We start from the raw sequence: 44,358 nt of genomic DNA, 5'->3' as shown, positions 1-44,358 counted from the left end.
GCGGGGATTGAGAAAGGAGAAGAACTGGAATGGGTACTGGAGGACCGGAACACGTTCGTGTTGAGACGGGTCAAACCGGCGAAGTCGGTGCTGAAAAAGCCGAAGGCTTAACCTGACGCGCATGCCCTTTGGGGCTTTTGAGGTTTGAGGGGCGGAGCGCGGATTGGAGTGGGGTGGCTTTCGGTCTGGAGGTTTGGCCGCCTCCCGCCGGACCTTTCGGAGAAAGGTCCCTGCCCTTCCGGGCTCAGGGGTTTAGTCGCCGGGAGCTGTAGCCTTTGTCGGGGAACTTGGTGGAGTCCATCGACTTGCCTTCGCCGTTCCATGGGGTGCTCGCATGGGTGATGCCGAGTTCGCCGATGGACTTCGCGAGGATGCTATCGGAGCCCGATGCGATGCTGCCGATGGACGTGGTGTAGTCGGCTTCGTCGGAACCGAGCAGACAGCGGCGCAGGGTGACGGGGCCGCCGCTTTCGTCATCGAGCTCGATGGCCGATTTCTTGTGTGCAAGGAGGGTACATGTGTCGACAGTGAGGGTGCCGGACTTCGTCCAGAGTCCGGTCTGCGACCAGCCGGCAAAGCAGTTGGTGAGTACTGCGCCATGCCAGATGCGGAAGTCGCGGCGGTGGCCGATGGCAATGCAGCCGGTGAGCTTCACATCCTTCACCTTGAGGTCGAAGCCGCCGTCCTGATTGCGCAGGGCAAGGCAGCGCAGGAAGCCGACATCGCGGTTCTTCCCTTCCGCGACGAAGCCATCGCCATTGGTGTACTTCACCGTCTGGTTGGACTTGATGTTGTTCCGCGCCACGCAGTCCTCGAAGCGGAAGGAGCTGTTAGGCGTCTTCCCATCGCCGACGAGAAAGCCGAAGGGGAAGACCTCGGTCTTGGTTTCCCATGCGGCATCGCCCTCCGAGCAATCGGCGCTGCAATGCTGGAGCGTGACGCGGTCGCAGCCTTCCTCGAAGCGGAAGCCGTGCTTGCTGTAGCGCTTCATCGCGCAGCCGGAGAGCAGGAGGTCATCGCAATCCGAGAGATAGAAGCCATGGCGGACTTGCTGGATGGCGATGTCCTCAAAGTGGATGCGGGCGCGCGGCTGATCCGGGGAGGGGTGGGCGCGGACGGCGAAGCAGTGGTGGCTGAGGCTGATCTGCTTCACCACGACATCGGTGAGGCCGGGAGCGAGGGTGATGGCGGTGCCGCCCTTGTCCGGCTTGTCGATGGTCCAGGTGCCGGTGATGCGGGTGCCGGGGGTACCTTCGAGGATTTTCGGCTTTCCGGGCGAGCCGCCGGTGCGGAGCGTGATGCTGAGCCCCGTGTAGTCACCCGTACCCAGCCGGAGCCGATCGCCCGGGGCCATGCGGTCGAAGATTTCCGAGATCGCGCTGCCGGGCGCGGCATTGGCGACGCTCGAGCCATCCCTGGCACCTCCGCCCTGTGGCGTGACGAAGAGGTCGCCCGCCAGGCAAGCGGTGGCGGAGAAGAGAAGCATCAGCGGCAAGGATTTCACGGCAGGAGGCATACGCCCGGAATAGGGAGCCGACTATCAGGGTGTAACGTTTGCGCGGCGGTGGCGTTATTTATCGGGAAGACGGACTGGCGGATTGCCAATCCGGAACGGCCTGTCTCCCTGATATCACGATTCCTCCTCTCTCATGAAGCTGCTCCCCCTTGCCCTTGTCGGCAGTCATTTGGCCGTGTTCGGGCTGGTCTACGGGATGGCTCGCGGTGGCCCCGGCCCGGAGGGAGAAGGGAAAGCGGCGACGGCATCCGGGAAGTCATCCGACCGCGGCAGCGCCAGTGAAGGCGGTGATGGCGAGGCACTGCTGGCCAGCTTCATGGAGCAGCAGAAGCCGGGCGGGTCCGCGTACGAGATGCTGAAATCCACTCTGCCGATGGCGGCCGATCCGGAGGCGGCGGCACGCGATGCGATCCGCACCTATGCAGAGAAGCCCGGGGGCGAGCAGGCGCTGGCAGAGGCGGCGGTGCGCACGCTGCACTGGCTGCGCGCTGCGGAAGATCCGGAGACGGTGATCGAATACCTGTGGACCGACGAGGCGGCGCGAAAGGCGGATCTGCTGGCGCTCTTCTCCCCCACCGCGGTGAAGGACATGGCAAAGGAGAAGGGTGCGCTGGATTCCTGGCGCTGGCTGTGGAAGCGGCCCTTCACGCGGGACTCCTTCGGGCAGGTGGCGCTGGAGGAGATGAAGGCGGGCGGTGGCTTCGATCTCTTCAAGCGGCTGGAGTCCACGATGCGGGATAGCCCGATCTTCTCCATGCAGCGGCGCCTCGTGGTGACCGACCCCTCCGGCAGGCGCGAGAGCTACTACCTGCAGGCGGGCACGGCGACGGACTTCAAGGACCGGCAGGCGCTCTACGATTACGCGATGGATCCGCTGAATGAGGAGGTGCGCGACGAACTGCTGCGCGGATTCTCGCGGAGCAGCGGTGAGGCCAGCGAGTGGGTGCTGGAGCAGGAATCGCTGGATCCGAGAACAGCGGAGATGCTGCGCAAGGAGCAGAATCTGGCGGCCGCTCGCGACATGACGCAGGACTATGCCGGCCGGATCGAGGCGATGCGGAAGACCGGCAATCTGGAAGGTAAGGACGATCAGGCGCTGGTGAACGAACTGGTCCACCAGGACCTGAACAGGGTGCTGAACGAGGGCCGCGACTGGCGCTATGAATTCCGCCACGGGGTGTCCTCGCTGGACGAGATCATGACCGCGGTGCGCGGTGCCATGCCGAAGGTGCCGGCGGAGGGAGAGGAGGCGCTGATGGTCTCGCTCTACCGCGAGCTGGTGGAAGAGGACACGAAGAAGGCGCTGCCGCTGCTCGACAGCCTCCCGGAGGACAAGCGGCGCGAGGCACTCTTCCACTCCACCTGGCTGAGCATGGTGAACATCAACCCGGACGAGTATCTGGAATTCTTCTCCGCGCTGCCGGAGCCGGTGACGCCGGAGGAGAAGGACCTGCGGACGAAGGGCTGGAACTGGAAGGCGCGCGGATTCCTGATGCGCTTCGGTAATGACTACGTGGAGTGGGTGAAGGCGATGCCACCGGGCATCGACAAGGACACCGCGATGAACTCGCTGATCTGGGCGACGCGCGAGCAGAACGCTGCCGAAGCCCGCAAGCTGAACGAGGAACTCTATCCGCCGAAAGACGATGAAGCGAAGTAAGACGGTCTTGCTGCTAAGCAGCCATCTCGCGATCGCGGTAATCGCGCTGCTAATCGCTCGCCCGGGCGAGTCCGGGGGCGGCGAAGCCGCGGGGAGCGGTCCGGCTTCGCAAGCGGCATCTAGCAAGAGCGGCGGCGACAAGGCCGCGGCGGGCGGGCGCACGAAGAGCGGCAGCTTCCAAGCATCCGTCACCTGGCGCGGCGGGGAGTATGCGCGGGCTTGGAAGGCGCTGCGCACGGCGAAGCTGCCGACGGGCGAGCGGATCCGGATGCAACGCGAGCTGCTGAAGCAGTGGGCCGCGCTGGATCTGGAAGCGGCGATCGAGGCGGCGCTGGGCGAGGCATGGGACAAGGATGACGGCGAGTACTACGATCCCACGGGCAGTCTGTTAGAAGTGTTCGCGGATGAATTCGGGAAGGATCCCGCAGGGACTTGGGAGATGCTACGCGGCCGGCAATTCGACGTGGCGACGGGGATGCTGCGGCACGTGTGGATCGGCGCGCTGGGCACGAAGGATCCGGTTTTCCTGGCCTCCAAGCTGGGCGAACTCTCGTGGCGCGACCGGGAGAAGGCGCTCAACTCCTGCCGCCGGGGATTCAAGCCGGGGACGGAGAGCGGCGAGAAGTTGTTCGAGACGCTGGCACGCCTGCCGGAGGAGGTGGTGAGCGCGGATGATCTGGTGGCCTTCTCTGCCGGTGGCCGTCTGGATAGCACGCCGGATGAGTTGAAGCAGGAGATACTCAGCCTGGGGCCGGATGAGCAGCGGATGGCCAAGGTGCTGGCGATCCAGTGGGGCCGGATGCTCGCCTCGCTGGGCGTGGCGGAGATCGAGACACAGCTTGCCAGCCTGCCGGAAGCGCTGCGCAGCGAGGTGGTGTGGGCGGCCTTCAATAGCACGGATTCAGCGGAGAGCACACTGGGTCTGGCGACCATGCTGGCGGACCAGGGCGCTTGGCAGAAGCTGGAGCAGCGCGAGACGACCGGCATGATCCAGCACATCGCCCGCAACGGTGCCGCACAGGAAGTGGCGGACTGGGCGACGACGCTGCCGGTGCGCAAAGAGACCATCGAACTCTTCCACCGCAGCGTGGACCGCTACCTGAACCAGAACATGGAGGGTGCCCGCGAATGGCTGGCGAACATCCCGCCGGGCGTGTGGCGCGACCGTGCCTATGCCGAGTACTCGCAGCAGGCGCTGAATGCCCACAATAACCCGGAGGCTTCACGCTGGGCGCTCGACCAAATCGGCGACACGGGCTTCAAGAGCGAGGCGGAGAGCTGGCGCTCGCAGTGGGAGAAGCGCACCGGGTGGAAAGGAAATTGAAGAAGGGGCTCATGCGCATGCCGATCCACCATACCATCCATCGGAACGTCCGGAAATGCTCTATCAACCCTGCGCCTTGAACCCGGGCGCACTTCGCGATGTTTCCGTCGCGGAGGGAGGAGCGGCCAACTCGGGAGAAAAGTTCATGGCGCAGAGCTAACAGGGGGAACCGCAGAAGCGTGGGGGAGATCCTCTCATCACAAGGATTGGTCCAAGAGAGGCCGGCTTCGAAACGGGTGGGAGGGGATTCCATGGCTGGTACCCGGGAGGGAATCACACGGTGGGGGCATCTTCCTGAATAGCTATCTATTTTTCGCCCATTTTTACTAACAGTATTACATATAGGTAATCCGCGCTTCTTTTAAGCCATCTTAGAGCAGGAACACACTCCCGAAAGATTCTCGACCGCCCCACCGAACTTGCGCAGGGGTTTTATTTCCTCCGGGCGCTTTTGAGACAGCGGTATCCGGTCAACTTGTGACGACTTTCATCCCACAGCCGGAACCCGAGGGACTTCAGGCTGCCGCGGAAGGTGAGCGGTTTCACCCCCCGGAACATGGGCTCCGCCATGTGGGCGCGCTCCAATTCATAGTTCGGGATTCTCGGACTTAGGTGGTGGATGTGATGGTAGCCGATATTTCCCGAGAACCATTTGAGAATCCCCGGCAGCTTGTAGAAGGAACTTCCTTCCAATGCCGCCTTGGCGAAATCCCAGTCCGGGCGGCGTTCCCAATACACACCCTCGAACTGATGCTGGACGTAGAAAAGCCAGACACCTGCAATACTGGCAACGAGCATGGCTGTGAGCTGGAGGATGAGGTATGGCAGCCAGCCGAATGCCCACACCCCCGCGGCAGCGATGAGAGCGATACCAAGGTTCGTCGCATGAACCCAACGCCTGAGATGCCTGTCGGCTTTCCTCGCAGGGAAGCGTTGCAGCACGAGGAACAATAACAGGGGGGCGATCCCGAACAGGATCACCGGATTGCGCGATAGCCGGTAAGCAAACCTCCGCCCGCGCGATGAATCCAAATACTCCTGGACGGTGAGCGTCCAGACATCACCCATTCCGCGGCGATCAAGATCCCCGGCGCTGGAGTGATGGATCGCATGTTCCCATCGCCATTGGTGATATGGGGTGAAAACCAGAATCCCGGTAAGAAATCCCGCGATCTCATTGGCCCGCTTCGATCTGAAGAACGAAAGATGGGTGCAGTCGTGGAAGATGACGAAGGTCCGGACAAGGAAGGCTCCTGCAAGGATGGCCAAGGGAATCGCCAGCCAATAGGAAACCGGCAGACTGAAATACATCGCCACCCATAGAGCGGCGTAGGGCAGGAGCGTATTGGAGAGCTGCCAGGCAGCCCGCCAGCGGGAAGAAACCTGATACCGGCGCACGATCTCTCTCCAATCGGCAGGCCCGTCTTCGTGGACCCCGGCAAAACCCGGCGTCTCTTGGTTCTTCATCTTAACGGTAAATCTCGACCCGCTACGGGTCCTCGCAACGGAAATCCAAGACCGACGGGCTACCGCCCAGGAGTAGCGACCCGGCCCGGATCGAGCCTCCCGGAACCGGTAGCTTCCTACGAACCGATAAATTCCGCTATGTTTTAGATAAATCCGGCATTAGGTGTCATGTGGACTTCCAGAGGCCGGAAAACAACCTCCCACCCGATTGGGATGCGCGAGGAAGATTCAAGAATGATATCGCGGCCTACCACATGGAAAGGGCCAGAATCGCCATCGGCGACATCCGCAAGATTGATCCGCTGCTCGCCCAGGCCGTGGCGGATGCGATCCTGCACTCCCTGCTCGCGGCGAATATCCACAATCACAGGATGTTTCCGCGACTTCAGAAGTCACCCGAAAATCCAGCACCCTAGTTTCCCCCCAAAAAATCCCTCCTCGATGAATGTAGAAATCGCAACGTGCCCGACTCGGGGAGGCTGGTATTGGTGGCGACAGCACGAATTCGATACGTGGAAGGTGGTGGAAGTCCGCAGCGATCACGGAGCGCTGTACTGCGCCACCGATGACGACATGGATTACCAGAGCGGTGACGATCCGGAAGCACCCTTCACCGGGGATTGGTGGGCGATGCGGATCGAGCCACCGCCAGACCCCGCTGCGGGCTGAGGGGCCGCCTGCAACGCCGGGACCCGAAGAGGCAGGTTCCGCGGCGAGGTCCGCATTAAGCCCGAATGTTAGGTAAAACAAAAGCATTCGTAGCTTATCCTCCATCCGAGAGCATGATCGCTCCATCGCTCGATCCCCCCGCAGAGCGCCCCCCGCCTAGGAACGCAGGGCAAACTCGCCGTCCATGTCTTTAACCCATCGTAGCCGGCGAGTTTGTCATTCCGAACGCCCTTTCCTCCCTCTTGCCCCCTCCTCCGCTACTTCCAAATGAAGTAAGCAAATGCGAATACAATCAGCGGCATCGACATTCCCCCTGAGATCCCCTGATATGAGAGGCGGATGAGAAGCCGCGTTTGATCCGCACCCTCGACATGGGCCAGCGAGATCCGGACTCATCACCTTCCCCGCCATGCTCCGGCGTAACCGCCGCCCTACCGGCGGATCTTGTTTTCCTGCTTCCCCCCACATGACGGAAGCATCGCCAGCCCCCCCACTGGCGGTGCTTCCACTACACTCACGAACCATGTACACCGAACTACCTGTCTTCCGCCAATCGCGGCTCGCGTGTTCCATCGGCGAGGCCATCAAGGTAGAGCTCGTTCCCGGCTGGGGCACCGGACTTTCACGGCGCCAATATTCGCTTCCGGAGCCTCATTTGAACTTTCCCGATGCCGGCGTGGGGTTCCCCACCCCTGAGATTCCGTGGACCTTCCATCTCCAGGAATCCGCTGAAGCGAGCGGAGGCGAATGCCGCTACTACTGGGTGCGTGTTTCATGAACGGCTGCCGGTGAGCGAGAGCACTTGCTGCCTCGCGCCAATGAGCAGTTTACATTTAAATACGTTGTAACACCCGCTTTAGGGGCTAGCGTGCCGAATGCGAGAACTCGGGATCACCCCGCCTGATCCCAAAGACCCTCCGGATGGGACCCGGTTACCGGCTGCGAACACGACGCCTGCCGTTGGCGCGGCCCCGGCAGCTGGCGAAACAGGGACTTCCCCTGCTGCCGCCGAAGGAAGCGAGAAACCTTCGGCCGAAGCAGAAAATCCCTAACACCCGCAGGCGCTCAAAAAACTCGCCCGCCAACTTGTAGAAGCCGAGCTGCTGCGTAATCTAGCCGCGAAATGGGATTGCGAGCAGATCGGATAGCCATCGTGGGAGCCGGGCCGGGGGGGCTGACCGCCGGGATGATTCTCGCCCGGAGGGGCTTCGACGTGACGATCTACGAGAAGCGCGACCGGATCGGCGGGCGGAATGCGGAGCTGGCCTTCGACGGCTACTCCTTCGATACCGGGCCGACCTTCCTGCACCAGAAGTTCACGCTGGACGAGGCATTCGAGGAGGCGGGGAGGAGCTCGGAGGATTACCTAGACTTTCGCTTGCTCGATCCCATGACCCGCCTGAGCTGGGGCGACGTGTCGCTGGAGACGACGACGGATGCGGAACGGATGGCCCGGCAGATCGAGGCCGCCTTCCCGGGGGATGGCGAGGGCTACCGGCGCTTCATGGCCGATCACGCTCGGAAGATGAAGACCATCTACCCCTGCCTGCAGCACCCCTACCACGAGCTGCGCGCCTACCTGAGCACGACGCTGATGAAGGCGCTGCCCTACGTGGCCACCACGGCCTCGGTGGTGGACGTGCTGGACCGCTACTTCAAGGATGACCGGCTGAAGCTCGCCTTCACCTTCCAGGCAAAGTATCTGGGCATGTCCCCGTGGCGCTGTCCCGCGCTCTTCAGCATTCTCTCCTACACCGAATACAAGTTCGGCATCTATCACGTGCAGGGCGGGCTGTGTCGGATCTCGGATGCGATGGCGAAGGTCTTCGGCGAGCATGGCGGCAAGCTGCGCCTGGGCAGCCCGGTGAAGAGCGTGCGCTTCAGCGGCAAGCGGGTCACCGGACTGGAGCTGGAGGATGGCGAGATCGCCGAGTGCGACCACGCAATCATGAATGCCGACTACGCCCATGCGGTGACGACGCTGATGGGCGAGCGAACGCAAACGGAGGATGAGATGAAGCGGAAGAAGTTCTCCTGCTCGACCTTCATGCTTTACCTGGCGCTCGACAAGATCTACCCGGAGCAGCCGCACCACCACATCCTCTTCGCAAACGACTACCGGCGCAACGTGGAGGAGATCCAAGGCGAGAAGGAGATCTCGGAGGACATGTCGATCTACATCCGGAACTCCGGGGTGACCGATCCGCTGGTGGCACCGGAGGGGAAGTCGGGGATCTACATCCTGGTGCCCACGATCAATACGAGGCACGGTGTGGACTGGGCGCGTCTCGCCCCGGCGTATCGCGAGAAGGTGCTGGAGCGGATCGAGCAGCGCACGGCGCTCAAGGACCTGCGGCGCCACATCGTGGCGGAGAGGATGATCACGCCGGAATCCTGGCGCGACGAGATGGATGTCTTCATGGGCGCGACCTTCAACCTCGCCCACACACTGGACCAGATGCTCTACCTGCGGCCCCACAATCGGATGCGCGGATACGAGAACCTCTACCTGGTAGGCGGCGGGACCCACCCCGGCAGCGGCCTGCCGACGATCTACGAGAGCGGCCGTATTTCCTCGAACATGATCTGCGACAAGCTGGGCGTCCCCTACGAGACCTCGGATCTAGCCGGTGCGCTGCTGTGAACCCCGTTTGGCAAGCGCGCCGGAGAAGCGGAGGCGATTGTAGCGCTGGATGATGATGCAGGGCAGATTGAGCGCGAGCATGGCCACGGTGATCACGATGCAGGCCCAGGGCGGATTCCAGAGGAAGAACAAGGGAGTGAAGGCGAGCGCCAGCCAATGGCAGACCTCGCCGCGGCGGGTCTCGGTCACGAAGCGGCGGAGGTCGCCCGACTGCCGACTGTGAAGGCGGGACTTCGCATAGCCGCTGCGGAACCAACTGCCACCATCCGGGAGCAGATCCTTCCAGCGCTTCACCAGCAGGAGGCTCTCATACCTTCGGCGGCGCGCGGGAGCCGGAGATTGTAGCGGCCGCTCGAACCATCCCGCGGGGAGATGCGTGAAGAGCCAAGCGAGGCCCATCTGCAGGACGGGAATGCCCGCGGAATTCAGGGCGATGACCCAGAGCACCGGCAGCTCAAGCAGCATGGAGTTCACGGCCTTTCCATGTCGCCTTTCGCCCCGCGGGTCCGAGCGAGCGCAGGAAGACGACGAGGTAGAAGATGAGCACCACGGGATAGACCAGCCCGCAGAGAGGCGAGAAGGAACCCACCCGCCGCAGCATCGCGATCATTTGCAGCGCGAAGGCGGCGTAGAGGAGCCAGCCCCATGGCGTGACACAGGGGGCGATGATGCCCGTCACCAGACCGCCGATCCATGCGGAGATCCCGAAGAGCACCCTGCCCGGCGTGGCGGCGGCCCCGGCGGCGAAGCCCTTGGTCCAGCCATTCACCAGCTCCGCGATGCTGCCGGGATACATGCGGAAATTCAGGATGCCCTTGCCCGGAATGCTGGAGGTCCTGCCGCCCGAGGCCCGGATGCGCTCCGCGAACTTCACGTTCTCCAGGATCTCCGTTTTGACTGCGGCGTATCCCCCTGCTTGCTGGTAAGTCTCGCGGTCGATCAGGAGGCATTGACCGACAAGACTGGTCGGCACGGTGCTCGCCACCATGATGAGATTGAACATGGCGGAGAGCTGCTCGTGAGGCTTCTCCACCGCGTGATAGGGGCAGACCGCGAAGGCCCCGCCCATATAGCGCGCGAGGATCTGCTCCAGGCCGCCGGGGGCGAAGCGGCAATCGGCATCCAGGAAAAGCAGCAGCTTGCCCGTGGCCTCCTCCGCCCCGCGCGCGCAGGCCCATGGCTTGCCCCGCCATGAGTCCGGCAGGGGGCCGGGACTGATAACCCGTGCTCCTGCCTCGCGTGCGATGGCGGCGGTATCGTCGGTGGAGTTGTCATCCACCACGAGCACTTCAAGCGGCTGGCGATCCTGCAGCCGGAGCGATTCTAACAGTACCGGGAGATTGCCGGCTTCGTCGCGGGCAGGGATGATCACCGACACTTCCCGGATCATGCCGCGCCCGCCAGCTCCCGCCGCAGGGGCACGCAGCCGCCGCAGCATCGGGAGGCTCGCCACCCATTGCACGGCACCTGCGGTGAGAATGATCAGTTCCGGTCCCATGCCTGGATCTTCCTGCAAACATTCTGGCCGCACTGCACCACCATGGGCATGCCGCCGCCGGGATTCACCGAGCCGCCGACGAAGAAGAGATTGGGATACTTCGTGCTCTGCTTCGGGGCCTTGAAAGCGAAGTTCTTGAAGCGGTCGGAGACCACGCCGTAGATCGATCCCTTGTTCGAGTTGTATTGCTCGCGGATGTCCTGCGGCGTCCAGAGGTGCTCCACCACCACGTGGCGGCGCAGGTCCTGCAGGCCCATGCGCTCCAGCTTGTCGAGGACCCGCTCCTTGAAGCGTTCGTAGTCCTGGCGGGTCAGCGGTTGCTGGTCGTCGATGTAGGGGATGTGCGGCAGGATCTTAAGGGTATCGCAGCCGGGGGGGGCCACACTCGGATCGCTGCGCGAGGCGGCGACCAGATAGATGGTCGGATCGTCCGGCAGGCGGCGTTCCTTGAAGACGCTTCGGAAATGCGCTTTTTGATCCGCGGAGAAGAAGAAGTTATGATGGGCGAGCTGCGGGTAGGTAGTATCGAGCCCGAGCTCGAGAATTAGTCCCGAGCATGCGGGCTCGTATCGTGCGAGGCTTTCCATGAAGCTGTCATCCTCTCCGAGAAGCTCGGCGTAGGCGGGGATGATCTCCATGTTCGAGACGATGATGTCCGCGGGATGAAAGCTGCCATCGGCGGTGACTATGCCCTGCACCTGCTCGCCCTCGCGCCGGATTGTTCGCACCGCCTGGCCGAGGTGGAGCTCGATGCCGATCTCATCCATGAGCTTCCCGAGGCCTTCCGCGATGCCATAGAGGCCGCCATCGACATACCAGAGGTCGTAGCGGAACTGGATCGCCGGCAGGCAATTCATGAAGGCTGGCGCCTGGTAGGCGGAGGAGCCGACGTACTTGATGAAGTAGTCGAAGATGTCCCGCATCTTCGGCGACTTCAAGTGGCGTTTCACCCCGCCATGCATGGTGCGGAAGAAGTCGAAGCGGGGGAACTGGAAGAAGCCATAGTGCTCCGAGAACTCCTTTGCCGTATCGAGGCCTTTCTGGAAGTAACCCTCATCGACCAGATCGAAGAGCCGGGAAGAATACTCGAGGAAACTGACAATTGCGGCCGGATCCTCACCGGCTTTTTCCGCTTCCCGTGCCATGACGGCGGGATCCGGATGCAGATCGATCGAGACGCCGTCCTCGAAGAAGTTCCGCCAGTGCGGGCGTAGCGGGCGGATCGCGATGTAGTCTGCCATCTTCTTGCCCGAGCCTTCGAAGAGACGCTCGAAAATGTGCGGCAGGGTGAGGATGGATGGACCGAGATCGAAGGTGTAGCCGTCCCGTCGGAGCACGTTGAGCTTGCCGCCGATCTGCGCGTTCTTCTCGTAGATGCTCACCCGGTAGCCGGCTTGGGCGAGGGAGATGGCGGCGGAGATCCCACCCAATCCCGCGCCGATGACAATCACATGTTTTGGGGGCTTAGCGCTCGTCACCATTTCGGGCGGAGTATGGTCCGGCTCCGGATTTTTGCTAGAGATTCTCTGTCAGCGGGCGATGGTCGGGAACTCATGGCGGCTCATTCCATTCCCGAACGTCAGCGAGCCTGGCTGGCCGCTCATGGTCCCCGAAGCCGCGGCGAGCGCGAGCAATCGCTCCGCATCCTGCTCGATGGACTGGAGCGTCACGAGGCCGCTCTCCTGGATGCGCTGCATGCCGATCTGGGCAAGACACCTGAGGAAGCCTACAGCTCGGAGATCCATCTCATCCGTCAGGAACTCCGCCATGCGCTGCGGCATCTGAAGGGCTGGATGAAACCCGAGCGCCGTCGCGTGCCCGCCATGGCTTGGCCCGGCCGGGCCTCCCTTCATCGCGATGCCTGCGGCTCGGTGCTCATCATCGGACCGTGGAATTATCCGCTGCAGCTGCTGCTGACGCCGCTAGTGAGCGTGATCGCCGCGGGTAACAGCGCGGTGCTCAAGCCCTCCGAATACGCGCCCGCCACCAGCAGGGCGGTGGCGAGCTTGATCGGGGATTGCTTCGACGAACTAGAGGTCGCCTTGGTGGAGGGAGGCGCGGACGAGTCGCAGGCCTTGGTCGCTCAGCCATTCGATCACATCATGTTCACCGGCGGGACCGGGACCGGTCGCAAGATCGCGGCGACGGCAGGCGAGAGGCTGATCCCGGTGACCTTGGAACTCGGCGGCAAGTGCCCGGCGCTGGTCTTTCCTGCAGCTGCGGAGCGCGGGGGTTTCGAGGCCGGGCTCGAGGTGATCGCCCGTCGCATCGCATGGGGCAAGTATCTGAATGCGGGCCAGACCTGCGTGGCCCCGGATCACGTGCTGGTGGAGCGCGGTCTGTTAGAGCCGCTGATGGCCGCCTTGGCCAAGGCCTTCGATAACTTCGGCCGGACGGATTTCGGGCGGATGGTCAACCGGCAGCACTTCGACCGCGTGCTCTCCTATCTGAAAGAGGGACGGATCGTTTACGGCGGAGGGAGCGATGCGGAGACGCTGAGGATCGAGCCGACGCTGATCACGGATCTGCCACCGGGGGCGAAAGCGATGGAGGAGGAGATCTTCGGGCCCGTGCTACCGGTCATTCCTTGCGACGGGCTGGATGAAGCGCTCGAGCGCGTGCGCGGCATGCCGTCTCCGCTGGCGCTCTACGCCTTCACCCGAGACAAGACCACGCAGGATCACATCGCCTCCCGGACTTCTTCCGGCAGCCTGTGCTTCAACGACACGATCCTCCAGATCACGGGAACGAGCCTGCCCTTCGGCGGAGTGGGTGCCAGCGGCATGGGCCGCTACCGCGGGCGCGCGGGCTTCGAGGCCTTCACCCGCGAGCGATCCGTGCTCAAGCGCGGCCTCCGGCCCGACTTCGATTTCCGCTATCCGCCCGCCAAGCTGCCGATCGACAAGATGCGGCGGGTGTTCAAGTTCCTTGAGCGAATCTGAGCCGCCGGGGAAATCGCACCTGAAGGCGGAGCGAAGGAGGGAGGAAGTACGAGGACTGGGATTCGAACCCAGGACCAATTGGTTAAAAGCCAACTGCTCTACCGACTGAGCTATCCTCGCTTTTTGATTCTTCCGTGCCCAAGACCGTTTCCGGCCCGCCGGGGCGGCGATGGGTAGAGGCGGGGTCAGGGTTTGGCAAGTTCATTTTGCCTACAATTCGAGGGCTTCCCGCAGGAAGTCGTTGAGCGCGTAACCGGGGCGCATGACTAGGCGGGCCGTGATTCCGAGCCGGGCGGCGCCTTCGAGATCGGCGGAGGCGGAGTCGCCAGCGTGCAGGACTTCCGCGGCATCCACGCCGAGGGCAGCGAGGGCAGACTGGAAGATCGCGGGCTCCGGCTTGCGCGAGCGGGCATCGGCAGAGGTGATGACGGCATCGAAATGCAGGCCGTGACCGGCGAGGATGCCATGCAGGCGGCGGTCGAAATTCGAGACCACGGCGAGCTGGAATCCGGCGGCGCGGGCGGAGGCGAGCATCTCCGGCACTTCCGGGAAGACCTGCCAGGCAACGGGATCCGCATAGTGGGCGAAAAGCGCCTCGAAGCAGGCGGCTACGGCGTCGCTATCCAGTTCGCGGTCTGCGGCACGGCTCAGGGTAGCGCTCACGAGCTGCCGCCACCACTCGCGCTCGGCGGCATCGCCCTGCGGATGGGCCGCCCAGTCAGGATCGCCGGTGCTGGAGAAGAGCTCGGCGAAGGCCGCCTTGATCCCGGCGGTCTCCAGCGGGATGCCGTGGGCGGCGGCGTGCCGTGCATAGACGGCGGCGACCGATTCAGCGGGCTCGATCAGGGTCCCGGCAGCATCGAGGAAGAGGGCACGGATCACGGCGCGGAGCCTGTTGGGCAAGGGTCTCTCCCGCAAGTTCTGCTTCCCGCCTGCCCCGGCCGGAGGAAGCACGATCACGGGGAAGCTCAGTTTCCAGGGGCCACTGGCCGCTTTCTTGCTGCGCCTGCGAAACGGTGCCGCCAAATGCTCTCGATCTCGAATCCGCCGTTTTCCTGCGGCATCACAATGATTCCGACCGAGTCCGTGCCGGCAGCGGTAGTGAGCTCCACGCTGCCTTCCCGCGCGGGCTCCATCAGTATTCTGGAGGATCCGACCGATTCCTCGTGGAGCAATGAGAGAAGCGCTTCAGGAGTATCCAAGCCCCAGATCCCGGCTTCCTTCTCCTCCCGGGCCCGACCGGCGACGAGGCGGTCCAAGCCGGTGTGACGCATTTCATTGGTATCGAGCGCGAACTTCGCGGTGCGAATCTCCAGTGAGGTAGCATCCGATGGTGCGCGCCTCAGTGGCGTCATCAGCACGAAGATCCAAGCTCCCTCTCCATCAAGATAGCCTCCCGTGAGGACAGATTGCCCCGGCTGAAGGGTGGCGGTGGTGTGACCATCGAAACCCGTGGGGTAGTCTTTCATTGTGCGCACCACGTTCTGCAGCTCCGTGAAGTCCGGGGCTCCGTCAGCAGCCTCCCGCTCGGCACGCGGACCTGACTTGCCCGACAAACCTGCCGCGGATCCCGGTCCCGGCCCGCTGCGCCTCTCCGCCGACGAATTCGTATCGCCGGTCGTTCCGGTCTGCCGGCCCGCGGCGAAGGTCCCCAAGTAGATCAAAAGGGCGAGAACCAGCAGCGACGCAATCGTAATCAGCAGCCTCATTATCCGGACTACTAAATCCCTGGGTGGACGATTTTGTCTGCATGAGCTGCAGTGAGCATCCTAAGCTCCGGCCATGAAGCGGCGCGAGTGGATGGGTGTGGCATTGGCCGCGGGATGCGGGGGCTCCTGCCGGGAGAAGCCGGTGGCGATCGCGGGCCCCTCCCCTGCTCCGGAGGCGGAGCCGGCGTCGCAGCCGCTGGAAGATCATTGGGAACACGTGATGGGCGGGGAGCTCAGCCAGCCGGAACCGGGGATTCTGCGGATCCAGTGGGGCGAGAGCCTGAGCGCGATCCGCTGGAAGGGGGCGCCGGTGACCCTACCCTTCGAGGTGGAGTGGGAGGCGCGGCGAATCGATGGCAGCGACTTCTTTTCCGGCCTGACCTTCCCGGCCCGGGCATCCGGGGAATCCCTGACTTGGGTGGTCGGCGGCTGGGGCGGGGCGCTGGTGGGAATCTCCTCGATCGACGGGAAGGATGCCGCGGAGAACGAGAGCACCCGGCACCGGGCCTTCGAGAAAGGGCGCTGGTACCGGCTGAAGCTGCGGCGGGAGGGCGAGCGGCTGGCCACTTGGATCGATGGGGAGCCGGTACTGGACCTTGATACCAGCGGCAAGACGCTGGGCCTGCGGCCGGGACCGATCGATTGCTGCGCCCCCTTCGGCCTGGCCACTTGGCAGACCACCGGGGAATTCAAGGGCTTGCGCTGGCGGGCCTTGCAGGACTGAGGCTGGCGGGAGATTCGGCTTGCAAGTCAAGGTATTCCGGCGTATCCCCCCGCCGATCAATCTTCCGACACGAAGGAGTGGGTCGAAAAACCCGCTCTTTTGCGTCTCTGGACATACGGAGCGCTACGCGCCGCACTGCCCGCCATGACCAACGACATCGTCGCACTCATCGATTACTACGAGAAAGAAAAAGGCATCGACCGGGACAAGGTCGTTGCCGCGCTCGAGTACGCTTTCATTTCAGCCTATCGCAAGATGGTTCCGGGGGCCGATGCGATCGAGACCCTGCGCGCCGATGTGAATACCAAGAAGGGCGAGACCCGCATCTTCGCGGTGCTCACCGTGGTCGAGGATGGCGAGCAGAACGACAAGTTCAACCAAGTGGTCCTCTCCACTGCCTCGAAGAAGAATCCCTCCGTGCAGCCGGGCGAGACGATGGAGTTCAACGTGACTCCGAAGGACTTCGGCCGCATCGCCGTGCAGACTGCCAAGCAGACGATGATGCAGCGCCTCCGCCAGGCGGAGAAGGAGATGATTTACGAGGAGTTCAAGGACCGCGCGGGGGACATCGTCTCCGGCACCGTCCGCCGCTTCGATCGCAGCGACGTGCTCGTCGACCTCGGCAAGTTCGAGGGCGTGATGCCGAGCCGCGAGCGCGTGCAGACCGAGGAGTACAACATCGGCGACCGCATCCGCGCCTACGTGGTGGCGGTGGAAAACGAAGGCCGCGGCCCGGAGATCATCCTTTCCCGCAGCCACCCGAACTTCGTGCGCCGTCTCTTCGAAGCCGAGGTAAACGAGATTTCCGACCGCACCGTGGAGATCCGCGGGATCGCGCGTGAAGCCGGCTACCGCACCAAGGTGGCCGTGTGGAGCACCGACGACAAGGTGGACCCGGTGGGCGCCTGCGTGGGCCTGCGCGGTGCACGCGTGAAGAACATCGTCCGCGAGCTCAACAACGAGAAGGTCGACATCATCCGCTGGAGCGACAATCCGGAGGAATTCGTCCGCGAGGCGCTCAAGCCCGCCGTGCTGCGCACCATCACGGTGGATACGGAGAACCGCGTGCTCCACGTGACCGTGGAGGAAGAAGACCTGAGCAAGGCGATCGGCCGCCGCGGCCAGAACGCCCGCCTGTCCTCCCGCCTGATGGGCTGGGACGTGCAGGTCCGCAAGGACGAGAGCAAGCTCGAGCAATTCGAGAAGAAGATCGCCGGTGCCGCGCACTCGGTGGGCGAGCTTCTCGGCTTGGAAGACGAGCTGGCCGACAAGCTTTTCCGCGCCGGCGGCACCAGCACCGACATGGTGGCCGACATGGACGCCGAATACATCATGGAGGAACTGGGCGTGTCCGAAGAACGGGCGCTCGATATCCTCGCTCGGGCGCGTGGCAATGCTGCCTCCGCTTGACACATCATCCATCTTTACCTCCCCGGAGCTGATCCAAACCGTCTGCTCCGCAACGACCGCATTATATCCGCCTGATGGCTAAAGACAGCAGCGACAGTACTCCGCCGAAACGCAAGGTTCTCGACCTGATCGAGCAACCGAAGTCCGCCTCGCGCCGTGACCGGCAACGGGCGGCCCAAGCCGCGGAGTCCGCACCGCCCCCGCCGAGCGAGTTGCAGAAGAAGAAGGACGGCGCTCTCGACCTCTTCAGCGATGAGGGCAAGAAGAAGAAGTCCGGCGTGCGCAAGACCGAGCAGTCCGGCAAGGCCGTGCTGCCCACGATCTCCAAGATCCTGGAAGACGAGGAGCCGAAGGCCGAGGTCCCCGCGACCCCGCCGCCGCCGGCCGAGTCCGTCTCCCCCACCCCGGCTCCGGTCGAGGTGCCGGCTGCCAGCGAGGCCGCCGCGGAAGACAGCGGCAACGTCATCAGCATCAAGCCGCCGATCATCGTCAGCGAGCTGGCCACGCGCATGGGACTGAAGCCCTTCCGCCTGCTGGCCGACCTGATCAAGCTGCAGGTTTTCGTCGCCCCGCATCAGGCCATCGAGCCGGAAGTGGCGGTGAAGGTCTGTGAGATGCACGGCTTCACCTTCGAGCGCGAGAAGCGCGAAAAGGGCGGTGGCGTGCACAAGGTGGAGGAAGTGGTGGTGGAACCGGAAGCTCCGCTCGACGAGCCGGAGGACCTGCTCCAGCTGCGCCCGCCGATCATCACGATCATGGGTCACGTCGACCACGGGAAGACCTCCCTGCTCGACTACATCCGCAAGACCAAGATCACGGCCGGCGAGGCCGGTGGCATCACCCAGCACGTGGCCGCCTACAAGGTGGAGCACGAGGGCAAGCCGATCACTTTCATCGATACCCCGGGCCACGCGATCTTCTCGGACATGCGTGCCCGCGGCGCGGACATCACGGACATCGTGGTGCTCGTGGTCGCCGCGAATGACGGCATCATGCCGCAGACGCTGGAGGCGATCGAACACGCCAAGAAGGCGAAGAAGACGATCATCGTGGCGATCAACAAGATCGACCTGCCGACCGCCAACTCGATGCGCGTGAAGACGCAGCTCGCGGAGAAGGGCCTGCAGACCGTGGACTTCGGCGGCGACGTCGAGTTCGTGGAGATCTCCGCCCTGACCGGTGCCGGCATCCCGGACCTGCTGGAACTTCTGGCCCTGCAGGCCGAGGTGCTCGAACTGAAGGCGAACCCGAAGGGCAATGCCCGGGCCGCCATCATCGAGGCCCGGGTGCAGCCCGGCCGCGGCGCCACCGCTTCGGTGATCGTCGAGACCGGCACGCTCAAGGTGGGCACGCCTTTCATCTGCGGCCCCTTCGCGGGCAAGGTGAAGTCGCTCATCAACGACCGCGGCGAACAGATCAAGGAAGCCAAGCCCGGCACTCCGGTGGAAGTCATCGGCTTCGACGAAATGCCGAACGTGGGTGACGAACTGGTGGAGATGGACAATGTCCGCGCCGCCCAGAAGCTCGCCGACGAACGCCAGCTCGACCTGCGCAACTCGCGCCTGAAGATGACGCAGAAGAGCCGCATGGAGGATCTCTTCTCGAACGTGATCGAAGGCACCGGCAAGGCCGTGCTGAAGCTCGTGCTGAAGTGCGACGTGCAGGGTTCGGTCGAAGCGATCAAGAAGGCGATCGGCGACATCCAATCCGACAAGGTCACCGCCCAGGTCATCATCGGCGGTGCCGGTCCGATCACGGAAGGCGACGTGCAGATGGCCAGCTCCGCGGATGCCGTGGTGCTGGGCTTCAACACCAAGGTGGAAGCCAACGCCGTGAAGGCGGTGAAGTCCGAGGGTGTGCAGGTGAAGCTCTACTCGATCGTCTACGAACTGATCGACCAGGTGCGCGAGGCGATGCTCGGCATGCTCGAGCCGCTCACCCGCGAGAACATCATCGGCCACGCCGAGGTGCGCATGATCTTCAAGCTCTCCAAGTCCAAGGGCCGCGCCGCCGGTTCCTTCGTCAAGGATGGCAAGATCCACCGCAAGGCCCACGCCCGCGTCCTCCGCGGCGGGGTGCCGGTCTTCGACGGCAAGATGTCCACGCTCCGCCGCTTCCAGGACGAAGTGGAAGAGGTCAAGTCGGGCATGGAGTGCGGTATCCGCCTCGGGGAATTCAACGAATACCAGGAAGGCGATATCATCGAGTGCTACACGCTCGAGAAGATCCCGCAGACGCTGTAAAAAGGCAGAGACGGAAGACTGGAAGACTCAGGACACAAGACCTGAAGCTTCCGGTCGACGGTCGCCTCACCGGTTGTTTTCCACTCTTGTGTCTTCAGGTCTTGCGTCTTGAGTCTTCTGCTCTTCTGTCTCCCATGAGCCATCGAATCGATCGAGTTAACGAGCTTCTCAAGCGCGAGATCGGCACCGTGATCCAGAAGGATTACGAGTGGCACGGTGCGCTGGTGACGGTGAGCGCGGTGGAGACCACGCAGGACATCAAGGAGGCAAAGGTGTGGATCAGCGTGCTGGGCGGCCGCGTGGACAACGTGCTGGACAAGCTCAACCACGACCACGGCAGCATCCAGAAGAAGATCTCCAAGCGGGTGGTGCTGAAGTCCATGCCGGTGCTGAGTTTCCGCCACGATGGCTCCGCCGAGCGCGGGGTGGAGATCGTGAACCTGCTGGACGAAGTGGCGAAGCTGCCGACGGCGAAGGATTCGGATCCGGAGTGAGGTCTATCGCAGCGGAATGACTTCGTCATTCCGGCTGGGGGAGTCATCGAACGAGAACTCCATGCCATCTCCGGGCTCATCCGCCCCGCCGGAACCACGAAGTGCTTCCGCTACACCCCCCGCTCCCCGCCCTGGAGGGGCATCGGAACTTAGCCGGTCGGCAAGCGCAGCGCAGCCACCGGCCAAGCCCGCCTAACGATTGGCGTCCCGGAGGGCCGCAGGAAATGCGCCCCTCATCAAAAGCCCTGCTTCAAGATGACCGCGCAGCCATCAATCTGTTAGACCTCACCCATACGCTCCACCCACCTTGCACTGACTTATTATGTGGTCTTCAGCACGAAGGACCGTGAACCATGGATCGATGCAAAATGGAGAGACCGCTTTCACTCATTCTTGGGCGGCGCCGCCCGCTCCATCGATGTGGTACCGATTGCAGTAGGAGGTGTGGCGGATCACGTGCATCTCTTATTAGGCCTCCGGGCAACCCACGCATTGGCGGCGGTCCTGCGTGACATCAAGGTCGCCTCTTCCCGATGGGTGCATGAGGAGATCGGTCAGAAGCGATTCGCGTGGCTCTTGGAGAAATGCGCTGTTCCCTACAATCCGGAACATCTCTGGTAGAAACGACAGTTCCGGCGGCCCTCCGGGACGCCAAGCACTCGAACACCCCACCGGTGGCTGCGCTTCGCTTGCCGACCGGCTAAGTTCCGATGCCCCTCCGGGGCGGGGAAAGCCGTCTTCGCATCTCGAGGCATGTTCTGCCATGGCGGCGAAAGCCCTCCAGTGCTTCGGGCGACTCGGCTTCTCCCTTATGATCGACATGGGGTTCTTGCCCGCGGATGTCCCCAGCCGGAAGGACGAGAGCCCTTCCGCCACGATGACGGGCTCCTATCTACGATACTTGTCGTAGTTCCTACTCCGGATTGGCCCTGCGCAGGGAGGGCACCATGCCGAGCCAGGTGGTGATCATCGCGATGACCAGCACGAGGCTGAAGGCGGGGCCGGATTTCCCCTCCCCCAGATCGAGACTGGGATTCGCGGCCATGTCAGCGGTCACGACGCCGCCGAGCACCAGCACCGCGGCCATGCAGGAGCCGAAGACGAAGCGGCCCTTCACCGATTCATTGGTGAATACCATCGAGGCGGGGATCGCGGCGACCATCATGGTGCCACCGGCCACGGCCACCGGCAGGAACTCGGTGATCGCCCCACCTGCCAGCGTGAGCAGACCACCGAAGAACAGGATGCCGATCGCCACGCCCTCCACCTTCTCCGAGCGGTCCAAGGAAAGACGGGCTACGGGATCCTTCAGGATCAGGAAATTCGCGATCCCCGAGGAGAGCCAGGTCCCGAAGAGGAACATGTAGTAGACGAACATCACCACCAGCGCGAGCAGCGGATGAACCGCCGCGGCGATGCCCCGCACGATGCGGAAGCCGAAGACCACGCCGATGACGATCAGCATCTGGTACTTGTCGCTGAAGCGCTGCATGAAGAAGGCCCAGCGCAGGAAGAGACGATAGAAGGCGGAGCGGGCGCGGTAGGATTCCTTCAGCCCGTCCTTCGCGAACTTCAGGTCCGGCTGCAGCCGCAGCGCTTCCTTGAACATCTGTTCGGCCTCCTGCACCTGGCCGCGCTGCAAGGCGGCCCAGCCGGAATTCGCGAAGGAGAAGGCATTGTCCGGATCCCGGGCGAGACGACGCCGCGATTCCTGTTGGGATTCATCCAGCTTGTTCTGCAGGCGGAAGACGTGCGCCATCAGGTTCGAGGCACTCTCGTCATCGGGATCGAGCTCCAGCGCTTGGCGTGCGGATTCCTCCGCCTCCTTCCAGCGGCTCAGGCCGCAGAGCGCGAGCGTCTTCGCATTCCACGAGTAGACGTCCTCCGGATCCATGGCGATGGCGGCCTCAGCCATGATCAGCGCTTCCTTCTCGCGATCGAGCTGGCAAAGGATGTTCGCCTGCAGGGCGAGCGGGAATGGATCGTTCGGCGAGAGACCGGTGGCCTTGCGAGCGTCCTCCAGCGCCATGGCCTTCGAGCCCTGCATCTCGATGCGGTTCAGCGCCAGCTCGATGTGGGCGGAAGCATCATCCGGATGATGGGCGAGATGCGCGTGCAGCATCGCCACCGCTTCCTCGTGGCGGCGGTGCTGGCGGAGCATCTGGGCGCGGGCAAAGGGCGAGCTCATGCTTTCTTCAGTCCGAGGTAGACCAGCACATCATCGTAGAAGCCGCTCTGATTCGCATAGAGCGCGTGGTTCTTCGCACTCTCGAACCATTTGCGTGTGGAGGGCTTCACCTCCTTGCTCGCCTTTGCCAGCATCTTGCCGCTGACGGGTACCACGCTGCCCTTCTTCATGGCTTCCGTGAGCGCCAGCTCGGTGGCTTGGTCGAAGACCGCGCGCAGGTCCGCGCCGGAGAAGCCATCGGTGCGCTTCGCGATGTCCGCGGGATCGAAGTCCACCAGCGGCTTGCCCTTTGCATGGATCTTCGCGATCTCTTCGCGGGCACCGACATCCGGCGGCGGCACGAAGATGATGCGATCGAAACGGCCGGGACGCAGGAAGGCGCCGTCGAGATGCCAAGGAGCATTCGTCGCGCCCAGGATCAGCAGGCCGTCATTCGCCGCTTGAGCGCCGTCGAGTTCGCTGAGGAATTGATTGATGAGATTGCGACCGGCGGATTGCCGCATGTCCCGGCGATCGGCAGCGAGCGCATCCGTCTCATCGAAGAAGAGCACGGCGGGTGCGGACTTGCGCGCCAGTTCGAAGATCTTGTGCAGCTTCTGCTCGGACTCGCCGATGTACATGTCCAGCACCTGGTGCAGGCCCACGGAGAAGAAGGAGGCATTGATCTCCCCTGCCGTCGCACGCGCCATCAGGGTCTTGCCGCAGCCGGGCGGGCCGTAGAGCAGCACGCCGCCGCCGGGCTTCTTGCCATAGGCGGCGAAGAGTTCGGGATTCTTCAGCGGATGGATGATCTTCATCCGGATGTCATCCTTCACCTTCTCCATGCCGCCGATGTCCTCGAACTTGAGGTCGGCGCGGACGCGGAATTCCAGATCGAGATCGCGGGCGGTCACGGCATCCATGCCGTCAAAGGGGTTGCCATCGTCCTCGTCTTCTTCCTCGTGGAAAGTGCCGGAGGAAGTCATCGCCACGCGCTTGTTGCCGCCGGCCTTGAGGATCGATTGCAGGAATTCATCGTCCGCTTGGGCGCGATCGAGATCCACCGCGGTGTCGTAGTAGGAGCGGGCGGCCATCGCGTCCCCTTCATCGAAGGCGATGCGCGCACGCAGCATCCATGCGGAAGCGAGCTTCGGCTGGCGGGCGCAGAGCGATTCCAGACGCACCGCGGCCTCCGAGCTTTCCCCGGCCATGTCGAGCAGGCGGGCGATCCCGACCAGCGCCTCGCCGTGATCCGGCTGAAGCACCACCACGCGATCGAAGCAGGAGCGTGCATCCGCCAGCTCGAAGCGGTCTTCATGCAGCTTCCCCACCATCATCAGCAGCGGGATATTGTCGGGAGATGCGGCGAGCGCGATCTTCAGGGCTTCCAAGTCCATAAGCGGAGAAAAGCCGAGATCGGGGGGGAAGCAAGCGCGGAGCGGCAGGAGTTCAGCTCCCAAAAGCGTTCGACCGCCGGTGTAATTCGTTCACCTACGTGTCAAGCAAGGATGGCTTCGATTTGGGATCGCCGATTTTGGGATCGCCGATTCCTTGAGAAGCAATCGTATGAAGTAGCCGAAGATCCGGGACACCCCTAAATCTCAGGAAAATGCCGCTAGAGGCACGTTCTCTGAAGATATTACGCAAGACAGCTCCATCGACCGAAAAGGCCTTGCAGCACACTTCGGCAAGCCCTCTAGGCGGGAATTGCGGACGATAGCGACGTTGAAATCAGCCGATCGAGATAGCTTCTGGCTGCTGACGCCAGAGCCTCATCCGTTGCATGACGGGCCTCATAAACTAGAAATGGTTCCTGCCAGGATAGGCCGCAGCGATTTGCAGTGGATTGAAGAGGCTTGAGTAGATCCGCTGCCGAAAACAAGTTCACTCCCTCCGCCGTGTAGGCGGACGATCGGTTACCCAGCGTCGCTGCTACCATGAGCGGACGGCCCGCAAGCTTCGCCCCTTCCGTGTCGGGATTGATATAGAACATGCGTGTAAGGACGCGATCCTGCCATGCTTTCAGCGCGGGAGGCGTGGAGTACCATTGCATCGGAAATTGCAGGACCAAAAGATCGGCAAGAACCAATCGAGCGACCTCGGCATCACAATCGATTCCACCATCCGGATACAGGTCTTCCAAGTGCGTTACCTCAACTCCATCCAATCGGGATGCCATCTCAACCAATGCTCGGTTGGCGCGAGAGTTGGAGTAGTTGGGATGTGAGAGAAGGATTTGAATTCGGGGCGTGGCCATGACAAGCGGGTAGGACCTCCGGCCTCCCTCGACAACTCTCCCTTATGGGTAGATTTCCCGTCGCCCCCGATTTATTAGGCTCCACCGATGGACCCCGCGAAATACAAATCGGGCGAAGATGAGACGAACGACTTCAGCCCCCACTCTAAAGAGTGAGTATCCCGCAGAGACGCAGCATCCTCACCACTGTGGCTTCGTGCCGGGCGGGTTCACGATGATGCGTGCTTCCGGGTTGTCGCGGATGTAGGCGAAGGCCCAGCCTAACAGCACCGACAAACGGTTCCGGAAACCGATGAGGAAGGCGATATGGATGAAGAGCCAGGCGAACCACGCGAGCAGACCTTGCATCTTGATCTTCCCGGCCTTCACCACCGCGTGGTTCTTCCCGATGATCGCCATGAAGCCCTTGTCGAGATAGCGGAACTGGGCCCGCAGCTCGAGCTTCTGCGCGGCGAAGCGACCGCTCTCGAGGCGCTTCTCTTCCTTCAGGAGCTTCGCGACATGCCGGCCCATCTGCGTGGCGGCGGGAGCGAGTCCCGGCACCGCGACATCGTTCGCATCCTTCATCCGCACCAGATCCCCAGCGACGAAGACATGAGGGAGGCCCGGCAGCGAGAGATCACCATTCGGCGTTACACGGCCCGCGCGATCCGCCAGCGGCACGCCGAGCATGGCGGTGAGCGGCTGCGCCTCCACACCCGCGGCCCAGATGATCGCCTCGCTCTCCAGCGAGCTGCCATCGGTGAAGTGGAGCATGTGCTTCTTCACATCGTCCACGCGCATGCCGGTCCAGACTTCCACACCCAGCGTCTTCAGGCGCTGGCGGGTGTATTCGCTCTGGTCTTCATCGAAGGCTTCGAGAATCCGCGCCGAGCCCTCGATCAGGATGATGCGCAGCTTCGAGGTATCGATGCGGCGGAAATTCGTACGCAGCGAGCGGTGCACCAGATCCGAGAAGGCACCGGCCAACTCCACCCCGGTGGGGCCGCCGCCGACGATCGCCACCGTCATCAGCCGGCGACGCTCGGACTGATCGGTGGTGAGTTCCGCGCGCTCCAGATTCGAGAGCACGGTGCGGCGCACGCCTTGGGCGTCTGCCAGCGATTTCAGCGAGAGCGTGTGCTCCGCCCACTCCGTCTTCCCGAAGAACGAGGTGCGGGCTCCAGCGGCCAGCAGCATGTAGTCGAAATCATAGCGCGTGGCCGAAGCGCCCGTCGCGAAATTCGCGGCGGTGTCGATCGCCACGATCTCGTCCATCAGCACCGTCACGTTCTTGGCATCCTCCAGGATCTGGCGGATCGAGCGGGCGATATCCGGTGCCGCGAGGGAGGCGGTGGCCACTTGGTAGAGCAGCGGCTGGAAGAGGTGGTGATTGGTGCGATCCACCAAGGTCACCTCGAACCGTTCGTCACCCGCCAGGGTGCGGGCGCATTCCAAACCTGCAAATCCTCCGCCAATGATGAGAACCCGGCTAGCCATGCCATTTACCATTGCAGATCGTTTAAATAATACAAACCGAGCTTGTGAAAATTTTCACAAGCTCGCAATTCACGCTTCCGCAGCGACTTGCGTAATCCCCCTCATCCCGGGTTAAATCGTTCGTTTGACAGGTGGGGTGCTTGAATCAAGGTTGCACTCATGAGCGCGGTAGCTGGAGACTCGAAAGTGGCGACCAAGCAGCGGCTGATTGAAGCCGCAGAAATGCTGTTCGCGGATGAAGGATTCGACCGGGTGTCCGTCCGGGACATCACGAACAAGGCCGGGGCCAATGTGGCCGCGGTGAACTACCACTTCGGAAGCCGTGAAGGCCTCGTCGCCGTGGTGATGGCCCGCTACATCAATCCGGTCACGGAGGAGCGGCTCGCACGTCTCGATGCGCTCGAGCGCCGCTCGGCGGGTAAGCCGCTGGCGATCGAGGAAATCCTGGAGGCATTCATCCGCCCCTTCACCACGCAGGTGCGCCGCTCGGAGCTGTCCGAGAAATTGTTCTTCAAGCTGATGGGCCGCATGTTCGGCCAGCAGGGCTGCGAGCTGCCGCCGCTGGTGGAGAGCCTCTTCATCACCATGGCCACGCGCTTCCAAAAGGCCTTCGCGCGATCCCTGCCGGGCATGCCCGCGGATGAGATCTGGTGGCGCATGCACCTCATGTCCGGAGCGATGATCCACACCATGGCTCACTCCGACAAGGTGCAGCGGATGTCCGGTGGCGAAGCCGGCAACCCGACCACCGAGCAGACCCTGTCCCGCTTCATCCGCTTCTCCGCCGCCGGCATGCGACAAGGCGCGGAGGAGATTGAAGCCGGTGGCGAGGACAAGCCGAAGGGCCCGCAGGTGGAGTTCCCTTTCTGAGGAATCTTCCTGCAGACGACTTTCCACAGCCATCCCGCCCGAACAGGGCCGGATGGCTTTTTCGTGTGAGAGCATTACCTCACCGGCTCGATGCCCTTCAGCGTGGAGAAGCTGATGCGGCGCATGGTATCGAGGAACTCCAGCATGTAGACGGCCGAGGCCTTCCCGGTGGTGGTGGCGGCGTAGAGATTCGCGAAGAGGCCGGACTTCCGGATCGGGCGGGAGGCCACGTAGTTCTTCTCCAGATAGGGCTGCACCGCCCAGCCGGGCATAGCGGCGATGGCGCGATGGCTGGCGACGAGCTGGAGAATGGCCACCGTGAGTTCGGTCTTGCGACGTGGCGGCTCGATCTTCGCCGGTTGTAGTACTTCGCGGATGACATCGATCCGGTCGTCCGGGATCGGATAGGTCACCAGCGTCTCCTTCGCGAAATCCTTCGCCGTGAGATATTCCTTCTGCGTGTAGGGATGCTTCTGCGCCAGCAGGGCCAGCACCTCGTAGCGGAAGAGCGGATGATAGGTCACGCCCGTGCGCGGCCGTGCCTGCGAGACGATCACGAGGTCCGCCGCGTCATCCGCCAGCAGGCCCACTGGGTCCGGCTGGAAGCCCGAGACCAGATCCATCTCCACCTCCGGCCAGCCTTCGCGGAAGGCATCCATGCTCGGCATCAGCCAGTCGAAGCAAGAGTGGCATTCCACCGCGATACGGAGCTGACCGGCGCTGCCATCGGTGATGCGCGCCACGTCCCGCTCGCACTGCATCACCATCTTCTCCACCTCGTAGGCGGTGGTGAGCAGGCGGTCGCCTGCGGGGCTCAGGCGCAGCGGATTGCTCTTCCGGTGGAAGAGCTCGACGCCGAGATAATCCTCGATGGCCTTCATCTGGTGCGAGAGGGCCGGCTGGGAGAGATTCAGGCGCTTGCCCGCCTTGGAGATACTACCCGTCTCCGCGATGGCGACGACGGAACGAAGGTGACGCAGCTCGAGCATGGGCCGGTCCTGATCATTCACCAAACGAATGACCAGCATAAAAACAATGAGCTACCTGCATGACCGGGGATTCCGGCACGCTGGTGGAAGCATGTCAAAGATCCGCACGCACATTCTGGGCTACCCCCGCATCGGGGAGCAGCGCGAACTGAAGAAGGCCACCGAGCTCTATTGGAAGGGCGAGATCCCGGCCCCGGCACTCGAGTCGGTGGGCAAGGAGCTGCGCAAGCACCACTGGAAGAAGCAGCAGGCTGCGGGGATCGACCTCGTGCCCTGCAACGACTTCTCTTTCTACGATCAGGTGCTGGATGCCATCTGCCTCTTCGGGAACGTCCCCGCCCGCTTCGGCTGGGATGGCGGCAGCGTGAGCCTGCAAACGCTCTTCGCGATCGCCCGCGGCGCCCGGGATAGCAAGGCCGCCGGCTCCGAATGCTGCGGCGGCAGTTGCGGCAGCGGCAGCGCCGGATTCGCCAGCGAGATGACGAAGTGGTTCGACACGAACTACCATTACATCGTGCCGGAGTTCAAAGCGGACACGCAGTTCAAGCTCTCCACCACCAAGATCTTCGACGAGTTCAAGGAGGCCCAAGCGCTCGGCCTGAATGCGAAGCCGGTGCTAGTCGGTCCGGTGACCTACCTCACGCTGGGCAAGGTGCAGGATTCCGCGAATCCGGACTTCGATCGCTTCGAACTGCTGGACCGCTTGCTGCCGGTGTATGAGGAAGTGATCGCTAAGCTGGCTGCGGAAGGAGCGGAGTGGATCCAGATCGACGAGCCGGTGTTCGCGCTCGATCTGAGCGAGCGCCAGAAGGAATGCTTCATCGAGAGCTATGCGCGCCTCGCGAAGGCCGCAGGCTCCGCGAAGCTGCTCGTGGCCACCTACTTCGGCGAGCTCCGCGACAACCTCGCGCTCTTCCTCGGCCTGCCGGTCGCGGCCCTGCACTACGATGCGGTGCGCGGTGAAGCGGAGGTGGACGCCCTGCTGAATGCGTTCCCGGCCGACAAGATTCTCTCGCTGGGCGTCATCGACGGCCGGAACATCTGGAAGAACAACTACGACGCCTCGCTCGCGATCCTGGAACAGGCGAAGGCGAAGCTGGGTGCGGCGCGGCTGTGGGTTTCCGCCTCCTCTTCCCTGCTCCACTCGCCGGTCAGCCTGGCGAGCGAGAAGAAGCTGGATGCGGAGATCAAGGATTGGCTCGCCTTCGCGGACGAGAAGCTGGTCGAGATCGTCACGCTGGCCGGGCTGCTCTCCGGATCCGGCGACAGCGCCGCGCTGGAAGCGAACCGCGCCAGCCAGAAGCGCCGCCGCGAGAGCAGGCGCATTCACAATCCCGCGGTGAAGGCCCGGGTGGCGGCAATCACTGCTGCTGACGGCAAGCGAGACTCGGTCTTCGCGGTTCGCCAGGAAGTGCAGCGCGAGAAGCTGGGCCTGCCGCTCTTCCCCACCACTACCATCGGCTCCTTCCCGCAGACTGCGGAGGTCCGTGCCGCACGGGCGAAGTGGAAGAAGAGCGCGCTGAGCGATGCAGAATACGATGCCTTCCTCAAGGAGGAGACCCGCAAGTGCATCGAATGGCAGGACGAGATCGGGATCGACATGCCGGTGCACGGCGAGTTCGAGCGCAACGACATGGTGGAGTACTTCGGCGAGCAGCTCGAAGGCTACGTCTTCAGCCAGTTCGGCTGGGTGCAGTCGTATGGCTCGCGCTGCGTGAAGCCGCCGATCCTCTTCGGCGATATCACCCGCCCGAAACCGATGACCGTCGGGTGGACGAGCTTCGCGCAATCCGTGACGAAGAATCCGATGAAGGGCATGCTCACCGGCCCTGTCACGATCTTGAACTGGTCCTTCGTACGCGATGACCAACCGCGCTCCGTCTCCTGCAAGCAGCTCGCACTGGCGATCCGGGACGAGGTGCTCGACTTGGAAAAGGCCGGGGTGCGCGTGATCCAAATCGACGAGGCGGCGCTGCGCGAAGGTCTGCCACTGCGGAAGTCCCAGTGGCAGGAATACCTGGACTGGGCCGTCGAGTCCTTCCGCATCACGGCGAATGGAGTGAAGGACGAAACGCAGATCCACACGCACATGTGCTACTCGGAGTTCAACGACATCATCGGCGCAATTGCCGGGATGGATGCGGACGTGATCACGATTGAGACCTCGCGCTCGAACATGGAGCTGCTGGATGCCTTCGTGGAGTTCAAGTATCCGAACGAGATCGGGCCCGGAGTCTATGACATCCACTCGCCGCGGATCCCGAGCGTGGAGCAAATGGAGAGCCTGATCAAGAAGGCCGGGGCGGTGATCCCGGCGGGGAATCTGTGGGTGAATCCCGACTGCGGGCTGAAGACCCGCGGCTGGGAAGAAGTGAGACCCGCGCTGATCAACATGGTGGAGGCCGCACGCAAGCTGCGGGCCGCCGCTTTGGCCGCCGTCTGATTTACGATTCCAAGGGGCGGGATGAGTCCGCTTGTCCCGCCCCGTCACCTTTCCCACGAACCGGAAATCCCGATGAAGACCACCGGCAAACGCCTCCCGACGATGCGGGCACGAAACTCCTTCTGCCCGCAGGATCGCATGCCGCGCGCCACACTCGACAGGACCGGCATCCGCCCCGCTCATTTTCCGGTCGGCAGGGCCGGGCAGGATCCGGATCACAGTCCACGGCGACCGCTCCCGGATCCCCATTAAGCCAATTTACATGCACATCCGCGATCTACTCTCAGGCAGCGAACCGAAGTTCTCCTTCGAGTACTTCCCGCCGAAGTCCGCGCAGGCGGCGGAGACCCTGTTCCGCACCATCACGGAGCTACAGCAATGCTCCCCGGCCTTCGTGAGCGTGACCTACGGGGCAGGCGGCGGCACGCGTGAGGCTACACACGGGCTGGTCCTGCGTCTTCTGCGCGAGACCAAGGTGAACACCATCCCCCACCTCACCTGCGTGGGCCACAGCGAGGGCGAAATCACCGAACTCTTGGAGAGCTATGCCGAGGCCGGCGTTTCGAACATCCTCGCGCTGCGCGGCGATCCCCCGAAAAACGGCGGCAGCATTCCCGCGGGAGATTTCCCGTACGCGAGGGATCTGGTCGCCTTCATCCGCCGCTTCTCGGAGCGGCACGGCCATTCTTTCGGGATCGGCGTGGCGGGCTTCCCGGAAGGGCACCCGGGCATGCCCAACCGGATGCGGGAAATGGACCACCTCAAGGCGAAAATCGATGCCGGGGCCGACTATATTTGCACCCAGCTTTTCTTTGAAAACGGGGACTTCTACGACTTCCGCGACCGCTGCGAGCTCTCGGGTATCGCGGTGCCGATCCTCGCCGGGATCATGCCGGTGACGAGCCTTGGCGGGCTGGACCGCATGGCGGAGCTTGCCGCCGGGGCGCGTTTCCCGGCAAAACTCCTGCGCGCCCTGTCCCGAGCCAATGGTGACGATGCCGCGGTGCGCCGGATCGGGATCCACTACGCCACCACGCAGTGCGCCGACCTGCTGGACCACGAGGTGAAGGGCATCCACCTCTACACGCTCAACCAATCCTCCGCCACGGTGGAGATCTTCAACCAACTCGGCCTCCGCAGCCCCGCCTGACCCTCATCCATTCCATTCCCGCCATGTCCGCCACGACCTACCAAGACACCGAAGTCTTCGCCGCGATCCGCGATGAAGAGACCCGCCAGCGCAACAACATCGAGCTGATCGCCTCCGAGAACTTCACCTCGGCCGCGGTGATGAAGGCACAGGGCTCCCACCTCACGAACAAGTATGCCGAGGGCTATCCCGGCCGCCGCTGGTACGGTGGCTGCGAACACGTGGATGTGATCGAGCAACTCGCGATCGACCGCGTGAAGCAACTCTTCGGCGCGGAGCACGCGAACGTACAGCCGCACTCCGGATCGCAGGCGAATACCGCGGTGTACTTCGCGGTGCTGCAGCCGGGCGACAAGATCTTCACCATGGACCTGGCCCACGGCGGGCACCTGACCCACGGCCACAAGGCGAACTTCTCCGGCCGCTTCTACGAGGTGACCCACTATGGCGTGAGCAAGGATGACGAGCGGATCGACTACGACGAACTGGAAGCCACCGCCCGCGAGCTGAAGCCGAAGCTGATCACCGCCGGTGCCTCCGCCTACCCGCGCGAGATCGATTTCGAGCGCCTGGCGAAGATCGCCAAGGAAGTGGGTGCCTATCTCTTCGTGGACATGGCCCACATCGCCGGCCTCGTCGCCGCCGGGGTGCACCCGAACCCGGTGCCGCACGCGGACTTCGTGACGACCACCACCCACAAGTCCCTGCGCGGACCGCGCGGCGGCGTGATCCTGTGCAAGCAGGAGTTCGCCAAGAAGATCGACGCCCAAGTCTTCCCGGGGATCCAAGGCGGCCCGCTGATGCATGTGATCGCGGCCAAGGCGGTCTGTTTCGGCGAGGCGCTGCAACCGGAATTCCGCGGCTATGCCGAGCAGGTGGTGAAGAACGCGCAGGCACTGGCCGCGCGCCTCGCCTCGCACGGCTACCGCATCGTCTCCGGCGGCACGGACAATCACCTGCTGCTCGTCGACCTGCGGCCGAAGGGTCTGAACGGTGCGGACGCTTCCCATGCGCTGGATGAAGCGGGCATCACCGTGAACAAGAACGGCATCCCCTTCGACACCGGCAGCCCGATGAAGCCGAGCGGCATCCGCATCGGCACCCCGGCCGTGACCACCCGCGGCATGAAGGAGTCCGACGTGGAACGCGTGGCCGACTTCATCCACCGCGTGCTGGAGGTGAAGGATGACCAGGCCGCGCTCGAAGCGATCCGCAGCGAGGTCTTCGCCTTCAACAAGGCCTTCCCGCTGCCAGGCTCCGACCTGTAAGCGGACAAACGCCGAGAGCTTGCGATATCGAATGCGGGCAGGTAGGAATCAGGGAGATGAAAATCCTTCTGATCCTCCTGCCCGTTCTTCTTTTCAGCTCCTGCGCCTCGACTGAAACCGCGACGAAGAAGCGCTACGTCTGCAGCTGTGCGGCAGACTGCAAGTGCGTGCGCGAGTCCGACAAGCCGGGCAAGTGCGGCTGCGGGAAGGAGATGAAGCTGGTGGAATAAGGGGGATTTTTTCCACCCGGTTTGCCGGGATGCGACGTGCTAGGATCACGGGATTCCGCGCGATCCTATTCTATCATGTCACTCGATTCCCTTTTCTCCAGCCTGAGCAATTCAAAGAGCGATCCCAAGTCCCTGCTGGGCGGGCTACTGGGATCCTCAGGCGCACAGGGAGCCTTGGGGGGTGCGGCATCGGGAGCACTGGTCTCCATGCTGATGAACGGCAAGGCGCGGAAGAAGATCCAGAAGAACGCCGTGAAGGTGGGCGGCATGGCCGCGATCGCGGGCGTGGGTTACTACGCCTATCAGAAGTGGCAGCAGAGCAAGCAGGATTCCGCACCGGCACAAGTCCAGGTGCTGCCTGCTGCAGCACCGGCCGCCAACTTGATTCCACCGCCGCTCCCGCCCGATCTCGCCGGGGCGAGCTTTCAGGTAAGGGTCACGGGCGAGCTTCCGATGAAGATGGTGCTCGCGATGATCGCCGCGGCCGCCGCGGATGGCACGATCGATAGCGTCGAGATGAGCGCGCTGGCGGATGCGATCGACAACGCCCCGGTGGAAGCCGCCGAGAAGGCGCGCCTGACGAGTGCCCTCAACAAGCCGCCCACGGTGGAAGAAATCGCCGGACTCGCGAATGGCCCGGAGGAGGCTAGCGAGATCTACGGTGCGGCCCTGACTTCCATCGAGGTGGACACTCCCTCCGAGCATCTCTTCCTGCGCCGCTTGTCGAAGGCCCTCGATCTCGACGAGCAACTCGTCGCCACGGTGCACGAGACCCTGGAGAAGGCCTGAGGAAGCGGCGCTTGCGCTGCGCCACTTCGATCACCCTTCGGCTATTGTTATCCCCGACTTATCCTTACGACGTTTCTTGTCGGACAGGTGGTCTGCTAGCGATGTTCCAAGGCGTCTCTATCCACGGCAGCATCCGATAAAACTGAAACCCCCGGCATGCCGCGGGCGGATGAAGACACTGCGATGGGGTTAAGCGCGATCTTCAGGGAGCAAGTTTCAAACAGCGGGCCCCATCTTTTGTTGAGTTTTATCACGAGACTATTGCGCGGCGCGCGCGGCGGGAGTATCCGCATGCCCGCCTTTAGTTGATATGAAGCTCTCCCGCGCGAGCGCCCCATTGTTGGCGGCATTGTTAGGAGCCTGTGCGCTCCAGTCGCCAGCTTCACGCAGCGGCGAAGCCGGAGATATTCCCGGCAGTTGGTCCGCCACCAAACAAGCCCGCGCCGGGATCGATCACCACTGGGTGAGCAAGATCGGCGGCTCGCAGCTCGAGCGTCTCGTCGCGGAAGCCCAGCGCTCGAATCCCAGCCTGCGCGCCTCCGCCGCCCGCGTGGAACAAGCCGCCGCGGTGGCGAAGATCGCCGGAGCCGACCGCCTGCCCACACTCGGTGCCGGACTGAATGCCTCGCGGCAGAAGCAGAACTTCATCGGCCTGCCCGGAGCCAGCGGCGGCTCCACCAACAATAGCTTCGGCGTCTCGCTTCAGGCCGCGTGGGAAGTCGATCTCTGGGGCAAGGCGAAGGCCGGCACGGAAGCCGCGATCGCCGATGCCGAGGCCCAAGCCCAGGCGGACCGCGCGCTGCGCAGCTCGCTGGCCGCCCAGGTGGCGAAGGCATGGCTGGCGGTGGCGGAGAGCAACGAACAGATCACCCTGGCCGAGAAGGCGGTGAAGTCCCGCGAGGAATCCTCCACACTGGTGCGCGAGCGCTTCGAGCGTGCGATCGCGGAAGACGGAGGATCGGCCGCACAGGTGCGGCTGAGCGAAACCGAACTCGCCACGAGCCGCTCGGATCTGGAACGCCGCCGCGGCGAACGCGAGCGGACCCTGCGGCAATTGGAGCTTCTGTTAGGCCGCTATCCCTCCGGCGACGTGGCCGCCGCGGCCAAGCTGCCGAAACTCCCCGCCCCTCCCCCGTCCGGCCTGCCATCGGAGCTGCTACTACGCCGCCCGGATTTGTTAGAAGCGGAGCGTCGTCTCGCTTCCGCCGGCCGCCGCAAGGATGAATCGGTCAAGGCCCTCTACCCTAGCATCAGCCTGACCGGCAGCCTGGGCACCACCACCGACCAACTGGAGAAGATCCTGAGCAGCTCGAACGGTGTCTGGGCACTGGGTGGCAGCCTCTCGCAACCGATCTTCCAAGGCGGTCGCCTGCGCGCCGGCATCGAACAGGCGGATGCCAAGGAGCAGGAAGCGATCGCGAACCTCCAACGGGTCACGCTCGATGCCTTCGGCGAGGTCGAGCAAGCGCTGGTCGCCGAGACCTATCTCCGCCGCCAGGAGCAGGAGCTGCAGCGCACAGTGGAATTCGCAGACGATGCCGCGCTGCGCTCGAACGAGGAATTCCGCAACGGCACCGGTGGCGTGCTGACCTATCTCGAAGCCCAGAACCGCCAGATCGAGGCCGCGGCCGCGCTCGTGAGGGTGCGCCGGCTGCTGCTCGATAACCGCGTCAACCTTCACCTCGCGCTCGGCGGCGACGTCGTGCTGCGCGGTCCCTGATTTCTCCTCCGTCCACTTCCATGAAACGCGTCGTCCAGATTGCTCTGGCTATTTTGATCGTTGTTGTCGGTCTCGTCATCGCTGGCGGCCTGATGAGTTTGAAGAAGACGCCGGAGCAGACGGTGCCGCCGAAGCCGATCCCGGAGGTGGAGACGATCACGGCGCGGACGCAGGATCTGAAGGTGATGATCCCCGCGCAGGGGACGGTGGAACCCGCCACGGTGACACGGGCCGCAGCCGAGGTGGAAGGCACGGTGATCGCGGTCTCCCCGGACTACGAGGCAGGAGGCAATTTCAAGGAAGGCGACGTGCTGCTGGAGATCGATCCCTCCGACTACAAGGCGGCGCTGGCACAGGCCGAATCCTCGCTGGCGGATGCCAAGCTGCAGGTAGTGCAGGAGGAGATGAAAGCAGAGCAGGCCGAGCGCGATTGGGAGCGGATCGCCCGTCCCGGGCAGACGCCGAACGATCTCGTGCGCCGCATCCCGCAACTGGCGGCGGCCCGTGCGAAGGCCGAGGCGATGCAGGCGGCGGTGGATCGCGCGATGCGGGATCTGGAGCGCACCAAGCTGCGCGCGCCCTACGATGGCCGTATCCGCCAGAAGCTCGTCGATCTCGGCACGCGGGTGGCGAAGGCAGGCGCGCTGGCCGAGTTCTACGCGACCAAGACGCTCGAAGTCCGGCTGCCGGTGCCGCGTCAGGATTCCGCCTTCTTCGACCTGAAGGGACAGGAAATCATCCTGAAGGAAACCGGCGGACAAGACAGGACCTGGAAAGCCGTGGTCGATCGAACCGAGGGCGAGATCCAGCGCGCGAACCGCTCGATCATGGTGGTGGCCCGCATCGACGGTACGCCACCGGATGCGCCCCTGCCCGGGCAGTTCGTTCACACCGAGATCGAGGGCCTGACCATCGAAAAGGTGGTGCGGGTCCCGCGCCGCGCCTTCGTGAAGAGCGATCTGGTGATGATCGTGGGCGATGGCCACACCGTGACCACCCGCCAGGTGAAGGTGGTGCGCACCGAGAGCGACGACGTACTCGTCTCCGAGGGCATCAAGGACGGTGAACAGCTTTGCGTGACCGCGCTCACCGCGGTGATCGAAGGGATGGAAGTGAATGTCGTCTCCAAGGACGGCAAGCCGGTCGAGAAATGAAGGGACTCATCGAATTCTGGGCGCGGAACAAGGTCGCCGCGAACTTCCTGATGATCGCGCTCTTCGCGGGCGGACTGGTCACGTGGATCCGTTTGAAGAAAGAGATCTTCCCGGAGATCTCCGCGAACTTCATCACGGTCAATACCCCCTACCCGAACGCCACTCCCGAGGAAGTGGAGAAGGGTGTCTGCGTCCCGGTGGAGGAAGCCATCCAGGATCTCGACGGCATCGAGAGGCTCACTTCCACCAGCGCCGAGGGCGTGGGTGTGGTCGTGGTGGAAGTCGCGTCGGGGAAGGACACGCGCAAGGTGCTGAACGACGTCAAGAGCCGCGTCGATGCGATCCAGAACTTCGCCGAAAGCGTCGAGAAGCCGATCATCGCGGACGTGCTGCTGAAGCACCAGGTGATGAGCCTGGCCGTGACCGCCGACACCGACGAACGAACCCTGCGCGCGATCGCGGAAGACGTGCGCGACGACCTGCTTGCTTACCGCGCCCAGCCGCCCGGCGATATCTGGGCGAAGGAGCATGGCCGCGAACCCGAAGGCGGATGGGAGAAGTTCCAGGCCTTCTTCAAAAACGGCTGGCCCGCGGCAAAGCATCGCGTGGGCTCGGCGGTACTGGATGAGGCCCGCATCACCCAGATCGAACTGGCCGGCGTGCGCGATCACGAGATTTCGATCGAGGTCTCGGAGAACACGCTGAAGGAGTATGGCCTGACCTTCGAGCAGGTGGCGAATGCGGTGCGCGCAACCTCGATCGACCTGCCCGGCGGCTCGGTGCGGACGAAGGCGGGCGAGATCCTGATCCGCGCGCAGAACCGCCGCTACGAAGCCGCGGAGATCGAGACGATCACCGTCGTCACGCGCCCGGACGGCACGGTGGTGAAGCTCGGCGACATCGCCAAGGTGGTAGATGGCTTCAAGGAAGAGGACCTCTACTCCCGCTACGACGGTCACCCGGCGATCATCCTGAACATCTTCCGCACCGGTGAGGAGGATACCCTCCGAGTGGCACAACTGGTCCGCGACTTCGTGGCCGAGAAGGAGCTCCACGTGCCCAAGGGCGTGAACCTGGAGATCTGGAACGACGAGTCCGTACTGCTCCAAGGCCGCATCGACCTGCTGCTGGAGGATGGCTTCCAAGGCTTCATCCTCGTTTACATCGCGCTGGCCCTGTTCCTGCGGCCCGCCTTGGCCTTCCACGTCGCACTCGGGATTCCGATCGCCTTCGCGGGCGCGCTGCTGGCCCTGCCCTACGGCGATATCTCGCTGAATATGATCTCGCTCTTCGCCTTCATCCTCGTGCTGGGGATCGTGACGGACGATGCGATCGTGGTGGGCGAGCGCGTGAACGAACGCATCGAGCAAGGCGAGCCCGCGCACCTGGCAGCACCGCGAGGCACCTGGGAGGTGATGAGCGTGGCGGCCTTCGGCGTCTTTACCACGATGATCGCCTTCATGCCGATGTTCGGCGTACAGGGGGTGAGCGGGAACATCTGGCGGCAGATCCCGTGGATCGTGATCCCGGTGCTGATCGTCTCGCTGATCGAGACCAACCTGATCCTGCCGGCGCACCTTTCGCACCTGAAGCCGGTGAACCCGAATCACCCGAACCGCTTCCTGCGGCTGCAGCGGAAGATCGCGGGCACGCTCGATCTATTCGTGCAGCATGTCTACGGGCCGCTGCTGAGATGGCTGGTGGAGTGGCGGCATGCCACGGTAGCCACCTTCGCCGCGATCCTCTTTATCACGCTGGGCCTGTTAGGCAGCGGACGCCTGATCAAGTTCGAGTTCATGCCGCGCGTGGAGGCGGAGGTCATCAGCGCGAAGCTGACCCTGCCGAACGGTGTGCCGGTGGAGGTGACAGAGGCCGCGATCCGCAAGATCGAGGAAGCCGCGCTGGCGATCCAGCGCGAGGTGCAGGACGAGAAGGGCCGCCCGATCATCAAGCACGCGCTCTCCAGCGTGGGCTCGCAGCCCTACACGCCGGGCCTGAGCTTCTCCGCTTCCAAAGGCGTGAACGTGGGCGAAGTCACGGTGGAGCTCCAAGGCGCGGATTCCCGCAATAAGCCGGAACTGCTCGCGGACGCGATCATCGCGGACTGGCGCAAGCGGGTCGGCGCGATCCCCGGCGCGGTGGAGCTTTCCTTCCAGCTCCAAACCTCCGCCGGAGGAAATGCGGTGGACCTCGAGCTCACCGGGCCGGACATGGAGGAGCTCGATGAGGCCGCGGAGTTCGTGAAGGAACAGCTCGCGACCCGGAACGGGATCATCGACATCGGCGATAGCAATCTGGACGGCAAGCGCGAGGTGAAGCTGGGCGTAACCCAGACCGGCGAGGCACTGGGCCTGCGGCTCGACACGATCGCGCGGCAGGTGCGGCAGGCATTCTACGGCGAGGAAGTGCAGCGCCTGCAACGCGGGCGCGACGAGGTGCGCGTCTACGTGCGCTATCCCTACGAGGAACGCCGTAGCTTGCAGAATCTCTCGGACATGCGGATCCGCACCCAGGAGGGCGAGGAGATCCCCTTCGGTGAAGTCGCGAATGCCGAGGAGGGCCGCGGCTATGCGGTGATCCGCCGCGCGAACCGCTTCCGCTCGATCAGCGTGACCGCGGACATCGACCGCACCAACCCGAACGCGAACGCGAACGAGGTGGTGGAGTGGATGAAGACGGATCTCTTCCCCGCGATGCACAGCAAATTCCCGAGCGTGATGTGGGGCTTCCAGGGCGAGCAGAAGGACCAGCGCGAGAGCGTCTCGGATCTCTCGAAGGGCTTCGTGCTGGCACTCTTCGGCATCTTCATGGTGCTGGCGCTGCCGCTGCGGAGCTACACCCAGCCGCTCATCGTGATGTGCGTGATCCCCTTCGGCATGATCGGGGCGGTCATCGGGCACATCATGTTCCAGATGAACTTCAGCGTCATGAGCATCATCGGCGTGATCGCGCTCGCGGGCGTGGTGATCAACGAGAGCCTGGTGTTGGTCGAGTTCATGAACCGCTACCGACGCGAAGGGCACACTGTGAAGGAGGCGGTGCACCGTGGCGGCAAGGCGCGCTTCACGCCGATCTTCCTGACCTCCGTCACCAGCTTCATCGGCCTGCTGCCGATGATCACGGAGACCAGCGTGCAGGCGAAGTTCCTGATCCCGATGGCGGTGAGCCTTGCCTTCGGCGGCTTGATCAACCTCTTCAACACCCTGCTGCTGGTGCCCTGCGTCTACTGTCTCTTCGAGGACATCCGCGCGCGGATCTACACGAAGGAAGCGCTGAAGCGGCACGAGGAGGAACTCATCCGCGATGCGAACGAGCATGCGCTGGAGGGAAATGCATGACGATACCGCGACCTGCGGCATCCTTCCTTCACAACCGCCAGGCTGAGTAAGCTCGCGCAATTTCCATCAAACGCTGGAAACTTGCCCGAATGACCTTCTCCCTCCCATGGGGAAATTCGTCGCCTGATTCCCGCTGGTATTCCGCCCATCGCTGAAGGTATGGATCAAAGAGAACCTCCAGCTCTTCGGGAGCCGGAGCGCTTTTCACCATACCCTTTTCACTGAGCGCGAATATCATTTCTATCCTGACGAAGAGCTCGTCGATCTCCTCGTCATCGTATTCGTGCGCCCGGGGGTGCTGGAGCAACTCCATCACACGCCCAAACAGCTCGTCGCATATGTCCGCGAGCGCATCGAGCGCACCATCCGATTCAAGATTACCATCGCCCCAGGCTCCCATAGATAGGAGTTCTTCTCACCGGGGTAAGGCCGCGTCACAAGGGAAAACCGCGATCAACGCCCGGCGGTCTGCACCTCGTATTCCACGGGCGCTACCGGGTCGGGCACCTGATTGAAGACCGGCGGCAGCGTTTTCAGATACGCATAGATCGCTTTCAGATCCTCGTCGCTCGCCTTGCCGAGGGCTTCCCATGGCATCGGCGGGAGGATCGCGCGGCCGATGCCACGGCTCTTGCCGGTCTTCATCGCGGAGATGAAGACATCCTCCGACCACAGGCCGGTGGCGGGATCCGGAGTCAGATTCGAGGCATAGCTGATGCCCCAAGGGCCGCTCCACGCGGTCATGCCAACGGTGGCGGCACCCCATGGCCCGCCGGTCTGGGCAGGGTTGGGCAGTTCCATGTCTTCCGGATGACCGGCGAAGGCGCGGCTCTCGTCATTCACGAGGCCCCTGTCGGTCATGATCTTCGGCGTGTGGCAGTCGGCACAGCCGCCGAGCGAAACGAGATACTTGCCGTGTGCCACTTTCTCCGCCTCGGTCCGCTCGGGCTTCCGCAATTCGGGACCGAGACAGATGTAGAGGATGCCACCGAGGAGGAGGGTGTAGGAGATCGCTGGACTGAACTTCATGGCGACGGAGGAGGATTGCCGCAATCGAAGCACCGGGTCTGAAATCCGTAAATGGGACTAAAGTAGGATGCCGGCGAGGAGAGCGAACATGTGAATTCGAGGTCGGTTTCAGGAATCTGCGTAAATGGAACGAAAGGTGTAGTGGCCGCTGCTTTTCAAACCGACGGGAGACGGGCTATAAATATTCATGGCAATTGCAGCAGGCCCCAGCACCCCACCCGCCACGGGTGCCGGCGGGCTGCGTGCCCTCTTCGAGCACAGCGCGGATGCGATGTTCCTGCTGGATCCGGTGGAGGCCGCGATTCTCGCCTGCAATCCCTCAGCGGCTGCCCTTTGCGGATTCGCAGGCCCCGATGATCTGGCTGGCATGCCCTTCACCGATCTGGCTCCGGAGCTACAGGCGGACGGCCAGCACTCGCGGGTGGCACTGGCAAAAGCCTTTCAGCAAGCGATGGCGAACGGCAGCCACCGTCTGGAGTGGCAATGCCGCGGCAGCGAGGGCGGGACCTCCTATCAGGACATCGTGATCTCCGCGGTCCCGAGTGATGGCGGCACGCAACTCCTGCTAAGTGCCCGCGATATCACCGAGCGCAAGTTGATCGAGAACCGGCTGCGCCTCTCCGAAACCCGCTGGCGCCGGGTCTTCGAGCAATCTCCCATCAGCCTTCAGATCTTCGCCCCGGACGGCACGGCGCGCGAGGTGAACCAAGCTTTCAAGGATCTCTTCCAGCTCGATATGGAAGACCTGCAAGGCTTCAGCATCCTCAGCGACCAGCAACTCGCCGAGGCCGGCTTCTCACTGCTGGTCGAGCGGGCCTTCGAAGGCCACGTGGCCACGATCCCGCCGATCCCCTTCGAGCTGCGAGCCCTGCCGAATCAGGCTCCGCGGGGCAAGCGCTGGATCGGCTCGACCATGTTCCCGGTGCTGGACTCGCAGGGCAGGGTCATCGAGGTGGTCTGCGTCCACCGCGACGACACCGCCCGCGCGGAGGCGGAGGCGAAGTTCCGGGTGCTCAATCAATCGCTGGAGGACCGGATCGCCGAGGCGACCGCAGAGCTACGGGCCTCCGAGGAGCGGTTCAAGCGGCTCTTCGAATTCTCCCCGCTCGGCATCGGCCTGGTGAACGAGGAAGGCAAATTCCAACAGGTCAACTCCGCCTTCGCCGAAATGCTGGGCTACACGCAGGAGGAACTCAGCGCGCTGACCTATTGGGACATCACGCCGGTCCAGCATTTCGCCGGTCAGCAGACCTTCATCGATAAGCTGAAGGAGACCGGACGCTTCGGTCCCTTCGAGAAGGAATACATCTGCAAGGACGGCTCCCGGATCCCGGTCATGTTGAATGGCATGCGGGTCGTCTCCTCGACCGGCGAGGTGCAGATCTGGGGCATCGCGGAGGACATCACGCTGCGCAAGCAGGCCGAACGCGCCCTTCTGGACTCGGAAGAGAAGTTCAAGGCACTCTTCGAATTCTCGCCGCTGGGCATGGCCCGCGTGAGCTGGGAGGGCGACTTTCTGCAGGTGAACGAATCCTTCGCGCGGATGGTCGGTCGCAGCGTGGATGAGGTCCACACCCTCTCCTACTGGGACGTCACGCCGATCAAATACGAGGAGCAGGAGAAAGAGATCCTGCGGATCGTGAAGGAGCAAGGCACCTTCGGACCTTTCGAGAAGGAGTACATCCATAGCGACGGGCATCTCGTCCCGATCGTCCTGAGCGGCATGCTCTTCCGCAGCTCGGACGGCGAGGAGCAGCTCTGGGGCATCGCCGTGGATACGACCGAGCGCACCCGTGCGGAGAGCGCGCTGCGCGAATCCGAGCGGAAGTTCCGCACGCTCTTCGAGACCTCCAGCCAAGGGGTGATGCTGCATGAGAACGAGTTCTTCTCGGAAGTGAATCCTGCCGCCGCGAGGATCTTCGGCCGCGAACCGCAGGAGATCATCGGCCTGCATCCGGCGGACTTTTCCCCCGAATTCCAGCCGGATGGAGAATCCTCCGAATCCGCCTCGAAGCGCCACATGCAGAAGTGCATGGAGCATGGCAGCACCACCTTCGAGTGGAGCCAGCTCCACGCGCAGGGCCACGAGGTGCTGATGGAAGTCACGCTCACGCAGATCCCGGACAAGGAGAAGAGCCGCATGCAAGCCGTGGTGAGCGACATCTCCGAACGCCGCCGTGCCGAAACGGAAATGAAGCGCGCGCTCGAACGGGAGCGCGAGCTGAACCAGCTCAAGAGCAACTTCGTCTCCACCGTCTCGCACGAATTCCGCACCCCGCTCGGCATCATCCAGTCCTCCGCGGAGATCCTCGATGATTACCTCGACCGGCTCGACCCGGAAGAGCGCCGCGAGCAGCTACAATCGATCATCAAGAACTCGCGACGCATGGCCGGGCTGATGGAGGACGTGCTCCTGCTAGGTCGTCTCGATGCGGGCCGTATGCAGTTCATCCCCGGCCCGCTCGACCTCGCCGCGCTCTGCCGCCGCCTGGTGGATGAGGTGAACTCGGTCTCCGCCGCCCGCTGCGCGATCGAGTTCTCCACCGCCGGCCTGCCTCCCGAGGTGGAGGCGGACGAGAAGCTGCTGCGCCATGTGCTGCTGAATCTGCTCAACAACGCGGTGAAGTATTCCGAGCCGGGCCAGACGGTGGTCTTCGGTGCGACCTGCACCGGCAATGCCATCAGCTTCCTGGTGCGCGACCACGGCATCGGCATTCCCGCCGACGAACAAGGACATCTGTTCGACGCCTTCCAGCGCGGCTCGAATGTCGGCCAACGCCCCGGCACCGGCCTCGGGCTGGTGATCGTGAAACAGAGCGTGGAGCTGCATGGCGGCACCATCGATCTGGTCAGCGCGGTCGGCAGCGGCACCACCGCCCTCGTTACCATTCCCCTCCACAGCGATCTCCAGACGCCATGAAGACCATCCTGATCATCGAAGACGAGCCGGAGATGCGCCGCAATCTTGCGACCATCCTGCGCTTGGAAAAATACAACCCGCTCACCGCGGAGAATGGCCGGGAGGGATTGGAGATGGCCATGAAGGAGACGCCCGATCTGATCCTCTGCGACGTGATGATGCCGGAGCTGGATGGCTACGGCGTCTTGCGCGAGCTCCGCGCCACTTCCGCCACCGAGGCCACGCCCTTCATCTTCCTCACCGCCCGCGGTGAGA

The 44,358-nt window shown here is 63.5% G+C and carries 37 protein-coding genes and 1 tRNA gene (1 of these 38 running past the window's edge); 23 read left to right on the top strand and 15 right to left on the bottom strand.

Annotation, left to right across the window (positions count from 1 at the left end; all coding sequences use genetic code 11):
- Positions 1-244 precede the first annotated feature (244 nt).
- Positions 245-1,504 (bottom strand): right-handed parallel beta-helix repeat-containing protein, encoded by a 1,260-nt coding sequence (locus OJ996_RS21975; RefSeq protein WP_264515843.1) that lies wholly within the window; start codon positions 1,502-1,504, stop codon positions 245-247.
- 145 nt (positions 1,505-1,649) lie between these two features.
- Here OJ996_RS21975 and OJ996_RS21970 point away from each other — a divergent pair, with 145 nt between their 5' ends.
- Together OJ996_RS21970 and OJ996_RS21965 are read left to right on the top strand one after the other, a co-directional pair.
- A complete protein-coding gene (locus tag OJ996_RS21970; RefSeq protein WP_264515842.1) occupies positions 1,650-3,176 on the top strand; it encodes a hypothetical protein in 1,527 nt (508 codons plus the stop codon).
- Positions 3,163-4,500: a hypothetical protein gene (locus OJ996_RS21965; protein WP_264515841.1), complete on the top strand. Its 1,338-nt coding sequence runs from the start codon at positions 3,163-3,165 to the stop codon at positions 4,498-4,500. The genes OJ996_RS21970 and OJ996_RS21965 overlap by 14 nt, the downstream gene beginning before the upstream one ends.
- Before the next feature lie 432 nt (positions 4,501-4,932).
- Here the strand turns inward: OJ996_RS21965 and OJ996_RS21960 are convergent, their stop codons facing one another.
- On the bottom strand, positions 4,933-5,967 hold the full coding sequence (locus OJ996_RS21960; protein WP_264515840.1) for a fatty acid desaturase: 1,035 nt from the start codon (positions 5,965-5,967) through the stop codon (positions 4,933-4,935).
- Positions 5,968-6,221: 254 nt separating this feature from the next.
- Here OJ996_RS21960 and OJ996_RS21955 point away from each other — a divergent pair, with 254 nt between their 5' ends.
- The 4 genes from OJ996_RS21955 (at position 6,222) to OJ996_RS21940 (ending at position 9,280) form a co-directional block, all read left to right on the top strand.
- Entirely contained in the window at positions 6,222-6,383 is a 162-nt protein-coding gene (locus tag OJ996_RS21955) for a hypothetical protein (protein ID WP_264515839.1), read from the top strand.
- A 25-nt stretch (positions 6,384-6,408) separates the two neighbouring features.
- Positions 6,409-6,636, top strand: a complete 228-nt coding sequence (locus tag OJ996_RS21950; RefSeq protein WP_264515838.1) for a hypothetical protein — start codon at positions 6,409-6,411, stop codon at positions 6,634-6,636.
- A 523-nt stretch (positions 6,637-7,159) separates the two neighbouring features.
- Positions 7,160-7,414: a hypothetical protein gene (locus OJ996_RS21945; protein WP_264515837.1), complete on the top strand. Its 255-nt coding sequence runs from the start codon at positions 7,160-7,162 to the stop codon at positions 7,412-7,414.
- A gap of 345 nt (positions 7,415-7,759) precedes the next feature.
- Positions 7,760-9,280 (top strand): phytoene desaturase family protein, encoded by a 1,521-nt coding sequence (locus tag OJ996_RS21940; protein WP_319800708.1) that lies wholly within the window; start codon positions 7,760-7,762, stop codon positions 9,278-9,280.
- Here OJ996_RS21940 and OJ996_RS21935 read toward each other — a convergent pair.
- The 3 genes from OJ996_RS21935 to OJ996_RS21925 are packed head-to-tail and all read right to left on the bottom strand — an operon-like array spanning position 9,260 to position 12,229.
- Complete coding sequence (locus OJ996_RS21935) at positions 9,260-9,745, bottom strand: glycosyl-4,4'-diaponeurosporenoate acyltransferase CrtO family protein (protein WP_264515845.1); 486 nt, start codon at positions 9,743-9,745, stop codon at positions 9,260-9,262. The two genes, OJ996_RS21940 and OJ996_RS21935, sit on opposite strands and share 21 nt — an antisense overlap.
- Positions 9,735-10,778: a glycosyltransferase family 2 protein gene (locus OJ996_RS21930; RefSeq protein WP_264515836.1), complete on the bottom strand. Its 1,044-nt coding sequence runs from the start codon at positions 10,776-10,778 to the stop codon at positions 9,735-9,737. The genes OJ996_RS21935 and OJ996_RS21930 overlap by 11 nt, the downstream gene beginning before the upstream one ends.
- The gene (locus tag OJ996_RS21925) at positions 10,763-12,229 is read right to left on the bottom strand and encodes a phytoene desaturase family protein (protein WP_264515835.1); all 1,467 of its coding nucleotides are present in this window, start codon (positions 12,227-12,229) and stop codon (positions 10,763-10,765) included. Before OJ996_RS21925 ends, OJ996_RS21930 begins: the two co-directional genes overlap by 16 nt.
- A 102-nt stretch (positions 12,230-12,331) precedes the next feature.
- Here OJ996_RS21925 and OJ996_RS21920 point away from each other — a divergent pair, with 102 nt between their 5' ends.
- Entirely contained in the window at positions 12,332-13,720 is a 1,389-nt protein-coding gene (locus tag OJ996_RS21920) for an aldehyde dehydrogenase family protein (RefSeq protein WP_264515834.1), read from the top strand.
- 47 nt (positions 13,721-13,767) lie between these two features.
- Here the strand turns inward: OJ996_RS21920 and OJ996_RS21915 are convergent.
- The 3 genes from OJ996_RS21915 to OJ996_RS21905 form a co-directional block, all read right to left on the bottom strand.
- A tRNA-Lys gene (locus OJ996_RS21915) sits at positions 13,768-13,840 on the bottom strand.
- 90 nt (positions 13,841-13,930) lie between these two features.
- Positions 13,931-14,602, bottom strand: coding sequence for an HAD-IA family hydrolase (locus tag OJ996_RS21910; protein ID WP_264515833.1), 672 nt, complete (start codon positions 14,600-14,602; stop codon positions 13,931-13,933).
- An 86-nt stretch (positions 14,603-14,688) separates the two neighbouring features.
- On the bottom strand, positions 14,689-15,429 hold the full coding sequence (locus OJ996_RS21905) for a hypothetical protein (protein WP_264515832.1): 741 nt from the start codon (positions 15,427-15,429) through the stop codon (positions 14,689-14,691).
- Between the two features lie 73 nt (positions 15,430-15,502).
- On the opposite strand from OJ996_RS21905, the gene OJ996_RS21900 reads away from it, so the two are divergent.
- The 5 genes from OJ996_RS21900 (at position 15,503) to OJ996_RS26465 (ending at position 20,921) form a co-directional block, all read left to right on the top strand.
- Positions 15,503-16,153: a 3-keto-alpha-glucoside-1,2-lyase-like domain-containing protein gene (locus tag OJ996_RS21900; RefSeq protein WP_264515831.1), complete on the top strand. Its 651-nt coding sequence runs from the start codon at positions 15,503-15,505 to the stop codon at positions 16,151-16,153.
- A 144-nt stretch (positions 16,154-16,297) separates the two neighbouring features.
- Complete coding sequence (gene nusA / locus OJ996_RS21895) at positions 16,298-17,563, top strand: transcription termination factor NusA (RefSeq protein ID WP_264515830.1); 1,266 nt, start codon at positions 16,298-16,300, stop codon at positions 17,561-17,563.
- A 74-nt stretch (positions 17,564-17,637) separates the two neighbouring features.
- Positions 17,638-19,806 (top strand): translation initiation factor IF-2, encoded by a 2,169-nt coding sequence (gene infB / locus OJ996_RS21890; protein WP_264515828.1) that lies wholly within the window; start codon positions 17,638-17,640, stop codon positions 19,804-19,806.
- A gap of 134 nt (positions 19,807-19,940) precedes the next feature.
- Positions 19,941-20,300 carry a 30S ribosome-binding factor RbfA gene (gene rbfA / locus OJ996_RS21885; protein ID WP_264515827.1) on the top strand — a complete coding sequence of 120 codons (360 nt, stop codon included), beginning with the start codon at positions 19,941-19,943 and terminating at the stop codon, positions 20,298-20,300.
- 291 nt (positions 20,301-20,591) lie between these two features.
- On the top strand, positions 20,592-20,921 hold the full coding sequence (locus OJ996_RS26465; RefSeq protein ID WP_345783803.1) for a transposase: 330 nt from the start codon (positions 20,592-20,594) through the stop codon (positions 20,919-20,921).
- Positions 20,922-21,213: 292 nt separating this feature from the next.
- On the opposite strand, the gene OJ996_RS21880 is transcribed toward OJ996_RS26465, so the two are convergent.
- The 4 genes from OJ996_RS21880 to OJ996_RS21865 all read right to left on the bottom strand — a co-directional run bounded on the left by OJ996_RS21880 (position 21,214) and on the right by OJ996_RS21865 (position 26,203).
- Positions 21,214-22,488: a tetratricopeptide repeat protein gene (locus tag OJ996_RS21880; protein ID WP_264515826.1), complete on the bottom strand. Its 1,275-nt coding sequence runs from the start codon at positions 22,486-22,488 to the stop codon at positions 21,214-21,216.
- Positions 22,485-23,864: an AAA family ATPase gene (locus OJ996_RS21875; RefSeq protein ID WP_264515825.1), complete on the bottom strand. Its 1,380-nt coding sequence runs from the start codon at positions 23,862-23,864 to the stop codon at positions 22,485-22,487. Before OJ996_RS21875 ends, OJ996_RS21880 begins: the two co-directional genes overlap by 4 nt.
- Positions 23,865-24,163: 299 nt before the next feature.
- A complete protein-coding gene (locus OJ996_RS21870) occupies positions 24,164-24,724 on the bottom strand; it encodes an NAD(P)H-dependent oxidoreductase (protein ID WP_264515824.1) in 561 nt (186 codons plus the stop codon).
- Between the two features lie 180 nt (positions 24,725-24,904).
- A complete protein-coding gene (locus OJ996_RS21865) occupies positions 24,905-26,203 on the bottom strand; it encodes an NAD(P)/FAD-dependent oxidoreductase (RefSeq protein WP_264515823.1) in 1,299 nt (432 codons plus the stop codon).
- 159 nt (positions 26,204-26,362) lie between these two features.
- Here OJ996_RS21865 and OJ996_RS21860 point away from each other — a divergent pair, with 159 nt between their 5' ends.
- Positions 26,363-27,073 carry a TetR/AcrR family transcriptional regulator gene (locus OJ996_RS21860; RefSeq protein WP_264515822.1) on the top strand — a complete coding sequence of 237 codons (711 nt, stop codon included), beginning with the start codon at positions 26,363-26,365 and terminating at the stop codon, positions 27,071-27,073.
- A gap of 74 nt (positions 27,074-27,147) precedes the next feature.
- On the opposite strand, the gene OJ996_RS21855 is transcribed toward OJ996_RS21860, so the two are convergent.
- On the bottom strand, positions 27,148-28,101 hold the full coding sequence (locus OJ996_RS21855; protein ID WP_264515821.1) for a LysR family transcriptional regulator: 954 nt from the start codon (positions 28,099-28,101) through the stop codon (positions 27,148-27,150).
- Positions 28,102-28,153: 52 nt separating this feature from the next.
- Here OJ996_RS21855 and metE point away from each other — a divergent pair, with 52 nt between their 5' ends.
- The 8 genes from metE (at position 28,154) to OJ996_RS21815 (ending at position 40,154) form a co-directional block, all read left to right on the top strand.
- Positions 28,154-30,505, top strand: coding sequence for a 5-methyltetrahydropteroyltriglutamate--homocysteine S-methyltransferase (gene metE / locus OJ996_RS21850; protein ID WP_264515820.1), 2,352 nt, complete (start codon positions 28,154-28,156; stop codon positions 30,503-30,505).
- A 262-nt stretch (positions 30,506-30,767) separates the two neighbouring features.
- Entirely contained in the window at positions 30,768-31,655 is an 888-nt protein-coding gene (gene metF / locus OJ996_RS21845) for a methylenetetrahydrofolate reductase [NAD(P)H] (protein ID WP_264515819.1), read from the top strand.
- A gap of 23 nt (positions 31,656-31,678) precedes the next feature.
- A complete protein-coding gene (glyA, locus tag OJ996_RS21840; RefSeq protein ID WP_264515818.1) occupies positions 31,679-32,923 on the top strand; it encodes a serine hydroxymethyltransferase in 1,245 nt (414 codons plus the stop codon).
- A 56-nt stretch (positions 32,924-32,979) separates the two neighbouring features.
- Complete coding sequence (locus OJ996_RS21835) at positions 32,980-33,153, top strand: hypothetical protein (protein ID WP_264515817.1); 174 nt, start codon at positions 32,980-32,982, stop codon at positions 33,151-33,153.
- A gap of 75 nt (positions 33,154-33,228) precedes the next feature.
- Positions 33,229-33,942, top strand: coding sequence for a tellurite resistance TerB family protein (locus OJ996_RS21830; RefSeq protein WP_264515816.1), 714 nt, complete (start codon positions 33,229-33,231; stop codon positions 33,940-33,942).
- 310 nt (positions 33,943-34,252) lie between these two features.
- Positions 34,253-35,662, top strand: coding sequence for an efflux transporter outer membrane subunit (locus OJ996_RS21825; protein ID WP_264515815.1), 1,410 nt, complete (start codon positions 34,253-34,255; stop codon positions 35,660-35,662).
- 20 nt (positions 35,663-35,682) lie between these two features.
- Complete coding sequence (locus OJ996_RS21820) at positions 35,683-36,816, top strand: efflux RND transporter periplasmic adaptor subunit (RefSeq protein ID WP_264515814.1); 1,134 nt, start codon at positions 35,683-35,685, stop codon at positions 36,814-36,816.
- Positions 36,813-40,154, top strand: a complete 3,342-nt coding sequence (locus tag OJ996_RS21815; RefSeq protein ID WP_264515813.1) for an efflux RND transporter permease subunit — start codon at positions 36,813-36,815, stop codon at positions 40,152-40,154. The genes OJ996_RS21820 and OJ996_RS21815 overlap by 4 nt, the downstream gene beginning before the upstream one ends.
- Before the next feature lie 28 nt (positions 40,155-40,182).
- Here the strand turns inward: OJ996_RS21815 and OJ996_RS21810 are convergent, their stop codons facing one another.
- Positions 40,183-40,554 carry a DUF4259 domain-containing protein gene (locus OJ996_RS21810; RefSeq protein ID WP_264515812.1) on the bottom strand — a complete coding sequence of 124 codons (372 nt, stop codon included), beginning with the start codon at positions 40,552-40,554 and terminating at the stop codon, positions 40,183-40,185.
- A gap of 53 nt (positions 40,555-40,607) precedes the next feature.
- Positions 40,608-41,183, bottom strand: a complete 576-nt coding sequence (locus OJ996_RS21805) for a diheme cytochrome c-553 (protein ID WP_264515811.1) — start codon at positions 41,181-41,183, stop codon at positions 40,608-40,610.
- A gap of 187 nt (positions 41,184-41,370) precedes the next feature.
- Here OJ996_RS21805 and OJ996_RS21800 point away from each other — a divergent pair, with 187 nt between their 5' ends.
- On the top strand, positions 41,371-44,103 hold the full coding sequence (locus OJ996_RS21800; protein WP_264515810.1) for a sensor histidine kinase: 2,733 nt from the start codon (positions 41,371-41,373) through the stop codon (positions 44,101-44,103).
- Positions 44,100-44,358, top strand: partial view of a response regulator transcription factor gene (locus OJ996_RS21795; RefSeq protein WP_264515809.1) — the 5' portion only. The gene runs 368 nt beyond the window's last position; the window shows 259 of its 627 coding nt (coding positions 1-259); the start codon lies at positions 44,100-44,102; its stop codon lies beyond the right edge, outside the window. The genes OJ996_RS21800 and OJ996_RS21795 overlap by 4 nt, the downstream gene beginning before the upstream one ends.

The organism is Luteolibacter rhizosphaerae, from assembly GCF_025950095.1.
Lineage (GTDB): Bacteria > Verrucomicrobiota > Verrucomicrobiia > Verrucomicrobiales > Akkermansiaceae > Haloferula > Haloferula rhizosphaerae.
Note: the sequence above shows the minus strand (reverse complement) of the source record. Positions and strands in the feature narration are given on the sequence as shown.

What these genes read in the sequence shown, in the direction of transcription:
- OJ996_RS21855 (WP_264515821.1), bottom strand. Translation starts at nt 28,101, where the DNA reads ATGCTGGTCATTCGTTTGGTGAATGATCAGGACCGGCCCATGCTCGAG.
- OJ996_RS21970 (WP_264515842.1), top strand. Translation starts at nt 1,650, where the DNA reads ATGAAGCTGCTCCCCCTTGCCCTTGTCGGCAGTCATTTGGCCGTGTTC.
- OJ996_RS21825 (WP_264515815.1), top strand. Translation starts at nt 34,253, where the DNA reads ATGAAGCTCTCCCGCGCGAGCGCCCCATTGTTGGCGGCATTGTTAGGA.
- OJ996_RS21900 (WP_264515831.1), top strand. Translation starts at nt 15,503, where the DNA reads ATGAAGCGGCGCGAGTGGATGGGTGTGGCATTGGCCGCGGGATGCGGG.
- OJ996_RS21815 (WP_264515813.1), top strand. Translation starts at nt 36,813, where the DNA reads ATGAAGGGACTCATCGAATTCTGGGCGCGGAACAAGGTCGCCGCGAAC.
- OJ996_RS21935 (WP_264515845.1), bottom strand. Translation starts at nt 9,745, where the DNA reads ATGCTGCTTGAGCTGCCGGTGCTCTGGGTCATCGCCCTGAATTCCGCG.
- OJ996_RS21905 (WP_264515832.1), bottom strand. Translation starts at nt 15,429, where the DNA reads ATGAGGCTGCTGATTACGATTGCGTCGCTGCTGGTTCTCGCCCTTTTG.
- OJ996_RS21875 (WP_264515825.1), bottom strand. Translation starts at nt 23,864, where the DNA reads ATGGACTTGGAAGCCCTGAAGATCGCGCTCGCCGCATCTCCCGACAAT.
- OJ996_RS21820 (WP_264515814.1), top strand. Translation starts at nt 35,683, where the DNA reads ATGAAACGCGTCGTCCAGATTGCTCTGGCTATTTTGATCGTTGTTGTC.
- OJ996_RS21940 (WP_319800708.1), top strand. Translation starts at nt 7,760, where the DNA reads ATGGGATTGCGAGCAGATCGGATAGCCATCGTGGGAGCCGGGCCGGGG.
- OJ996_RS21830 (WP_264515816.1), top strand. Translation starts at nt 33,229, where the DNA reads ATGTCACTCGATTCCCTTTTCTCCAGCCTGAGCAATTCAAAGAGCGAT.
- OJ996_RS21870 (WP_264515824.1), bottom strand. Translation starts at nt 24,724, where the DNA reads ATGGCCACGCCCCGAATTCAAATCCTTCTCTCACATCCCAACTACTCC.
- OJ996_RS21835 (WP_264515817.1), top strand. Translation starts at nt 32,980, where the DNA reads ATGAAAATCCTTCTGATCCTCCTGCCCGTTCTTCTTTTCAGCTCCTGC.
- OJ996_RS21865 (WP_264515823.1), bottom strand. Translation starts at nt 26,203, where the DNA reads ATGGCTAGCCGGGTTCTCATCATTGGCGGAGGATTTGCAGGTTTGGAA.
- metE (WP_264515820.1), top strand. Translation starts at nt 28,154, where the DNA reads ATGTCAAAGATCCGCACGCACATTCTGGGCTACCCCCGCATCGGGGAG.
- OJ996_RS21930 (WP_264515836.1), bottom strand. Translation starts at nt 10,778, where the DNA reads ATGGGACCGGAACTGATCATTCTCACCGCAGGTGCCGTGCAATGGGTG.
- OJ996_RS21860 (WP_264515822.1), top strand. Translation starts at nt 26,363, where the DNA reads ATGAGCGCGGTAGCTGGAGACTCGAAAGTGGCGACCAAGCAGCGGCTG.
- rbfA (WP_264515827.1), top strand. Translation starts at nt 19,941, where the DNA reads ATGAGCCATCGAATCGATCGAGTTAACGAGCTTCTCAAGCGCGAGATC.
- OJ996_RS21960 (WP_264515840.1), bottom strand. Translation starts at nt 5,967, where the DNA reads ATGAAGAACCAAGAGACGCCGGGTTTTGCCGGGGTCCACGAAGACGGG.
- nusA (WP_264515830.1), top strand. Translation starts at nt 16,298, where the DNA reads ATGACCAACGACATCGTCGCACTCATCGATTACTACGAGAAAGAAAAA.
- OJ996_RS21880 (WP_264515826.1), bottom strand. Translation starts at nt 22,488, where the DNA reads ATGAGCTCGCCCTTTGCCCGCGCCCAGATGCTCCGCCAGCACCGCCGC.
- OJ996_RS21955 (WP_264515839.1), top strand. Translation starts at nt 6,222, where the DNA reads ATGGAAAGGGCCAGAATCGCCATCGGCGACATCCGCAAGATTGATCCG.
- OJ996_RS21965 (WP_264515841.1), top strand. Translation starts at nt 3,163, where the DNA reads ATGAAGCGAAGTAAGACGGTCTTGCTGCTAAGCAGCCATCTCGCGATC.
- OJ996_RS21810 (WP_264515812.1), bottom strand. Translation starts at nt 40,554, where the DNA reads ATGGGAGCCTGGGGCGATGGTAATCTTGAATCGGATGGTGCGCTCGAT.
- metF (WP_264515819.1), top strand. Translation starts at nt 30,768, where the DNA reads ATGCACATCCGCGATCTACTCTCAGGCAGCGAACCGAAGTTCTCCTTC.
- infB (WP_264515828.1), top strand. Translation starts at nt 17,638, where the DNA reads ATGGCTAAAGACAGCAGCGACAGTACTCCGCCGAAACGCAAGGTTCTC.
- OJ996_RS21950 (WP_264515838.1), top strand. Translation starts at nt 6,409, where the DNA reads ATGAATGTAGAAATCGCAACGTGCCCGACTCGGGGAGGCTGGTATTGG.
- glyA (WP_264515818.1), top strand. Translation starts at nt 31,679, where the DNA reads ATGTCCGCCACGACCTACCAAGACACCGAAGTCTTCGCCGCGATCCGC.
- OJ996_RS21800 (WP_264515810.1), top strand. Translation starts at nt 41,371, where the DNA reads ATGGCAATTGCAGCAGGCCCCAGCACCCCACCCGCCACGGGTGCCGGC.
- OJ996_RS21920 (WP_264515834.1), top strand. Translation starts at nt 12,332, where the DNA reads ATGGCGGCTCATTCCATTCCCGAACGTCAGCGAGCCTGGCTGGCCGCT.
- OJ996_RS21945 (WP_264515837.1), top strand. Translation starts at nt 7,160, where the DNA reads ATGTACACCGAACTACCTGTCTTCCGCCAATCGCGGCTCGCGTGTTCC.
- OJ996_RS21805 (WP_264515811.1), bottom strand. Translation starts at nt 41,183, where the DNA reads ATGAAGTTCAGTCCAGCGATCTCCTACACCCTCCTCCTCGGTGGCATC.